This is a genomic window from Pseudofrankia asymbiotica (genome assembly GCF_001983105.1).
GTDB classification, from domain to species: Bacteria; Actinomycetota; Actinomycetes; order Frankiales; family Frankiaceae; genus Pseudofrankia; species Pseudofrankia asymbiotica.
The window spans coordinates 1-57,671 of record NZ_MOMC01000073.1 but is presented as its reverse complement, the minus strand read 5'-3'; the positions used below and the strand labels follow the sequence as shown (position 1 = coordinate 57,671).

Here is a 57,671-nt window from a genome sequence, read left to right as displayed (position 1 = left end):
CCTTCGTCGGAGCGTTGATCCGCGCGGCGACGCGCCATCCGCCACCCGGGCCGGCGACCGGGCCGGCGACCAGCTGGCCGTCGTGGAGGGCGGCGCGTTCGCGCATTCCCTCGATGCCGCGCCCGTAGGGCCTCCGGAACTCTGGAAGACCGGTAGCTGGGCCATCTTGGGCTACCTCGGCGGCGCCGACGACCGCGGTGCCGACGACTGTGTCCGGGCTGGCATCGGTGACCTCGACGTCGACGCCGCCGAGGTCGAAGTTCAGCCGGACGAGAGCACGGGCATGCGGCCCCGCGTGTTTGAGGACGTTGGTCAGCGACTCCTGGACGATCCGGAAGACCGTGAGCTCGGCGTCCGCGGGAAGCTCGCGCGGCTGGCCCGACACGAGGAAGCCGACGGTGCGCCCGGCGTGGCGAACCTGGTTGACCAGGCGGTCGAGGTCGGCGATCMGCGGCTGCGGGGCCGTCGCGGCCTCACCCGGGAGGTCATCGCGCGGGGCGGCCCGAATGCCGGCGTAACCGCTGGCTTCGCCCTTGCTGTTGCCGCCGCGATCGTCGAAGACATCGCGCAGGACGTCGGCCTGACCAGGCCCGTCTGACGCGGTGCTACCGCCGGGCGTGCCCAGGTCGATCGTGGGAGACCCGGCAGGGCCGCTGTCGTCGCGCAGGACGCCGAGGAGGTTGCGCATCTGCGCGAGCGCCTCCCGGCCGGTCGCCGACACGGATTCGACCGCGCGGACCGCTCGCAGTGCCCGCTCATCGACGTCTGGAAGTTCGGAATCGGCAGGGCCTTCGGGCGGCAGGCCTGTCGGGTCTCTGGGCGGCGGGTCCGCCGGCTGGGGGTCTGTCGGCTGGGGGCCTGCCGGGGACGTGACCAGGTCGCGGAGGGTGTAGCTCGCGCCGTCCGCGAGTGCGATCATGACGGACAGGTTGTGCGCGACGATGTCGTGCATCTCCCGCGCGATGCGGGCTCGTTCACCCGCCGCCGCGAGCAGGGCCTGCTGGTCACGCTCCCGTTCGGCCCGTACGGCGCGATCGGCGATCGAGGCGACGTACGCGCGCCGGGTGTTGGCGTTGACGCCGAGAACACCCGCCGCGATGGCGGCCGGCAGGAAGAGCAGCACGACACCGAGCTGGTCGACGGCACGGACGTGGGGAAGCCGGAGACCGAACCAGAAGATCCAGACCGTGATGATTACCGCGGCCCCGGCTGTCGCGCGCCGCCGGGACCATTTCGCCACGGTGTAGAACGCGATCAGCATCGACGAGAACGTGCCGAAGGACGGCACCCACAGCAGGATCTGTAAATAGGACGCCGCCGCGCAGACGATGAGCGCACTGACCGGGTATCGACGCCGTATGCAGAGCGGTGCCACCGCCGCGCAGGTCAGCRGCACCATTCTGGCCGACGGGCCGCTTGACAGCGTGAGTGGTACCAGCGCGAAGAGGCAGACCGCCAGCGCGAGAGCGGTGTCGACAACGGCGGGATGGGCGCGCAGAGTGCGGCCGATCCGGCCGTACCGCATCCGGCCGAACACCACGCCAGGCACGTCGGGCACGGTCGGCGGGCTGGGYCGGCTCGTCCCGAGGCTCGACGTCGCCATGAGCCTCATAGTGCCCCCTCCGGGCCGATTGGGGATGCCGAGACAGGACCACGAAGCCCCCGGGGCGTGCGAGGACGACCCGATGGGTGTCGCCTCACACGCCCAGAGGGCGCCGTGGGGGAAGCGGCGGATCAGAAGCGCGCGGATCAGACGTCGCGCCGGGTGAGGGCGTAGGCCGAGGCCACGCCCAGGACGGCGATGTAGAGGCACAGCATCACGAACGCCCTGCCCGGAGAGACCAGGTCGGTGAGGCGGGCGGGGCTCGTCGACGAGATCGCGTTGCCGAGGAGCGCGGGCAGGTACCGCTGCGCCGACTCCAACCGCTCACCGAACATCGAGAAAATGAGTGGGAGGCCGAGCACCGCGCCGAGCAGCGCCGTCACCGCGCCGGCGGTGTGGCGGATCAGCGCCCCAAGGGTGAGCCCGAGCAGCGCGATGGCGGTCAGGTAGAACGCGGCGCCCAGGATCGCGCGCGCCGCGCCGTCGCTGCTGAGGGAGACGCCGACATCGTGCGATCCGAGGATGGCCTGGCCGATGAGGAAGGAAACCAGCGACGCGACGAGCATCGCCACGAACGTGACACCGGCGAGGACGGCCGCCTTCGCCCACAGCACCGGCAGCCTCCGTGGCACCAGGCCGAGCGTCGCGCGGATCATGCCGGTCGCGTACTCCCCGGTCATGGTCAGCACCCCGAGGACACCGACCGCCACCTGGGCCAGCAGGAGGCCGGCAAGGGACTGGTACACCGGGTCCTGGTTTCCAGCCTGCGCATCCGCGACGGTCCAGTTGTGCGACGCGGAGATACACAGCGGGACGGCGAGCCCGATGAGCAGCAGGACGGCCAGCCCCATCGTCCACTGGGTGGAACGGAGCGACCGGAGCTTCGTCCATTCGGACCGCATCACCCGCGCCTGCGTCACGTCACCCGCGATGGCGCCGCTCGGGGCGTCGCCCGCCCTCGCCGTGGCGGACCCTCGTCTGGAGCGGGTCGACGCCCCGCGTTCCAGCGTGGCCGTTCCCGGCTGCCGGCCGGTCCCGGCCGCGGCCGGGACCGGCCGGGCGGACGGGGTGGACGGGGTGGACGGGGTGGACGCGCGGTCACGGGAGTGGCGGTCGTGTATCTCGTTCATCGGGTTCCCTCGCTGGTCGCGGGCGCCGCGGTGGTGAACTCGACCGCGTCGCGGGTGATGTCCATGAACGCCTCCTCCAGGGAGGCCAGGCGTGGCGTGAGCTCGTACAGCGCGATCCCGTACGTGCGGGCCAGCTCGCCGATCCGTTCCGACGGCAGGCCCGCCACCTCGATGGCGTCGGCCTCCGAGCCTCGCGCTGCCTCGAGACCGCTGGCGGCCGCGGTGGAGCCCATGCCGGCGAGGGCGGCCGAATAGGTGACCGTGGCGCCCTCGCGGGCGGCCAGCTCGGCGAGCTCCGCGGCCTGCGGGGAGCGGACGTGTACCCGGTTGCCCGAGGCGCCGCGGGTGAACTCCTCGACCGTCGTCTCCTGGATGAGCCGGCCGCGGCCGACCACGATCAGGTCGGTCGCGGTCATCGCCATCTCGCTCATCAGGTGCGAGGAGAGCAGGATGGTGCGCCCTTCGGCGGCGAGGCCGCGCAGCAGGTCGCGGATCCACCGGACACCCTCCGGGTCGAGCCCGTTGACCGGCTCGTCGAGGACGAGAGTCCCGGGGTCGCCGAGCAACGCGGAGGCGATCCCCAGCCGCTGGCCCATGCCCAGGGAGAAGCCACCCGCCCGCTTGCGGGCCACCTCCCGCAGGCCGACGAGATCGATGACCTCCTCCACGCGGCGCCGCGGGATGCCGTGTGTGTGGGCAAGGGCGAGCAGGTGGTCGCGAGCCGAGCGACCGGTGTGGATCGCCCTGGACTCCAGGAGCGCGCCGACGTGGCGCGCCGGCGATGCCAGGTCGCGGTAGTGGCGCCCGTCGACGAGCACCGTGCCGCGGGTCGGCCGGTCCAGGCCGAGAATCATCCGCATCGTCGTCGACTTGCCGGCGCCGTTCGGCCCCAGGAACCCGGTGACCACTCCGGGCCTGACCGTGAAGGAAAGGTCGTCTACGGCGACCTTTCCGCCGTAGCGCTTGGTTAGACCGCGCGCCTCGATCATGGTTTACCTCACGTCTGTCGTCGTGTTCCGGCGCCGGTCGCGTCCTGGATGGTCGACTGCCGGCTGGACAACCAGAACGTTAGGGATCTTCGGGCTCGCCGCCGACGCCCGCGCGGCCGATCTTTTCCGGCGGCGCCCTACGGCTGGAGGCGTAGACGTACGCCTTGAGAGGTACGTGCCCAGGCTTATGCCCGGATGGACGCGCCGAAGGGAGCTCGGGCGCCGAAGGGAGCTTGGACGCCGAAGGGAGCTCGGGCGCTAAAGGGAGTCCAGGCGCCGAAAGGCGCTCGCTCCGGACGTGCGCGACCCAAGGCCAATCAGGTCGGGTGGCCGCGGCCCGGGGATACTGTTACGGACCAGCAGCGACAGCCGGAGGAGGTGAGACCCATCAACGCCAGAAAAAGCTTGGTGCGTTCGCCTCACGGCCGCGCCGTTCGTAGGTGACGGCGGCCGCGCGAGCGCCCTTCGGTGCTCCGAAAGGCTTCTGATGTCGCTTTCTCCCGCTGGCGGGCTGAGTCCGTCGAGCGACGGGTCATCCCTCGGCAACCACACGTCCTTCGACGAGGCCGGCCTAGCCGTCGGCATAGCGCCCGGCATGGAGCCCGACATCGTCGTGACGCTGCGGGCCGCCGGCTGCGTCTTCGCGGAGGATGAGGCGGCGCTGCTCGTCGCGTCCGCCGACGGCCCGGCCGGCCTCGCCGCCATGGTCGCCCGGCGGTGCGCCGGCATCCCGCTCGAGCACGTTCTCGGGTGGGCCGAGTTCGGCGGCCACCGGATCGTCGTCGAGGACGGCGTCTTCGTCCCGCGCCGCCGCACCGAGTTCCTCGTGGAGCTGGCGACCGGCCTCGCCAGGCGGGCCGTCGCCGACGGCGGCGCGGCCGCGGTTCGCCCGGTGGTCGTCGACCTGTGCTGCGGCTCGGGCGCCCTCGGCGCCGTCGTCGCCACCCGCCTCGGCGCGGCCGGCGCCGGGATCGAACGCGAGGACGCCTCGCCGTCGCCGTCGCCGTCGCCGTCGCTGGCGCTGGCGCGTCCGGTGCCGCGGCCGCGTCCGGTGCCGTCCGATCCAGAGCGCGCGGCCACGCCGCCACCCACCCGCCAGGTCGAGCTGCACGCCGCCGACATCGACGGGGCGGCGGTGCGCTGCGCCCGGCGCAACGTCGTACCCGTAGGCGGCCAGGTCCACGAAGGCGACCTGTATGACGCGTTGCCCGCCGAGCTGCGCGGACGCGTCGACATCCTGATCGCCAACGTGCCCTATGTGCCGACCCGCGAGATCGACCTGATGCCGCCGGAGGCACGGGTGTACGAGCCGCTCGTCGCGCTGGACGGCGGCCCGGACGGACTCGACGTCCTGCGGCGGGTGCTCGCCGGCGCTGGCGCGTGGCTCGTGCCGGGCGGCCGCCTGCTCGTCGAGACCAGCGTCGACCAGGCATCCATCGCGGTGGACGTCGCCGGCCGGTATGGCCTGACGGCAAGCGTCGAACGTTCCGAGGAACACGAAGCCACCGTCCTCGTCGTGGCCAGCCCTCTCATGCGGCGAGGCGGAACCGCGGCAACGTGACGTTCGCCGGCACGGCTTGACCTGGAATGCCGCTGGTGGGTTGTATCGGGCCACCATGGCAGGGCGCGGGCGCGATACTCCGGTCTCGCCCGCGCCAGGATCCCCATCGGACCGCGTCCGCGCGCGCGCCGACCTGGCCGCCGGCGGCTCCGGCCCCGGACCGGGCCCCAACCCGGGCTCGGGGTCGGTGTCGGGCGAGGACCAGGGAATCCGGCTGGTCGGGGTCACTCGCCGCTACGGCGGCGTCGCCGCGGTCGAGCGGGTGGACCTGGCCGTTCCGCCCGGGCGGCGGCTCGCGGTCGTCGGGCCGAGCGGCTGCGGGAAGTCCACGCTGCTCGGGCTGATCAGCGGGCTGGACGAGCCGGACGAGGGTGTGATCGACGTGCTCGGCGCCACCGGCCCCGCGGCCCGGCTGGCTCGGTGTGCGCTGATGCCGCAACGGGACCTGCTGCTGCCCTGGCGGTCGGCGCTCGCCAACGCCGCCGTGTCGCTGGAGAACCGGGGGATGTCGCGCCGCGCGGCGCGGGCGGCGGTTCGGCCGCTGTTCGCTCGTTTCGGGCTGGCGGGGGCCGAGGACTTCCTCCCCCGGCAACTCTCCGGCGGCATGCGCCAACGCGTGGCGTTCCTGCGCACGTTTGTCGCGGGCAAGGAGGTCCTGCTGCTGGATGAGCCGTTCGGCGCGCTGGACGCGATCACTCGGGCGGAGGCGCAGGAGTGGCTGCGCGCCACCCTGGAGGCCGAGCCGCGCACGGTCGTGCTCGTCACCCACGACGTGGAGGAGGCGCTGCTGCTCGGCCACGAGGTCGTCGTCCTGGCGGCCCGCCCCGGCCGGGTGGCGGCCCGCGTCGCCGTCGACCTTCCCGCGGCCCGCTCCCGCCGTGAGCTGCTCGCCACCGCCGAGTTCGTCGGGCTGCGCGACGAGGTCCTCGCCGCGCTGGAACAGGGGTCATCGGCGCCGTCGGTCGAGCCGGAGCGCCTGTGACGCCTCGTCCGACCAGCCGGCGCGGCGCCTGGGGCGTTCGTCGCTGGGGCCCGCCCACGGTGGTGCTCGTCGCGATCGCCGCCGCTTGGGAGCTGGCGACGGCCGTCCTGGGCGTCGAGGACTACATCCTGCCGGCGCCGAGCGCCGTGGCCCATGCGCTGGTGGACCGCTGGGACTCGACGCTGGCGAGCGCCACCTGGGTGACGCTGACGGAGGTGGTCGCGGGGTTCGCCATCGCGGTCGGCGCCGGGCTGCTGATCGCCTGTGCGCTGCATTTCTCGCGGACAGCCCGGTCGGCGCTCTACCCCTGGCTGATCGGCTCACAGACCGTGCCCGTTGTCGTGATCGCGCCGGTTCTGGCGATCATCTTCGGTTACTCGCTGACGCCGAAGCTCATCCTGGTCGCGCTGCTGTGCTTCTTCCCGATCGTCGTGGCCACCCTTGACGGCCTGTCGGCCGTCGATGACGACCTCAGACGGATGATGCGCACCCTCTACGGCACCCGCTGGTCGATCTTCTGGCGGGTCGAGCTCCCGGCGGCGCTTCCGTCGCTGTTCACCGGGCTGCGGCTGTCGGCCGCGTATGCCTCGACGGCGGCGGTGTTCGGCGAGTACTCGGGCTCGTCCGACGGCCTCGGGCACGTGATGCGCCAGGCCGTCCCGCAGCTGCAGAGCGCGCTGGTCTTCGCCGCGATCGCGCTGCTGTCCGCCATGTCCGTCGCCTTGTTCGTTCTGGTCACCGCGCTGGAGACGGCGCTGGTCGGCTGGGCTCACGAAGGGAAGAGCACCAACAGATGAGAGCGCACCGATCGACGTTCGGCATCCGCACCGGCATAGGCACCGGCTCCGCGCTGATGGCGGGAGTACTCGTCCTGTCCGCCTGCGGCGGCGGCCATGACGCGCAGGGGGCATCCGGCGGCGGGCAGCTCCGGAAGACCACCGTCCTGCTGGACTGGGATCCGAACCCGGACCACGTCGCTCTCTACACGGCCCGTGACGCCGGCTACTTCAAGACCGCCGGCCTCGACGTCACCCTCCAGCCGCCGTCCGACCCGTCGGACCCCACGAAGCTGGTGAGCACCGGGAAGATCGACCTGGGGATCTCCTACGAGCCGGAGACCGTGATCGCCGGGTCACAGGGCCTCGACGTGATCGCCGTCGGTGCCCTGGTGCCCACCGCCCTGACCTCGGTCATGGCCACGGGCAAGTCCCGGGTGCACACGATCGCGGACCTCGCCGGCGCGAAGGTCGCCACCGCGGGCCTCGCCACCCAGGACGCGTTCCTGACGACGATTCTCGCCAGCAACCATGTCGACGGCGGTTCCGTGACGAAGGTCGACGTCGGCCAGGACCTGCTCGCCGCGATGGTGACCGGCAACGTCGACGCGACCCTCGGCGGGTTCCGCAACGTCGAGGCCGTCCAGCTGGCGGCCGAGGGCCTGGACCCGACGGTCATCCCGGTGACCGAGGCCGGCGTGCCGGACTACGCCGAGCTCGTCGTCATCGCCCAGGCCAGCCGGCTGAGGAGCGACCCCGCCTACCAGCGGCTGGTGCGCGACTTCCTCGGCGCGCTGTCGCGCGGCAACGCCGCCGTGCTGGCCGACCCGGCCGCCGCCGCGAGGACGATCGCCACGGTGGCCGACGGCTACGACCCGGCGATCCTGCCGAAGATGGTCGACGCGACCGTGCCGCTGCTGCGCAACGCCGCCGGCTTCGGGCGCCAGGACGCCGCGGCCTGGCAGTCGTTCGCCGACTGGATGTCCGCCGAGCACCTCATCGACAAGCCCGTGAAGGCCGCCGACGTCGTCACCAACGCCTATCTTCCCGCCAGCTGACCTCCGCGCCAGCTGACCGGCGGCGGCGGGTCCGGCCGGGCCAGCGGCCCGGACCACGGCGCGGCAGGCGGAGACGGGTCGCTATCCCGCGTTCCCGGCGCAGCGCGGGTCGTTCGGCGCGACCGCGATAGAGCCGTAGTCGGCGTCGGAATGGTAGACGACGTACACCATGTTCGGCCCGTCGCATTTCGCGGACACGTTGCTGAAGCCGTCCGGCATGTTGATGACCCGGGCCGGCTTGTCGTCGTGGCTGGTCACGGGTGCGTCCCGTCCCGGCTCCTGGGCCTTCTGCGAACAACCCGTCGCCGTCACGACGATCGTCGCCGCCGCGAGCGGTAGCGCGACAGCCAGCCGAGTCCTCATGCGATTCCCCTCCACCTGACCGCCACCCTGAGGCGCGGCCTGGGCCGTCCGGGTGGCCCCTTTTGTCTGTTTCCTATCACCCGCGTGGCGACTGGAGGGCTGTCGAGGCGCGGAGGATCAGGCCGGTTGGGGGTTCTCGTAGGGGCCCAGGACCAGCCGGGTGACGTCCTCCAGCTGGCGGACGAGGTCGGGGAAGGTGAGGCGGCCGGCGGTCCAGGCGCCGAGGCCGGAGGCGAGGGTGGCGTTGAGGGCGATCATGGCGGGCCGGGCGACCTCGGGCGGAACGTCCTCCATGAGCGCCGTGAGGACGGCGTGGTTGTCGTCCCCGAGGCCGGCGAGCTCCTCGCTCGCGAACGGGTCGCTGGAGCCCTCCACGTGGACGACGAGCCGGGCGAAGTTCGGATGCCGCTGGAAGGCCCGCAGCTCGCGGTACAGGAACGCGGTGACTCGGGTGCAGGCGCCTGCCGGCGATGCGCCGCTGTTGCCGCCGCCACGGGACTGGTCGCGGGAGACCTCGGCGCGCACCCGGTCGGTGAGCCGGCGCTGCCAGTCGGCCCAGGCGGCGGCGAGAAGGTGGTCCTTCGAGGAGAAGTAGCGGTAGGCCGTGCCGAGCGCGACCCCGGAGCGCTCGGCGACGTCCCGCATCTGCAGCTGGTCCGGCGGCACCTGGTCGATCATCTCGATGACCGCGTCCGTGAGCCGGCGACGGCGGGCCAGCTGAGCCGGCGTCATCGTGCTGACCGGCTGCGGCAGCGTCTCCTCTTTTGCCACCTTCCCAGGCTACCTGGAAGCGGGTTCCATTTCGTATATCATTTTCGATCTTGCCCTACACACCCGGTCGTGCCTGATGCGGGCAGGGCCAGGGGTGCGGCTGAAACATAGTTCTACCGGAGGAGCCGCTGGCGCCGGCCCGCCGGTGGATGGCGCCGTCCGGAGACGTCCCACGCCATCCGGCGGCGTCGTGGGACGTCTCCGGACGGCTGTCGCGGGTCGGCTGTCGCGGGTCAGCGGAGGTCAGCCGCGGGGAAGACCGAGGACGCGCTCGGCGATGACGTTGAGCTGGATCTCGATGGTCCCACCACCGATCAGGTGTGGTGGAACGCTGAGGTACTGGTGCACCGCCGCGGCGCCCGGGCCGTCGGCGCTGACCGCGGCCGGGCCGAACCACCGGATCGTGCGCGTCGCGACGTCGGTGTTCAGGAAGCTCGCCGCGACCTTCGCGACGCTCGCCTCGGCGCCGGGACGCAGCCCGGACAATGCGCGCAGCGTCCCGCGCAGGCTCATCGCGGACAGCGCGTACGCGTGGGCGTACAGCGCGCCCATGTCCCGGCGGACGTCGTCGRCTCGCGCGGCGAGCTCGCCCGAGGCGGCCATCGCGGGCATGTCCAGCCGCAGCTCACGCATCCCGCCCATGGCGACCCGCTCATTGCCGAGCGTCGTGCGCGCCAGCGCCCAGCCCTTGTCGACCTCGCCCACCAGCCGTTCGTCGGGCACGAGGACATCGTTGAAGAACACCTCGTTGAACAGGTAGTGACCGTTGGCCTCGCGCAGCGGGCGTACCTCGATGCCGGGCGTCCGCATGTCGAGCAGGAAGTACGAGATGCCCCTGTGCTTGGGGGCGTCCTGGTTGGTCCGCGCGAGCAGGACTCCGTAATGGGCGCGGTCGGCCATGGAGTTCCAGACCTTCTGGCCGTTGATCCGCCAACCGCCCTCGACCTTCTCCGCCCGGGTCGACAGCGCCGCCAGGTCGGAGCCGGCGCCGGGCTCGCTGAACAGCTGGCACCAGGTGATCTCGCCGCGCAGGGTCGCGGGGATGAGCGTCCGCTTCTGCTCCTCCGTGCCGTGCGCGAGGACCGTCGGCATCGCCCATTCACCGATGACGGTCTTCGGCTGGGCCACGCCGGACCGCTCGTACTCCTGCTGGATGACGATCTGCTCGATGGGAGTGGCCTCGAGGCCGTAGGGACGCGGGTAGTGCGGCAGCACGAGCCCTTCGGCGGCCAGCCGGTTCTGGCGCTCACCTTCGGGCAGCGCCGCCACCTCGTTGAGGATCCCGGCGATCCGCGCACGGAACGCCGGGTCCTCCTCAGGAAGCTCGAGGTCGAAGTCACGGGTCAGGCCGGAGGAGGCGCGAGAACGCTCCTCCTCCGCTCCTTCGGACGCCTCGGATGACATCGCCCCGGAGGCGGTCAACTCGCCGAGGCGGTGCTCGAACGCGGCGACCGGGCCGAGCAGGCTCTCCAGCGTCATGGCGCGCCGCCAGTACAGGTGGGTGTCGTGCTCCCACGTGTAGCCGATGCCGCCGAGAAGCGTGACGGTCTCCAGCCCGAGCTCGGTCGCGCCGGCCAGGCACAGGATCGCCGCCTCGGCCGCGGCGAGCGCGAGCTGCTCGTCGCCCTGCTCGACGGCGCGGGCCGCGTCCCAGGCCGCGGCGGTCATCGTCTCGGTTCGCACCAGCATCCGGGCGGCGCGGTGCTTGACGGCCTGGAACGAGCCGACCGGGCGGCCGAACTGCTCGCGCACCTTCACGTACTCGACACCGGTGGTCAGCAGCCAGCGCGCGATGCCGACGGCCTCGGCGGCGAACAGCACGGCGGCCAGGGTGCGTACCCGTTCCGTGCTGAGGGCGACGACCTGCTCGGCGCCGACGGCGACGGCGTCGAGGTGCACCCGGGCGACCCCGCGGGTCAGGTCCACCGCCTCGGCGGCCTCGACGCGGACGCCGGGCGTGGCGGCGTCGACGACGAACCACACCTCACGACCGGCGGCACTCGTGGTACTCGTGGCGCTCAAGCCGGCGTCCCCGGCGACGCGTGCCCCGAGCAGCAGCAGCTCAGCGCCGGCCGCGCCCAGCACCGGGACCGTCGTACCGGACACGGTATGACCGCCGTCGGGTCCCGGCGTGGCGCGGGGGCCGTCGGCGGTGAGCGCGCTGGCCGCCCGGGCACCGGCGGCCAGCCCGGGCAGCGTCCGCTTGCGCAGCTCGTCGCTCGCGTTCCCCGCCAGCAGCCCGCTGGTCAGGACGGACGGCAGCAGATGCCCGGGCAGCAGGCCGCGGGCCGTCTCCTCCAGCGCGACGGCGAGCTCCATGTACCCGGCACCGGCGCCGCCGTGATCCTCGGGCAGGTGCAGCGACGTCAGGCCGAGCTCGACCAGCCCGTCCCAGCCGGGAAACGGGGCGCCGGCGGCGTAGGCATCGAGATCGGCGCGGATCGCCGCGGACGGGGCGTGGCGGGCGACGAAGCCCCGTATGGACGAGGCGAGCGCCTCATGGTCCTCGGTCAGGCCGATCGACACGACTTTCCTCCCAATCAGGCGTTGAGCCCGAGGACCTTGCGGGCGTTCTCGTGCAGGAACTTCGGCCAGACGTCGTCGCGGAACGGCACGTTCGGCATGTCCGTCATGATCCGCTCGAGCGAGAGGCCCATCGGGAAGTAGCCGRCATAAAGGATCTTGTTGGCGCCGMGGGTGTTGGCGAAGTCGATGATCGCCTTCGGGTAGTGCTTGGGCGYGAACGCGGACGTCGAGTAGTACAGGTTCGGCCACTTGAGCAGCAGCTTCACCGCGAGGTCGGTCCACGGTTCGCAGCCATGCCGGGTGACGAAGACCAGGTCGGGGAAGTCGAACATCACCTGGTCGATCAGCTCGACCCGCTGCGGCTCGAACCTCAGCCGCGGACCGGGGACGCCGGCGCAGCAGAACACCGCGATCCCCAGCTCCACGCACTTGGCGTACGCCGGGTACATCTTCTCGTCATTGATCGCGACCTGCGGGAACACGCCGGACGGGAACGCGCCCACCGCGCGGATGCCGAACTCCTCGTAGTCCCGCGTGATCGAGCGGACGGTGCCCATCACGTCGTTCGGGTCGTTGAGGTTGCCGCTCGGGACGAACCGGTCCGGGAAGTTCTTCAGCGCCGACCGCGCGGACTCGCCGGCACAGCCGATCATGCCCTTCTCGATCCCGAACCGGTCCATCTCGCGCAGCGTGACGCTGACCGGGTCGTCCGTGGGCAGGTCGTGCGGAACGTTCTTGAACATGTACTGCGCCGGGAACTCGAACGCCTTGGACTCGTCGTCCTTGAGCTGGCGACGGATGAAGTCGTACTGCGAGCTGCCCGGCTGCGGGAAACCGATCATCGTGTCGATGATCGGGACTCCGGTCGGAAAGGCCATCGCGCGTCCTCCACCCTGCTCTCGATCAGCTTTCTCGTCGCCCATTCTGAAATCGGGTTTCACGAGAGTCAAGGGGTGCGGAAGGTAGCCCGAGCCTGCCAACTCAGGAAAGATCGCCCCAATGGGAAACGATATTCTACCTGGCGGGGTAGGGTGGGGCGGGGTCGGAAGGTCGTCATGGTTCGCTCCGGGACAAGCCCCGGGGGTCGGACGGCGCCCAGGTCGGAGTCGGACGGGGTTGGGCGGGAAGGTTGACATGGTTCGCTTCGTGCGGACACGGCCCTCCGGCAGCCCGCTCGCCTGGCGGCTCGCGGGCTACCTCCGGGCCGTGTCCTCCTGCGCTCACGTGCCCTTCGGCGACCTCGCTGCGGCCCGGCCCACCTCGCTGCGCTCGTGGGACGGGCCTCCGCGAGGTGCGCCTCCGGGCCAGCCCGGTGCCGTTGCGCCGCGACGTCACCACCCGGGGTTCCGGCCGCTGGCCGGCCGTGACCCCCGCCCGCACGAGCGCAGCGAGGTGCCCCCAACACCAGCCCTAAGCCGGCTTCCGGAACGCTCCAGCGCAGGGTGACCGTGCTGGGCGCGGAGGCGCGCCTCGCGGAGGCCTGGCCATGGAGCGAAGCGAGTAAGGGGCCGGAGCGCGCCGCCCGGACGGAGCGAACCGGCAACAACCTTCCCGCCCGACCCGGTCCGAGTCTCCGTCCTGCCTCAGATCCAGCCTCGGGCCGGAGCGCCGCGCCCGGACGGAGCGAACCAGAAACTCAGTAGGAGCGGGCCACCAGGCAGACGAGGTCGTCGGTGTCGTCCGTGCCGTCTGGGTAGGTGCCGTCCGGGTTCTGGATGCAGCGGACGGTGAGAGCCTCGGCGGCCAGGCGCGCCTCGCCGTCCTCGCCGACCAGCCGCCATGGCAGGCGGGCGAAGCCGGTGGCGGCCGCCTCGACGGCCTCGTCCAGGGAGGTGACGTCCGTGGTGCGCGAGTCGCGCAGCGCCAACGCCTGCTGGTAGAGGCTGTTCTGGACGTCGTCGAGCAGCGCCGGCACCCGGCCGATCGCCTCCGACAGCGGAACGGTCGCCTTCTCGCCGGTGTCGCGGCGAGCCAGGGTGGCGTTGCCAGCGGCCAGGTCGCGCGGGCCGATCTCGACCCGGACCGGCACGCCCTTGAGCTCCCAGTCGGTGACCCGCCGGCCGAAGGACAGCCCCGGGCGGGCGTCCAGCGACGCCCGCACCCCGGCGGCCTTGAGCTCGGCCGCGATCTGGGCGGCCGCGGCGACGACCTTCTCGTCGTCGCGTACGGGCAGCACGACCACCTGGGTCGCCGCGAGCCGCGGCGGGACGCGCAGTCCCGCGTCATCGCCATGAGCCATGATCAGGCCGCCGACCATCCGGGTGGACGAGCCCCAGGAGGTCGTCCAGGCCAGGTGGCGGYCGCCATCGGCCCCGAGGTAGTCGATGTCGAAGGCCCGCGCGAAGTTCTGGCCGAGCTCGTGGCTGGTGGCCATCTGCAGCGCCTTGCCGTCACCCATCATGCCTTCGCAGGTCAGGGTGTTGATCGCGCCGGCGAACCGCTCCTTGCGGGTCTTGCGCCCGACGAAGACCGGCAGCGCCAGGGTCGACACCATGAAGTCCTGGTAGACGTCGAGCGCGATCCGGCGCGCGTAGGCGGCGGCGTCGGCCTGGTCGGCGTGCGCGGTGTGGCCCTCCTGCCAGAGGAACTCGCTCGTGCGCAGGAAGAGGCGCGGGCGCAGCTCCCAACGGACGACGTTCGCCCACTGGTTGAGCAGCAGCGGCAGGTCGCGGTAGCTCTGCGTCCACTTGGCCATGTACTCGCCGATGACCGTCTCGCTGGTCGGCCGGACGACGACCGGCTCCTCCAGCTCCTTGCCGCCGCCGTGGGTGACGACGGCGAGCTCGGGACTGAACCCCTCGACGTGCTGGGCCTCCCGGCGCAGGTAGCTCTCCGGGATGAACAGCGGGAAGTAGGCGTTCAYCGCGCCCGCGGCCTTGATCCGGGCGTCGACGTCGGCCTGCATCCGCTCCCAGAGGGCGTAGCCGTACGGTCGAATCACCATGGACCCCCGGACCGGGCCGTTGTCGGCTAGCTCGGCCTTGGCGATCACGTCTTGATACCAGCGGGGGAAGTCCTCGGAACGAGGGGTCAGCACGGCCACGCCCCCACGATATTGCCCTGGGTAGCTATTCCGGCGGCTGCCCTCGTCAGCCGCGCGGGCGGCGGGGAGCCGGCGCGGTCCCGCCGCCGCTGGCCACGTCATCCGGCCACGTCATCCGGCCGGGTGGTCTGGCCGGATGTCTAGCTGGGCCGGCGGGCTGCCGGGGGGTGCCGGTTCCGGTCGTCGCCCCCCGCTCGGACCTCCACGGCCGTGGAATCGGCGCCCTGTGGCCAGACGGTGGCGCTGGCGGAGGGGCGGGTGGGCTCGCGGAACACGAGCAGGATGTCGGCGCCGGCGTGGTGGCTCACCAAGGCGGTCGCGGGCGGCATGAGGACCATCGCCGCGGTGACTTCGGCGGCGGTCGCTCCAGGGGAGAGCAGCAGCCGGTGCTCGACCACGTTTCCGTCGTCGGCGCTGGTCACCTCGGCGAGCGAGCGGGGCAGTTCGGCGAGATGGCCCGGCTCCGGTGCGGGATCCACGGTGCCGGAACCATCCCTGTCGTCGGATCCGCCTGAGCTTCCGGGGTTGGTCGCCTCGCGGTCACCGACGTCGATGGCGGTGTCTTCCATGCGCTTCCTCCTTCTTGTTCTCTGCCTGCCCGCTGCCCGCTGCCTGCCGGCCCTCCGGCTGGCGTGAGCCGCTGGCCGCGATCCGCGTCGTCGAGGCCATGCGAACGTTCCTCCGGGCCCCCGGCTTCGGTGCCGGGGCGCGAGCGTGGTGGGGTCACCGTCGCCCATGACCCATGGCTACAGGACGAATGCTGTCAGCAACCGCAGCCTTGCTGAACAGCAATCGGACGGGACGGACGAGCGGTGATGGGTGATGTCCGGACAGATGGGGCGTCGAGTAGCGCCCGCCTCATGCTTGGTTTCTTTCTGTAGTTGCGCGGCGATCTTCATGTTGGTCCCGCGGGGTGGCGGCGAGAACTACCAGATAGTGGTGGCCGTCACTCTCGACGAGGTGTGAACAGATGGAGACGGGAAGGTGCGGGCGCGGGCGGTCGGGGGCGGATGTGGTCATCCTGTAGTCCGTCCGCACACCAACTGGTAGAAAACCGTCACGGTTCGTAGTCATTGGTGGCGATCCTGGGTGGCTCAGCCCTCGATCGACCTAAACGGGTAGCTGTTCCGGCGTGTGTCCGGTTTGTGTTCGGGTTTGTTCATTTCTGGTTCACCGTGGGCCGCTTCGATGTTCCACCGGTGGTCCGCACGGGACCGCTGGGGGCAGGCGCCTATGGGTGCCACAGAGAAGGGCTACTCGTGAAGGTAGGCAAGCGTCAGTCCGCCGCCGGTATCGCCGTCGCGGCACTGCTCAGCGTCGCGGCGTGTGGTTCGGACGACAACAGCGACGAGCCGACCACTCCGGCCAGCGGGTCGGCGTCCGCGGGCGCCGCGTCGGCGATCGACTGCGCCACCGGCAGCATCAGTGGCGGCGGCTCGTCCGCGCAGAAGAACGCGATGGACGAGTGGATCAAGGCGTACCAGGACGCCTGCAGCGGCACGACCGTCGCCTACGCGTCGTCCAGCTCGGGCACCGGCCGCCAGTCGTTCATCGACAAGCAGGTCGACTTCGCGGGCTCCGACTCCGCGATCAAGGATGACCAGAAGACCGCCGCGGCGGCTCGCTGCACCGGCGGCGAGGTCGTCGACATCCCGATGGTGGTCGGCCCGATCGCGGTCGTCTACAACGTGTCCGGTGTCGACGACCTCAAGCTGTCGCCGGGGACCGTCGCCAAGATCTTCTCGGGTGCCATCACCAAGTGGAACGACCCGGCGATCAAGGCTGACAACGGCAGCGCCTCCCTGCCCGACACGACCATCGCGTCGGTGCACCGCTCGGACGCCTCCGGCACCACCGACAACTTCACCAAGTTCCTGGCTGGCGCCGGTGGCTCGGACTGGACCTTCGCCAACGGCTCCGACTGGAAGGCGCCGGGCGGCCAGGGCTCGAAGGGCAGCGACGGCATCGCCTCCACGGTCAAGGCCACGCCGGGCGCGATCGGCTACGTCGAGCTGTCGTACGCCGAGAACTCGGGCCTGTCGACCGCTCAGCTGAAGAACGCTGCCGGTGAGTTCACCGAGGTGAGCACGGACGGCGCCTCCAAGGGTGTTTCCACCGCCACCGCCAAGGACGGCAACGACCTGGTCCTGACCTTCGACTACAAGACCGCGGTCCCGGGTGCCTACCCGGCGTACCTGGTCTCGTACGAGATCGTCTGCACCAAGGGCCTCGACGCCACCAAGGGCGCCCTGGTGAAGTCCTTCCTGACCTACACCGCGTCCGAGGCCGGCCAGGCCTCGATCAGTGACCTGGGCTACGCCCCGCTGCCGAGCACGGTGGCCACCAAGGTCAAGGGCGTCGTCGCCACCCTTGGCTGATCTTCGGCCTTGACGTGACCTTCCGTCCGGATGCCCGTGTACTCGCGGCCGCGCCGATGGCCGGTCAGTGAACGGGTATCCGGCGGAAGCGCCGGGTCGACAGGGCCCATGTGTGTCTTGAGGCGGCCGCGGCCGGGCGTATGACCCGGCCGCGGCTCGCCACGTTTGTCGGTCCGACCGACGTTGGACGCACGCACGGGTGCCAGCGACGCGGCCGGAGCTGATCAACAAGCCTGGACCCGTGGTGGGGCGAGGTCCGTGTTCCGGGAGTGACACCGAGAGTCGGGCCTGATGACAGGTATCGGAACCAGATGATCAGGRGGGGACGATGACCACAGAACCTGCCGCCGAGACGGCCGGTCCGGCGCCGTCCGAGCCAGGGGGGACCGGCGGCGGTGAGTCCCCTCCCAGTGCCAGTACCCAAGTGACCGAACCGGCTGCCGTTGAGACGGCCGACCCGGTGTCGCCATCGGCTGCCGTAGGGACGGCCGGCCCGGTGTCGCCCCAGCCAGGGGGGACCGGCGGCGGTGGATCGCCTTCCAGCACCGGCCCCCGCCCCAAGGCGAAGGTCAGCTTCGCCGACGCGACCTTCAAGAACGTGACGCGCTTGTGCGGCTTCCTGCTGCTGGCGCTCATGGCGGCGATCGCGCTGTTCCTCGTCCTCAAGGCGACGGACGCGCTGGGYGACAACAAGGCGAACTTCTTCACCACTGAGACGTGGTTCCCGAACGAGACCGGCAACCCGCGGTTCGGCATCGCCGCGCTGCTGTTCGGCACGGTCGTCACGGCCGCGGTGGCGATGATCGTCGCGGTGCCGGTGGCCGTCGGGATCGCGCTGTTCATCACGAACTACGCGCCCCGCCGGGTCGGTGAGGCGCTGGGCTACATCGTCGACCTCCTGGCCGCCGTGCCCAGCGTCGTCTACGGCCTGTGGGGCCTGGCCATCCTCGCGCCGCACATGAACGGCACCCAGCTCTGGCTGAGCCAGTACCTTCCCTGGTTCCCGTGGACTCCGCTCGCCGGGGCGATCCTGGGCGTGGYCTTCGCTCTGATCCGCCGCGGCAGCTCGGTGGCCACGCCCGTCACCGCGGGCGTGGTGCTTGGCGTCGTCGTGTCCCTGATCGCCGGCATCGCCGACGCGCCCGATGACATCGGTATCTTCAGTGCCCCGAGCGGGCAGGTCGGCCGGTCGATCTTCGTGGCGGGCATCGTTCTCGCCATCATGGTCCTGCCGATCGTCGCGGCCATCTCGCGCGAGGTCTTCAAGCAGGTCCCGATCGCGCACAAGGAAGCGGCGTTCGCACTCGGTGCGACCCGCTGGGAGATGATCCGCACCGCGGTGCTGCCCTACGGCAAGCCCGGCGTGATCAGCGCCTCGATGCTGGGCCTCGGCCGGGCGATGGGCGAGACCATCGCGGTCGCGATGGTCCTGCCCGCGTCGTTCGGCATCTCGGTGCACTTCCTCGAGCCGGCCGGAAACACGATCGCGGCGAACATCGCGAACGCCTTCGGCGACTCCAACGACACCGGCCGCGGCGCGCTGATCGCGTCCGGTCTCGTGCTGTTCATCGTGACCATGCTGGTCAACATCGCCGCGCGGGCCATCATCGCCCGTCGGGCCGAGTTCTCGGGGGCCGCGTCATGAGCACCCTGACCGTGGCGCCCGAGGGCGCCCCCGTGGCCGACAAGCTGCACCTTCACGGCAACAAGCTGCCCGCCTTCGCGCTGCCGGTGATCGCCGTCGCGTCCGTCGGCATCTCGCTGTTGYTGTACTTCGCCACCCCGATGGACAGCGAGATCCAGATCCTTCTGCTCTCGCTGCTGCTCTTCGCGGCCGGCCAGACGATCGCTTCCAGCCTGGTCGAGGGCGGCCGGCGGGCCAGGGACCGGTTCGCGACGACGCTGCTCATCGGGGCCTTCCTGCTCGCGATGGTCCCCCTCGTCGCCGTACTGGCCACTGTGATCAGCAAGGGTGCCGCTCGCTTCGACTACGAGTTCTTCACCCACTCGATGCGGGGCGTCAGCGCTCGCGACCACGGCGGTGGCGCCTACGCCGCGATCATCGGCACCCTGGAGCAGATCGCCCTCGCGAGCCTCATCGCGGTGCCGTTCGGCGTGATGRTCTCCATCTACCTGGTCGAGTACGGCCGCGGCCGGATCAGCCGGACGATCAGCTTCTTCGTCGACGTGCTGACGGGTCTGCCGTCGATCATCGCCGRTCTGTTCATCTACGCCTTCTACCTGATCGTCCTGGGCGCTCCGCAGACCGGGTTCGCCGGCTCGCTGGCCTTGATCATTCTGATGATCCCGACGGTGGTCCGCTCCACCGAGGAGATGCTCAAGCTGGTCCCGAACGAGCTGCGCGAGGCCAGCTACGCGCTCGGGGTCGAGCGGTGGCGCACGATCCTGAAGGTCGTCATCCCCACGGCGTTGCCGGGCATTGTGACGGGCGTCATGTTGGCCATCGCCCGGGTGGCGGGTGAGACCGCGCCGCTGCTGCTTACGATCTTCGGGAATGATTCCATCAACAACGACCCGTTCTCGGGCCACCAGTCGGCCCTTCCGCTGTACATCTTCACCGAAGCCGCGAAGCCGCAGAGCTGGGCCATTGACCGCGCCTGGACGGCCGCGCTCACTCTGATCATCATTGTCATGCTGCTGAACCTGATCGCGCGCTTCATCGCGCGCCGGACCAAGGTCTGACCGGCTCGATGAGCAACGTCTCCGCCAACCGAATCACGAGTTCCCAGGTCGGCGAAGCCGCCCTGGGAGGGACCCCGTTCGCGTCGACCGAGCCCCGACGGCTCAGGTAGCAGAGGTAGCAATGGCCACCCGAATCGACATCCAGGGGCTGAACGTCTTCTACGGCAAGTTCAAGGCCGTAGCCGGCGTCAACCTCGCCATCGAGCCGAAGAACGTCACCGCGTTCATCGGCCCCTCCGGCTGCGGCAAGTCCACCGTGCTGCGGACTCTGAACCGGATGCACGAGGTCATCCCGAACGCGAGCGTCGAGGGCAAGGTCCTGCTGGACGGCGAGGACCTGTACGGGCCCGGGGTCGACCCGGTGAACGTGCGCCGCCAGGTCGGCATGGTCTTCCAGCGCCCGAACCCGTTCCCGACGATGTCCATCTACGAGAACGTCGTCGCCGGGCTGAAGCTCAACGGCACCCGCAAGAAGTCGCTGCTCGACGAGCGGGCCGAGGAGTCGCTGCGCGGCGCCAACCTGTGGGAAGAGGTCAAGGACCGCCTCAACCGGCCGGGCGCCGGCCTGTCCGGTGGCCAGCAGCAGCGGCTCTGCATCGCCCGCGCGATCGCCGTCGAGCCGCAGGTGCTGCTCATGGACGAGCCGTGCTCCGCGCTCGACCCGATCTCGACGCTGGCGATCGAGGACCTCATCGCGAAGCTGAAGAACAGCTACACGATCGTGATCGTCACCCACAACATGCAGCAGGCCTCCCGGGTGAGCGACGCGACCGCGTTCTTCTCGCTCGAGGCGACCGGCCAGCCCGGCATGCTGATCGAGTACGACAAGACCAACAAGATCTTCACCAACCCGACCGAGAAGCGGACCGAGGACTACATCTCCGGGCGGTTCGGCTGAGCATGCCCGCCGCGCCGGAGCCGGTCGACGCTCGCCGACCGGTGGCCACGGCGGCGAGCGCCCCCGCGGTGGCGGGGGCACTCGCGCCCGCCACCGCGTCGGGTCCATCGGCGCGGTTCACCGGCGCGGGCCAGGTGACCCCGGCCGGGACAGCCGCGCCGCCCGCCCAGGCCGCTGGGCTGGTGCTCATCGCCGACGCCGACGCGGACGACGAGCTCGTCGCCGCCTTCGATGCCAGGGGCCTCAAGGTCCGGGTGGTCGGCGACGGGGCGCTGGCCCTCCTCGAAGCGGGCCGGCTTGGCCCGGACACGGTTCTGGTGAGCGCCACGCTGCCGGTTCTCGACGGCATCGGCGTGGTCCGCGCACTGCGGGCGATGCGCGGCCGGGGCGAGATGACGATCCTGCTCGGGCTCGGCCCGGACGACCGCGCGCAGGCCGCGGCCGGGCTGGAAGCCGGCGCGAGCGCCTGTGTGGCCAAGCCGTACCTGGTCAGCGAGGTCCTGGCGCTGGCCGGCCCGCCGGCGGACGCGATCACGCCGGCCGCCGGCACGGTTCTGGCCGCCGGCATGCGCGCCGCCAGCCTGGGCGTCGCCAACTGGGCCGGCGGCCGCACGGGAGCCGGCAATGCCGGCGAGGTCGACCCGGAGGTGTTCCGGGTCGGCACGGTGACCCTCGACATCGGCGCCCACCAGGTGCGGGTCGACGGCGTGCCGGTGGCGGTGCCGCCTCGGGAGTTCCGGCTCCTGCGGGTGCTGCTCGAGCGCGCCGGCCGCGTCGTGCCCCGCGAGAGCCTGCTCGAGCTCGTCTGGGGCACCTCACAGATGGACTCGAACACCCTCGCCGTCCACGTCCGCCGCCTGCGCCGCCGCCTCGGCGACACCGCCGAAACGCCCTGGTCGATCGAGAGCGTCCGCGGCGTCGGCTACCGCTACCGCCTGCCCTGACAGTCAGTCCCGTTCTGGCCTGGATCGTCCGCCGAGAACTGTCAGACCACCGCGATACAAGTAGCTCGCAGACGGACGAGTCGTCGAGCTGGCGGAGGTCGATGCGGTGGGTGCGGACGGTTCGGAGGGGCGCGACGCGCGCCGGCGCGGCGTGCGGCGGGTGGTGCCGCCCGTCACGCCGCGGACGCTGGCGAAGGTGCCTTTCGTCGAGCTGGCCGAGGGCCGGCTGCGGGGGGTCGTGTCAAGCGGCTCGGACATCGAGCGGGTGTACGTCTCGTCGATCGTCGCGGGGACGCACGAGTACAGCTGCGGCACGAACAACAACCGTCCGTGCGGCGGGCTGACCGGCGGTGGGCTGTGCAACCATCTGCGTGCGCTGGTCGACGCGGCGGTGCTCCAGTACGGCGGCGGCAGGGTGGCGCGTTACCTGCGCGTCGACGGCGCCCGGGAGGTGACGTCGGCCGACGACGTCGTCGCGCGGTTGCGCGGCGGGCGGGCRCGGCTGGAGGCCGCCGCCGTGTTCAGCGGGTTCCTCCGCCACCTGGGCTACCTGGAACTGCCGGATGTCGCCCTGCCCGTCCCCGAGCTGGACTGGTTCCCGGCCGGCCAGGCGGCGCTGTAGATGCTCGCCACGCGGTTCGAGACGCTCGCCGGCGCTACCCCCGCCGGAGTCGCGGAGGTGTTCGCCCTGGTCGACGGGTTCGACGACGCCCTGGTGGAGGGCCTGGGACGGCTCGACGCGGTCCGCGGCGACGCGCTCGACGCCCTGGCGGGCGCGGTGGCTACGACGCCGATGGGCCCAACCGTCCGGGACGCCGCTGAGACGATCCTGGCCGGATCGGTCACCGACGACGCGCTGGTCGCGCTAGCCGGCGCGCGGACGGCGGTCCTGGGCGCCGCGCACGACGCCCTGCTCGTCGCCTTCGACGCGGCGCTGGGCCGCGCCAGGTCGGCCTGGGGGCCGGCGGGGGAACCCGGCCCCGCACCCCTGCCGCCGGGCTGGGGGCCGGCGCTGGCCGGATGCCGCTCCTGGCTGCGTGAGCTGGCGATCGCCGGTTGGCGTGGCGTCGACGAGGACCTTGTCTCGTCGTCGGCCCAGGCGCGCCAGGCCGCGCTGGTCGAGCCAGGGCTGCGTCGGCTGGCGGTGCTGCTCGACGGAATGGCCGCGGAGCTGCGCGCGTCCGGCCCGGTCGGGCTGATGTCCAGCCCGCCTGTCCGGCGGTGGGGTGATCTGTGGGCGCGGGCGCAGCTGCTGGCCTGGCGTGGCGACTGGCCGCCGGCCGGGCCCGTCGGTGGCGAGCCAGCGGGCGCGGTGTCGGGGCGGCTGCTGGTGCTGGGCGCGGAGGTGGCCGAGCACGACACCGCCGCGCGGCTGCGGGTACACGCCATCCTGGAGCCGGCCGCGGATGGTGGCACCGACGGGCGGCCTCGGCTGGTGCGCGCCGGTGTGACCGTCGCGAAGGTCGACACGCTCGTGGGTCCGGCGCTGTGGCGGCTGCTCGAGGGCTATCCGGTGCTGCTGGGCGCGCTCGCCGGGCATCGGGCACTGGAGATCGCGGACATGGCGTTGCTGGGCAGCGGCGATCTCGTCTGGCGCGAGGACGCGGCTCGCCTCGGTGACGCCGCGGACCCGTTCGTCACCGCCCGGGTGCGGCTGGCGGAGGCGGTGGCCGCGGCGTCAGGGCCGCTCGACCGGCATCCGGTCCGGATCGCCGAGCCGGTTCTGCTCGAGGGGTACACGACGACGTGGGACGAGGCCGCCCGGACGCTGACGTTCGATCTCGCCGGCGCGTCGGTCGTCGTCGAGGCCGACCCGGTCGTGGACCCGGCGTCAAGCCTCGGCCCGCTGACGCCAGCGTTGCTGGCCTCCTCGTCCGCCTGCCTGGGGCTGCTGCGATGGGATGACGATCAGTGGTGGCTTCGACCCCTGGCGGCCCAGGCCATCGTCAAAAAGAAGCCGGTGACGGCACACGCCGGTGACTGGGCCCTCGGCGGCACCGACCCGAAGATCGCGAAGGCGCGGGCCAAGAACGGTGATGCCGTCGCCGTGCTGCGGGAGCGCGCGGGGCGGCTGCTGCGCCGATGAATCCGATCCCGAACGTGACGACCCAGGCCGAGTCGACAAGTCCGGCCGCCGCGGCTCTCGAGAACCGTCGCCAGGTCCTGTACTGGCGGCTGCTGGCCCGAATCTTCGTCCCGGATGAGCAGCCGGCGTTGGAGTCGGCGAGCCTGGCGGTCGTCGAGGATCTCGGCCTGCCGGCGGCGCTGCTCGACCCGGCCGTGTCCGTCGACACCCTGGTGCAGCGCTTCCCGGCGCTGGCCGGGCAGATCCAGGGCGTGCTGGAACGCCAGGGCGCCGATGGCGACGAGCCGGTGCCACTCGCGCGAGACGAGCCACGCGCGGACGCCGAGCCGTCCGTCGGCGAGGTACCCGCCGACGGGGCGACGCCCGGACACGGAGACGCCGAAGAACCTGGAGCGTCTGTCGATGAGGCCGAGGTGCGCAACGCGGCGTTGATGTCGAAGCTGCTGCTCAACGTGTTCGCGACCGGGTCCGGCGGCGTCACCGCTGCCGGGCTCGCCGGCTGGCAGGGAGACGCCGCCTGGCTCAGGCAGGCGCTCGGCGGGCCCGGCGCGGGCGACGCGGAAGCCGGGCTGGGCGGTGTGCTCGGCGACATCGAGGCCGACCTGGTCCGCCGGATGCACCTGCGCGAGGTGCTGGCGAACAACGCCCTCGCCAGCAGGCTCACGCCGAGCATGTCTCTCATCGAGCAGTTGCTGCGTGACAAGAGCAATCTCTCAGGCGTCGCGCTGGCCAACGCGAAGGCGCTGATCCGCCGGTTCGTCGACGAGGTCGCCGAGGTGCTGCGCACGCAGGTGGAGAAGGCGAGCGCCGGGACGATCGACCGTTCGGTGCCACCGAAACGGGTGTTCCGCAACCTGGAYATGAACCGCACGATCTGGCGCAACCTGACCAACTGGAATCCCGAGGACCAGCGCCTCTACGTCGACCGGCTGTACTACCGGCGGACCGCCCGGCGGACGACGCCGGCGCGGATGATCGTCGTGGTCGACCAGTCGGGGTCGATGGTCGACTCGATGGTCAACTGCACCATCCTGGCGTCGATCTTCGCTGGCCTACCCGGGGTCGACGTCCACCTGATCGCGTACGACACCCGCGCGCTCGACCTCACGCCCTGGGTGCACGACCCGTTCGAGGTGCTGCTGCGGACCAGCCTCGGGGGCGGCAACGACGGGCCGGTCGCGATGGYCATGGCCCGCCCGAAGATCGTCGATCCGCGGAACACGGTCATGGTGTGGATCTCGGACTTCTACGAGTTCGACCGGTCCCAGCCGCTGTTCGACGCCGTCGAGGCCGTTCACCGGTCGGGCGCGCGGTTCATCCCTGTCGGCTCGGTGAACAGCTCCGGCCGCCAGAGCGTGAACCCCTGGTTCCGTGACCGGTTCAAGGACCTGGGCACCCCGGTGATCTCGGGCCATATCCGCAAGCTCGTCGTGGAGCTGAAGAGCTTCCTCGCCTGACGTGCTCGTTCTCGACCTCGGCTTTCTGTACCCGTGATGCCCGACACCTGTGGAGATCCGCGATGACCGCCGAGATGCTGCGTGCCCCGGCCGAGGCCAAGTACGCCGACGAGCTGAACTGGCTGGAGTCCGTCGATGACGGGCCGAGGCCCTACTCCTGGCGGCTCAGCCCGCGCATGGTCCGGCTGTTCATCCTCGGTTCCCAGCGCTCCGACGGCCTGGCTCGCGACGTCGACCAGAAGTGGTTCGGCGAGGCCAGCCTGGTCGAACGCGCCATCGTGACTCTCGCGTCCGACCGCGGCCTGCTCCTCATCGGCGATCCCGGGACCGGCAAGAGCTGGCTCGCCGAACTGCTCGCGGCGGCGATCAGCCGAGACTCGACGCTGGTCGTGCAGGGCACCGCCGGCACCACCGAGGACCACATCAAGTACTCGTGGAACGTCTCCATGGTGATCGCGCGGGGGCAGTCCAGGGAGTCGATGATTCCCTCGCCGATCATGACCGCCATGGAGCGGGGTGTGATCGGCCGGTTCGAGGAGCTGACCCGGTCGACCAGTGACGTCCAGGACGCGCTGATCTCGATCCTGTCGGAGAAGTACGTCTCGATTCCCGAGCTCGACAGCGACAACATCGCGTTCGCCAAGCCGGGGTTCTCGATCATCGCGACGGCGAACAGCCGCGACCGGGGTGTCAACGACCTCTCCTCGGCGCTCAAGCGCCGGTTCAACTTCGTCCGGATCCCGGTGGTGACGAACAAGCGCAGCGAGGCCGACATCGTCCGGTTCCGCACCGCCGAGCTGCTGCGCCGCCACCAGATCGAGCTGGAGGTCCCACCCACGCTGCTCGACATCCTGCTGCAGAGCTTCGCCGACCTGCGGGCCGCCGCGGCCTCGGCGGCCAGCGACGACGAGCGACTCGAGTCAGCCCTCTCCACCGCCGAGCAGATCGGTGTGCTCGAGGACGCGATCCTGCACAGCCAGTTCTTCGGGGAGCGGGAGCTGGGGGCCGGCGCCCTCGCGAGCTCGCTCGTCGGCTCGCTCGCCCGTCGCAGCCCCGAGGATCTCGCCATCCTCAACAAGTACTGGCACGGTGTCGTCGAGCCGCGCAGCAAGAAGGACGGCGGGCTCTGGCCGGACTTCCTCGAAGGCGGCCGTCAGGCGATCGCCACCCTGTCGTGAACGAGGCGCGCGTGAACGTCGACGGACGCGTGCACGACGGTGGACCGGCCGGTGGTCTCGCGGTGGACCCCGCCGATGAGCGCACCACGCGCGCGAGCGGTGCCGCCGGGACCGAGGTTCCCGCCGGGACCGAGGGCCCCTTCGGCGCTCTGCGAGTACGGCTCGTCGAGGCGGCGGCGGCGTTCGTGGCGGATTCCACCGCCCTCGCCGAGATCATGGCCGGCCTGGTCGACGACGTCGGCTGGGCGTTGCGCGAACCGCTTGAGATCTTTCCCGTCTGTCACCATTCGCCCGCGTCGGCACTGGCGATGGCCCGCCGGCTGCGGGAGAAGCGGCCGAAGGTCATCTACCTGGAGCTGTGCGAGGATCTGCGTCCCCTGCTCGGTGAACTGCGCAACTGTCGCCTGCCGGTGGCGCTCCAGGCGTTCGCCCACGAGCTGGCCGGCTTTCCCGCCGGCTCGGGCCCGTTGAGCATCGTCGCGCCGATCACGGAGGCCTCCGCCGAGTACCAGGCCATCGCCTACGCGCTGGAGACACCGGACGCCGAGCTGGTGCTCGTCGACTGGTCGGCCGACCACCTCTTCCAATGGGAGGAACACGCGTCGGCGAAGGCGTCGGCCGGCTCGCCCCCGGCGCAGGGGGACGCGCCGAGCGTGGACGCCGACGACCCCGGCCACGGCGACGAGGCCGCCCTGCACGGCGACGCGGTCGGTGTCGAGATCGGTGACCTGCGCCCCCGGTTCGCCGAGCTGGAGGAGTTCCTGCTGCGGCACGGACGGGTCCGGCACTGGTCGGAATGGTGGGACCAGTACGTCGAGCAGCCGTTGGCGGGCGCCGACCATGACACCTACCGGCAGGCGATGACGCTCATCGGCAGCCTGTTCCGCCGGCTCACCCCGACGGACGACAGCGCCCGGCTGGCGCGGGACGAGGAACGCGAGCGCCACATGTGGACGCGGATCCGGGAGCATCGGGCCCGGTCCGGCGTCGACCGGTCGGAGTGTCTCTACGTCTGCGGCGCGTTCCACGCGGTCAGCCGCGTCCCCGAGTTCGGCACGCTCGCGGGTTCGCCACGGCTGGAAGAACCGGCCAGCGAGCCGCCTGGCCAGGTGATCCACGAGATCGGCCCGGTGACGGCGACCCGCTGGCTGTACGGGCTCATTCCGTCCAGCCATTCGGCCATCGAGGCCCAGTTCGGGCTGGCCGGCGGATCGGTGTCGATCGCGCGGGCCACCTGGGCGAAGGCGCTGACCCGGTCGGGGGTCGCCCCGTTCGAGCTCACCGGCCAACGCGGCGCGACCCGCTCCGCCCGATCCACGAAGGCGGGCAGGGCGGCCAGGAACAGGACAGGCGGCCAGGCAGCCGTTGACGGCGAGCGCGCCGACGGCGAGCGCGGGCCGGGCGCCCTCGCCGAGCGGTTGGCTGGCTTCCTCGAACGCCCCCCGGCGCTCGACGGGCTGGACGAAGCCGAGCTGCTCGGCTGGTCCGTCGACATCGTCCGGTTGGCCCGTCGAAACGGCTACCTCGCCAGCACCGCCGACGCGATCGCCGTGTTCGAGACCTCGATCCTGCTCGCGGGCCTGCGCAACCGGGCCCGGCCCACGCCGTATGACTTCCAGGACGCCGCCGTCACCTGCATCGAGAAGGACGTCGTTCCCGGCCGCAGGGACGTGCGCAGGGACGTGCGCAGGCTGTGCGAGATCCTGCTCGGCGGCGACCGGACCGGCCAGGTCGGTTACGACGCCCTGCCACCGCTCGCCCAGGACGTCTACGACCGGCTGACGCCGCTGGGGCTCGACCTGGAGAAGCGCACCGTGCAGCGGGCGCTCCTCGACCTGGCGGCGAACCCCGAGCTGGCCGGATGCTCGCACCTGCTGTGGATGCTGCGCTACCTGCTCCCGGACGGGGCGATCCGGCCGATTCTCGGAGTGCGGCGGCTTGGCGAGCGTTCCCCTCAGGAAAGCTGGGACGTGGCGATCGGCCGGCACCAACGCGCGCTGATCGAGCTGGGATACGAGGCCGTCACCGTCGAGCAGGCGCTGGAGCAGCGGTTGCGCCGTGCCGCCTGGGCGCCGACCGCCACCGCGGCCGTCGCGCTCGCCGCGGTGGAGGACGCGATCCTGTACCTCGACAGCCGGCGCCTCGCCGAGGAGCTGGGCGCCCGCGCCATCGAGCTGCTGACCACCGAACGGACCGTCGACGACGCGCCCGAGGTGCTGCGCCGCATCCGCCGCCTGCTGGACCACTACCGGGTCAACGAGCCGAGCCTGCCGACCTGGTGCGAGCAGTTCGTCAAAGGCGGGTACGCGCACTACTGCACGCTGCTGCCGACGGCCTTCGCCGCCGAGGACGTGGGTGTACGCCAGGTGGCCTCCATGCTCGGCTTCCTGCTGACCTTGGAAAACCTCGCGCTTGCCCTCGGTTGCGATCATGCGCAGCTGGAGCTGGCCGTGCGCCAGTCGCACCCGGAGAAACCGGACCGGGTCGCGCTGCTGTGGGCCGCGCAGAGCCGGCTGGGCCAGCTGTCCATGGCCGAGCTGCGAGCGCGATGTGACGGCCTGCTCGCCAACCCGCTCGTCGTCCCGACGTTCCCGCGTTACCTGGCGGGCCTCGTACAGGCCCTGGAACCGGTGCCGACGCTTGCCCCGTTCGCCGTCGAGATGATCTCCAAGGCGTTCGCCCGGCTACCCGACCCGATCCTGCTTCCGTGGCTGCCCACCCTGGTAGTGGCCCTGCGCGAGCACGCCGGTGAGCTGGTGCCGACGCTCGTACGCGAGGCAGGCCGCACTTTTCCCGGGAGCCTGGCCGACCTGGACGCCTGGGTCGCGCCCTGGTCGGACCAGCCAGCCGGAACGGTGCCCTCACGGACAGTCCCGACCACGAGCCAGCGGCCCGGCCCGGCTGGCACACGGGCGGCAAGGGCGGGCTCACCGGACAAGGCTGGCTCGCCGGACAGGGACGCGGTCGCGACACTGCTCGCCGGCTATCCGGTGACCACGCGGGCCGTGGCGACCCTGCTCGGGTTCGGCGGGGAGGGAGCTGGTCCGATCGACACCGTCGACGACCGGCGTGATCAACCGCCGGGACGGTCCGATCCGCGGATCGCCGGGGTGGCACGGCTCCTGGCGGGCCATCCGGAGACCGCCGACGCGGTCCACGACCTGATCGCGGGGCCGGTCAGACCGGCAGGCGTGCCGTGACGTCGCCGGGGAGCGCGTACCCGCCGGGCCCGGCGACGACGGCGAGACCGTCGTCGAGGAGCCCGCGCAGGGCGCGGTCCCGTTGGACCGGCTCGTCCCAGACCGCGTCGAGCAGCTCCGCGTCGACCGGGCCGTCCGCGTCGCGCAGCACGGCGAGCAGCCGGCCGCGCACCTGGCGATCTGTGCCGGCGTAGCCCTGTGGGCGACGGGCTGGGCCGTCGGACGGCGGGCTGCCGGCCAGCAGCCACGCGCACCGCTCCCGGACCGGGCAGCCGGCGCAGCGCGGCGCCCGGGCCACGCAGACCAGCGCGCCGAGCTCCATGAACGCGGCGCTGGCCCGGGCGGCGGTCTCCGGGTCGGCCGGCAGCAGGTTCTCGACCGTGGCCAGGTCGCGGCGGCTGACCGCCGCGGGGCCCTCCGCCGTTCCCTCGACCGCGCGGGCGACGAGGCGCCGGACATTGACGTCGACGACGGCATGGCGTTGCCGGAACGCGAACGCGGCGACCGCGCGGGCCGTATAGGTGCCGATGCCGGGAAGCGCGAGCAGATCGTCGAGGCGGTCCGGGACGGCGCCGCCGTGCCGCTCGACGATGGCGGCCGCCGCCTGGTGCAGGCGCAGCGCCCGGCGCGGGTAGCCGAGGCGGCCCCACATCCGGACCGCCTCGCCGGCCGGCTCCGCCGCGAGCGCGGCCGGATCGGGCCAGCGCGTCAGCCAAGACTCCCAGACGGGCAGCACCCGGTTCACGGGCGTCTGCTGCAGCATCACCTCGCTGACGAGTACCCCCCAGGGCCCCGCCTCCGGCCGTCGCCACGGCAGATCCCGCGCCACCAGGCCGTACCACTCGAGCACGTCGTCCGCGAACGGCCGCTCATCGACTGCCCAGCCGGCTACCGCGCCGGCCACACCCTGGTTCCCGTCCATCACAGCCATCGTGCCAGCCGCGGGCCCAGGCCCATCCAACCGGGCCAGCCCCCCGCCTCTGAGGCTGGCCCGCACCGCCGGCCTGGAATCCGGGCACGCCAAAGCGGGCCGCCTCAACAACTGTCAGCAGTCGAGACGGCCCGCTTCGTCTGACCCGGAGAGTCAGCGAGCTGGGTCGCGCGTGATCAACCGGCGAGGACCTCGTCGAGCATGGCCTCGGCCTTGTCCTCGTTGGTGCCCTCCGCGAGGGCGAGCTCACTGACGAGGATCTGTCGAGCCTTGCTGAGCATCCGCTTTTCGCCGGCTGACAGGCCGCGCTCGCGGTCACGGCGCCACAGGTCCCGAACGACCTCGGCGACCTTGTTGACGTCGCCTGATGCCAACTTCTCAAGGTTGGCCTTGTACCGACGCGACCAGTTGGTCGGTTCCTCGGTGTGCGGTGCGCGAAGCACCTCGAAGACGCGCTCGAGGCCGTCCTGGCCGACTACATCGCGTACGCCAACCATGCCGATGTTGTCGGCCGGTACGCGTACGGTCAGGTCACCCTGAGCCACCTTGAGCACGAGATAGAGTTTCTCTTCACCTTTGATGACGCGCGTTTCAATCGCATCGATGAGAGCAGCCCCGTGATGCGGGTAAACGACGGTCTCGCCGACTTGGAAAGCCATGTGTCACGTGCCCCTTCCGCCTCTACCAGCGTAACACGCACGCATCGCTGCAGGTCAGACGCATGCTGGGTCGTGTGCGGCCGGCAGGGGTGCCGTGGGTGGCCACAGCGGAGCGTTCTGGCCACGCTCCGCCCACCACGAACACCGCCCGTCGCCGGCTTGTGCCGCTTCGGCCAAGCAGTCCACCTGGTCTGACCGAACTGTCCGACCTGGCGTCCGACCTGCTGAAACGCTCGCCACACTCGCGCGTCCATGAGCCGGTCAAGCCCGGATCCGAAGGTCGGTGCGCGACCCACTCATGAACACGCCGCGTCGCCTCCGGCCGAAGGCCGCGGCATGGGGCCGCTTCAGTTCCGCCGCCGCGAACCGCGCGCGCACTCGGCGCGTCGTATTCGCCTCCGCGCGCGGAGGCGAGCGTGGCCGCCCGGCGCCGACAAAACGGTGGCGCGGTGTAGCGGACCGGTTGGCAATCGCGAGATTGCGGCTGGCGTCGGCGCCCGCCCTGACCCACCGACACCCGCCTCGACCCCCGGAGGCGGCGCGGGACCGGCGGCACGCCCCCAGCAGTGATCCGCTACACGATCACGGCAGGGAGGCAGCGGTCACACCGCGCTGAGGCTCGCGGCCCGCGCGAGGCACGTGCGCATAGCAGGTGGCTAGTCTTAGCGCCGAGCAGCCAAAGGCGCCCCCTCGCGGCCGTCCCCGTGCCCGTATCGTCGTCCGGCTGCGCTACTGGACCAGCGCGGGCGCCCTGTCCGGGGTGCCGCGCCCGCACGACAGGAGTCACCGAGCCGTGAGCCGCCGTCCGGGGGCGCGCAGCGCAGCCATCTCGCGCCGTCCCGCCGTCTCGTCCGCCCAGCCCATCTCGCGCGCCGCGGGTGTCGCCCCGGCCCGCTCACTGCGCCGCGGAGCGGCGGCGCTGGCCGCCGCCGCACTGCTGTGCACGCCGGCGCTGGCGGCCTGCGCCAGCGGCACGGACGCGATGACGGGCCTGGCGCGCACGACGACAAACACCGCCAGCGGCGCCGTCGGCACCATCGACCTGCGCAACGTCTACGTCGCCGGCCCGGCCAAGGCCGGTGAGGACGTTCAGGTCATCTCGGCGCTGTTCAACGGCGGCGGCGAGGCTGACGAGCTGGTCAGCGTGTCGTCGCCCGACGCTTCCGGGGGCAGCCCCGGCAGCCCGGCGACGCTGGCCCCTGCCGGAGGGCAGATCTACATCGCCAACGGCTCCGCGCCGAGCCTCACCGGCCTGAAGAAGGACCTGCCGGTGGGCTCCGCGACGAAGGTGACCTTCACGTTCGCCAAGGCCGGCTCCGTCACCCTGGACGTCCCCGTCGAGGAGCCCCTCCCCGGCGCCTCGGGCACCCCCACCGCCACACCCTCCGCCTCCGCGACACCCCCCGCGACCGCCACCGCGACGACGACCGCCACGGCGACGACGACCGCCACGCCGACCACGGGCGGAACCGCCACGCCCACGGCCGGCTCCACCTCCACCCCGACGGCCGGCTCCACCTCCACCCCGACGGCCGGCTCCACCCCCACCGCCGGCTAACACCGGAGGCCCGTGCCAGCGGCGCGCTCCGGGGCCGGGGTCCAGGTCGGAGTCGGACGGGGTTGGGCGGGATTGGGCGGGAAGGTTGTTTCTGGTTCGCTCCGTCCGGGCACGGCGCTCCGGCGCCGTCCTCGCCTGGCGGCTCGGACGACACCTCCGCGCCGTGTCCTCCTGCGCTCACGGGCGCTGCGGCGACCTCGCGGACGCCCGGCCCACGTCGCTTCGCTCGTGGGCCGGGCGTCCGCGAGGTGCGTCTCCGCGCGCAGCTCGGTTGCCCGCCGCTGGAGCGTTACGGACCCGGGCAGGGCTGGAGGCCCGACCCCGGGCCGGCGCCCGGCTCTGACCCGGGGCTTGGTCTGGAGCGGGCCAGCCACAATGTCGTACCCCTTGGCTAACTTCGGGCCATGGCGGTTTCGCGGTCCAGTGGGAACGAGTCGGCTGGCGTCGGGGGAAGCCGGTCGCGGGCTGGTGGCGGGTTTCGGTGTGGTGAGTGCGGCGCGGAGTCGATCCGGTGGGCCGGGCGCTGCTCGCGCTGCCAGGCGTGGGGGACGCTGGAGGCGCAGAAGGCCGCGCCGCGTAAGGCGGCCGTGGCCGGTTCCGGCGCCACCGCCGCCGCCACGGTGACCACTCCGGCGAAGCCCATGACGGAGGTCGACCCGACGCCGGCGACGCGCCGCGCCACCGGCGTCGACGAGCTCGACCGGGTGCTCGGGGGCGGGATCGTGCCCGGCGCCGTGATCCTGCTCGCCGGCGAGCCGGGGGTGGGCAAGTCGACGCTGCTGCTGGAGGTCGCCGCGCGCAGCGCCGAGGCCGGTCACCGGGCGCTCATCGTCACCGGCGAGGAGTCGGCCGCCCAGGTCAGGCTGCGCGCGGGGCGCACCGGCACGCTGCACCCCGACCTGTGGCTCGCGGCCGAGACCGATCTCGGGGCGCTGCTGGGCCATGTCGAGGAGGTCCAGCCGACGCTGCTGGTGGTCGACTCGGTGCAGACGATCTCCGCCTCGGGCGTCGAGGGCGTGGCGGGTGGCGTGACCCAGGTCCGCGAGGTCACCGCCGCGCTGATCCGCACCGCCAGGGCGCTGGGTCTCGCCACCGTGCTGGTCGGGCACGTCACCAAGGACGGCGCGGTCGCCGGCCCGCGGCTGCTGGAGCATCTCGTCGACGTGGTGCTGCACTTCGAGGGCGACCAGCAGACCGCGTTGCGGATGGTCCGCGCGATCAAGAACCGCCATGGGCCGACGGACGAGGTCGGCTGCTTCGAGATGAACGAGAACGGCATCTGGGGCATCGCCGACCCGAGCGGCCTGTTCCTGTCTCGCGGCGCGGCCGCGAGCGCTGTCCCGGGCGTGTGCGTCACCGTGATGGTCGAGGGCCGTCGGCCGCTCGTCGCCGAGGTGCAGGCGCTCGTCGCGCCGCAGAACGTCTTCGCCAAGTCGGGCGGCGGTGGCGGCGGGCCGGGGGGTGGGGCGCCGGCGCCGCTGCCGCCACGGCGGGCGGTGTCCGGGCTCGACGGTGCCCGGGTCGCGATGATCACCGCCGTGCTGCAGAAGCGGTCCGGTTTCTCCAGCCTGGGGGCCAGCGACATCTTCACCGCCTCGGTCGGCGGGGTGCGGCTCTACGAGCCCGCCTCGGATCTGGCCGTGGCGCTGGCGATGGTGAGCTCGACGCAGGAGCGGGCGATCCCGCCAGACCTGATCGCGCTCGGGGAGGTGGGGCTCACCGGCGAGATCCGCTCGGTCAGCGGCGTCGAGCGGCGGCTCGCCGCGGCGGCGCGGCTTGGCTTCCGGCGGGCGCTCGTGCCTCGGCTGTCCGGGATGACTCCGGAGGGGATGGCGGTGACGGAGGTGACCGATCTGCCCACCGCGATCAGCGAGATGTATGCCGGATAGCGGCGCTGGAACGGCCGCGCGCGATCTCGTTCACGAAGACGTTCACCGGGCGCGTTGCCCGTCGCGTGTCCGGAGTGTCCTGGCTGATCCACCGGGTTTCGACGGGGAGATGCCCGCTCGACCAGCAAGGTGTGGTTAGGGCGACCTGCTCACCAGGTCAAATGTTTTTCCGGCCATCGCGCGGAGGCTCTCCATGGTGGTACCCGCGGGCTCGATAGCATTGCCACCGTGGTAGGAGACCTCGGTCGCGGTGCCAGCGCATAAGCGATGGCATGTCACTCGTCCGGAGGGTCTCGGCAGGAGGAGTAGAGGAGCCCGATGGCAGGACCACCCGGGGATGACGTCTTCCGGGCCACGCTGGCCGCCGTGGCGCCCGGAACCCCCTTTCGTGACGGCCTCGAGCGCATCCTCCGCGGCCACACCGGCGCACTGATCGTGCTCGGCCGCGACAAGGTCGTGGAAGGGATCTGCACCGGCGGTTTCGAGCTGGACGTCGAGTTCTCGGCGACCCGGCTGCGCGAGCTCGCCAAGATGGACGGCGCGATCGTGCTGTCGTCCGACCTCAACCGGATCGTGCGCGCCGCGGTCCATCTGGTGCCCGACCCGATGATTCCGACGGAGGAGTCCGGGACGCGCCACCGCACCGCCGAGAGGGTGGCCAGGCAGACCGGCCTGCCGGTGATCTCGGTGAGCCAGTCCATGCACATCATCGCGCTGTACGTCGTCGGCCGCCGCTACGTGCTCGACGGCTCGGCCGCGATCCTGTCCCGCGCGAACCAGGCACTGGCGACCCTGGAGCGCTACAAGATGCGTCTCGACGAGGTCGCCGGCACGCTGTCGGCCCTGGAGATCGAGGATCTCGTCACCGTGCGCGACGCGATCTCCGTCCTGCAGCGGCTCGAGATGGTCCRCCGGATCGCCGACGAGATCGAGAGCTACGTCGTCGAGCTCGGCACCGACGGCCGGCTGCTCTCGCTGCAGCTCGAGGAGCTGATGGCCGGGGTCGAGACCGAGCGCGAGCTGACCGTGCGCGACTACCTGCCCGCCAGCGCCAAGGTCGGCGGCCCGGCCGAGGTGCTCACCGACCTGGCCGCGATGTCGGCGACCGATCTGCTCGACCTGACCGCGCTCGCCCGCGCCCTCGGCCTCGGCGGCGGCGCCGACGTGCTGGACCGCCAGATCAGCCCGCGCGGTTACCGCATGCTCGCGAAGATCCCGCGCCTGCCGCGCCTGATCGTCGACCGGCTGGTCGACCATTTCGCGACCCTGCAGAAGCTCCTCGCCRCCGGCGTCGACGACCTGCAGGCCGTCGACGGCGTCGGCGAGACCCGGGCCAAGGCCGTCCGCGAGGGCCTCTCCCGCCTCGCCGAGTCCTCCATCCTCGAGCGCTACGCCTAGGCCCGGCGCCCGCGTGGTTTCCGGGGCGGGCTGGTGCGGGGAGTGCAGGGGCGGTGCGCGTTTGTGGTGGGACGGGGGGGCCGGTAGGTTCGGGGCGAGCTGCCTCGGCCCGGAGGGCCCTGGGTGGCCCGGCGGGATGGTTCTTCTTGTTTCGGGATGTGGCTGACTGGCCTGGTGGGGGTTGCCGGGCGTCGGTGGGGTCCCGATCGGTCTGGATTCTGATGAGGTCTGAGATCAAGCGAGGTCAGCGGTGACCGCGGTGAACGAGGCTGGCGCGCGGGTCGCCGTCGTCGTGCCGGCGGCCGGCCGAGGAGAGCGGCTCGGCGGCGGGGTGCCGAAGGCGCTTCGGCCGCTCGGCGGCCGTCCCATGCTGGTGCACGCGGTGCAGGCGCTGTCGGCGGCCGAGCTGGTGTCGCAGATCGTCGTGGCCGCCCCGCCAACCCTGGTGGAGGTGGTGAGCCGGCTGCTGGGCCCGGACGTTCGGGTGCTGCCGGGCGGCGCCGAGCGGGTCGACTCCGTGCGCGGCGCGCTGCGCGCCCTGGACGACGACATCCGGGTGGTGCTGGTACATGACGCGGCCCGCCCGCTGACCCCGCCGTCGCTCGTCGACGCGGTCGCCCGGGCCGTGCTCGGCGGGCATCCGGCCGTCATCCCGGTGCTGCCGCTCGCGGACACGGTCAAGGAGGTCGACGCGGACGGGCGCGTGCTGCGCACCCCGCCTCGCGGTGGCCTGCGCGCGGTCCAGACCCCGCAGGGCTTCCGCCGGGAGGTGCTGGAGGCGGCCTACGCGAGCCAGGACGGCGACCAGCCGGCGGTGACCGACGACGCCGGCCTCGTGGAGCGGCTGGGAGTACCGGTGGCGACCATCCCGGGCGCCGACGAGGCGTTCAAGGTGACCCGGCCCGCGGACCTCATGTTCGCCGAGGCGCTGCTGGCTCGTCGCCCGCTGGCCGAGTCGGGGCGCTCGTCATGACCGCTCCCGCCGCGGCGCCCGGCCCGGCGGCGCCCCCCGTCCCGATCGCGCTGCCGCGCGTCGGCACCGGCGTCGACGTCCACCCGTTCGAGCAGGGCCGGCCCTGCTGGGTCGCCTGCCTGCTCTGGGAGGGCGAGACCGGTCTCGCCGGCCACTCCGACGGCGACGTCGCCGCGCACGCGGCCTGTGACGCACTCCTGATCGCCTCGGGGCTGGGCGACCTCGGCAAGGTGTTCGGCACCGACCGCCCGGAATGGGCTGGCGCGACCGGCGCGGCGCTCCTCGGCGAGACCGCCCGGCTGCTGGCCGTCGACGGCTGGACGGTCGGCAACGTCGCCGTCCAGGTGGTCGGGAACCGTCCGCGGATGGCGAAGCGCCGCGACGAGGCCGCCGCGGCGATGTCCGCGGCGCTCGGTGGCGTGCCTGTCAGCGTGTCCGCGACGACCACCGACGGCCTGGGACTGACCGGCCGAGGCGAGGGCCTCGCCGCCATCGCCACGGCTCTGGTGGCGAGGCTGTAGAGCCGAACGCGTGGCTCGTTGGCGTCGCAGAGCCGGAGGCCTGGCAACGGCACCGGATGCCAATTTGGCATTACCTGTCTGGCGTCAGGTCCTGAATGGGGAAGGTTGACCGGAAAGGTCGACCCTTGCTGGATGCAGGTGGCCGAGGCGGGTCTTCGCTGGGCGCCGCTGCTGCCGGGTGGTTCCTCTTGGAGCGCGCTGATGGATGTACGGCTACCAGAGACGGTCAAGGTGCTGGCGGACGCGCCGACATACGTCACCCTGGCGACACTTCGGCCGGATGGCTCGCCACGGTTGACCGTGCTGTGGATCGAGCGTGAAGGCGACGACCTGCTGCTCTCGACGGTCCGGGGCCGGGCCAAGGAGCGTGATCTCGCGCGCGACGGGCGGGTCGCGCTGATGTTCCTCGACCAGCGCGACCCGTACTCCTACGTCGAGGTACGCGGCACGGCCACGCTGTCCGAGGACGGCGGGCGTGAGTTGATCGACCGTCTCGCCGTGAAGTACACCGGTGAGCCCTACAAGTGGGACGAGCCAGACGCCATCCGCGTCGTCATCCGAGTAACCCCCACCCGCATCCTCACAACGGGTTAGCCCGCGTTCCGCGGAGCGGACGGCGGGCGAATCGGTGCTCGAAGGTATTCTTGACAAGTGAGCCTGCACCTATACGACACGCGTACGCGGCGCGTGCGGCTGTTCGAGCCGCTGCGCCCCGGCCACGTGGGCGTCTACGTGTGTGGGCCGACCGTCCAGTCCGGCCCGCATGTCGGCCACCTTCGCTCGGCGGTCGCCTTCGACCTGCTGCGGCGCTGGCTGCTCGCCTCCGGATACGCCGTCACGTATGTGCAGAACGTCACGGACATCGATGACAAGATCATCGTGAACGCGGACCGGGAGAGTATCTCCGTCTGGGAGCTGGCGACCCGCGAGACCCGGGCGTTCGACGACGCCTACCGGTCTGTCGGCATCCTGCCTCCGACGATCGAGCCGCGGGCGACGGCGCACATACCCGAGATGCACGCCCTGATCGCCCGCCTGATGGCGGGCGGCTTCGCCTACGAGGGCGATGGCTCGGTGTGGTTCCGCGTCGGGCGCTATGCCGACTACGGCGCCCTGTCCAACCAGCGGCCGGACGCCATGCAGGCGTCCCCCGAGGCCGAGGCCGGCAAGGCCGACCCGCGTGACTTCGCCCTGTGGAAGGCCTCACGCCCCGGCGAGCCGGCCTGGGACTCGCCCTGGGGCCCCGGCCGGCCCGGCTGGCACCTCGAATGCTCCGCGATGGCCGGCAAGTACCTGGGCCAGGTGTTCGACATCCACGGCGGCGGCCTGGACCTGGTGTTCCCGCACCACGAGAACGAGCGGGCGCAGACGGTGTGCATGACCGCCGACCACGGTGGCCTGCCCGCCGAGCCGGAGATGGCCCGGTACTGGATGCACACCGGGCTGTTGACGACCGGCGGCACCAAGATGTCGAAGTCGCTGGGCAACTCGTACTTCGTCTCGGACGTGCTCGCGCAGGTGCGCCCGCAGGTGCTGCGCTATCACCTGCTCTCCGCGCACTACCGCTCGACGCTGGAGTTCAGCGCCGCGACGCTCGCCGAGTCGGCGGCGGCGTACGACCGGGTGGAGACCTTCGTCCGCAACGCCCTGGACATCCTTGGCGGCCCGGAGACGGCGTCCGCCTTGGCGGCCGAGGCACCCGCCGCGCCCGCGCGCCCGGCGCCCAGAACCAGAGGCAAGGGCAAGGGCGTCAGGGGTGCTGGCGGYGGTCTGAGCGCCGAGACGCCGGCCGGCGGTGCGGGTGCTGGGCTGGCGTCGCCAGCGGCGGCATGGGCCGCCTTCGCCGAGTCGCTCGACGACGATCTCGGTATCGCCCGGGCACTCGCGGCGCTCTTCGGCGCGGTGGGCCAGGGCAACCAGGTGCTGGCCAAGGCGCACAGCCGCGAGCTCGCCGGCTGGGTGGTGGTCGCGCGGCGCATGCTCGCCGTGCTCGGGCTGGACCCGGTCGAGCAGTGGCCGGCCGCCGGCGCGGAGCTTCGCCCGGCGCTCGACGGCGTCATGGAGATCGTCCTGGACCTGCGCTCGTCCGCGCGGGCCCGGCGTGACTTCGCCGAAGCCGACTCGATCCGCGCCCGCCTCGCCGCCGCCGACGTCGTCGTCGACGACACCCCCGAGGGACAGCGCTGGCATTTGGCCTGAGGCTGTATCTCTTGGCCTGAGGCTGTATCTCTGGCCGGCTCCGTCCGGGCGGTACTCCGCCCGGACGGAGCCAACAGAAACTCAGCGAGCGCGGATGGTGACTCGGGTCCAGGCGCCCAGGTAGACGCGGTCACCGTCCTGGAGTGGGATTCGGCCGTTCGGCTCCACCGGGTCCGGCTCGTCGTTGAGCCGGGTGCCGTTCGTGGAGCCGGGGTCCAGCAGGGCGTAGCTGCCGTCCGGCTGCCGCTCGAAGATCGCGTGTGCCCGCGAGATGCCCGGGTCCTCGGGAGCCCCCGAAAGGTCGATCTCCGGGTGGATGCCGCGGGACTCGCTGCGCCGCCCGACGAGCAGCCGGGGGCCGCTCAGCGGGAACACCCGGCGCGGGTAGAACGACGGGAACGGCACACGGTGGTCGTCGCCGCTGTCGTAGTACTCCCGCTCCGCCTCGACGACGGCCTCCCAGGCCGTCGCCACCGGCGCCCCGCCGCCGTTCCAGTTGGCGGCGGAGCCGGTGATGACCGGCTGGCCGTAGTCGGCGTCCTCCCTCGGCGGACCGGTCTGGCGCCGCCCGGTCGTGCTGGGGGCACCTCCGGGCACATGGCCGGTGGTGAAGTCCAGGCCGCAGTTCTCGCAGAACCTCGCAGCTGGTTCGTGGAACGCCCGGCAGTTCGGGCACTGCGGGTAACGGCCGCCAGCCCCGGGCGGCGCGGCCCGGTCGGCGCGCGCGCCACGCTCAACCCGGTCGAGGCCGTGGTCGTCGACGCCGAGCGGGTCCGCCTCGTAGCCGTAGCCGCGTTCGCCCGGCACGTCGGCGCTGTCCCGGCCGCCGCGGCCTCCGTACCCGTCCCGGTCCACGACGGCGTCGTCCCGGCCGCCGCGGGCGTAGCCAGCGGCGCCGGCGCCGGCGTCACGGCCGTACTGGTCACGACCGTAGTCATCCCGCTCGCCGACGCGCGGCGCATACCCACCGGAGCCGCCTTCGCGGCCACGGGCGTACGCGTCGCGATCCCGGCCGTCCGCGCCGTCGCGGCCGCGCGCCGGATAGCCACCGTCGGGGTCGTCCCGGCCGTCGCGACCACGCGGTGGGTAACCGCCGGGGTCCCGCCCTTCCAGGCCGTCGCGGCCCTCGACGCGGCCGCGCGGCGCGTAGCCGCCGTCCGGGTCGTAGCCGTCCTGGCCGTAGGCCGGGCGCGCCGGGCGTTCGTCGTAGCCGCTCGCGGCGCCGGGCCCGTATCCACCGCCGTACTGGTCCGCGGCATACGGGTCGGCACCGCGGCCTCCGCCGCGACCGTCGGGGTCGGTGTCACGGCGGATGCCGAGAGGGTCGTAACCGCCCGCTCCGCCGCCRCCGCGGCTCGATCCGCCCCCGTAGGAGCCGACTGGTGCGCCACGGTCGTCCGACCGATAGCTGTAGCTGTCCTGACCACTCGTGATGCGGAGACCGCACTGATCGCAGTAGTCGGGATCCTGGGACAGGTGCCCCTCCGGGCAGCGTGCGCTCACCTGATCACCTTCACCCGGACGGTCCTGGCCGGCCGGGCGCCGAGAGAGCCCCCGTCACGCTGGCCGACCTCGCTTCCTCTGACGAACCGTACCCGTTGTTGGATTATGGATCTGCACCGGCATTTGTAGGAGCCGCCGGGTTGTCTTGTTGCCTCACTGGTCGCCGCGGCCTCCGGCTGGATGGCCGACGGCAACGCCTCCAGTGTCGCAGCAACTTCCGGGCGGCCCRCACTGACCCGTCCGTGCTTACTCGCGCGGACGGTCAGGTGACCACCGGGTAACAACGCGTTCAACGGTCCACGCGGACCGCGACCGCGGTGATGTTGTCGTGCCCACCCTGGTCGATCGCGAAGTCGATGAGATGGCGGCCCACCTCGATCGCCTCGGCCTCCGGCGGCAGCTGGTTGATGATCGCGGCCATGACGTCCGGCCGGGAGGCGTAGTTCCACAGCCCGTCGCTGCAGACCAGTACCGTCGCGGGCGCCTCGATCGGGAACACCGCCGTGTGCGGTGCCACGTCCTCCGCGTCCCCCCCGAGCCACCGGGTAAGGGTATGGGCTCGCCGGTGCGTCTCGGCCTCCGAGGCCGGGATGAGGCCGGCCCTGGCGGCCTCGGCGGCCCACGTGTCGTCCGCCGTGAGCCGCTCCGACCAACGCGGGCCGAGCAGATAGACCCGGCTGTCACCCACCCAGCCGACGGTGACCGTGCTCGGCCCGTCGACGGTCGGCGGCGAGATGATCGCGGCGGCGATCGTGCACGAGGGGGCCATCCGGCCCTCGGCGGCACTGAGCTCCGCGATCACCTCCTGCGCGGCGTGCACGGCGTGGTGCAGCGCGAGCTCGGCCTCCTCGGGACCGAACCCGCCGACCAGGGCGCTCGGGACGGTGACCGGCTCCTCGCCGTACTCGTCGTCGGACGGCTCGAGGACGTCGAGCATCTCGGCGCCGGGGCTACTGCGCCCGCCACCGCGGCTCACCGGCACGGGGCGGCCGGGGCCGTGCGCGCGGATCGCGTCGGCGAGGATCACGGTCGCGGTCGCGGCGGCGGCCGACGACGCCTGCGCGGAGCCGGGTGTCGTCGACACCCCGTCGCAGACGACGGCGATCAGCGTCCCGTACACCTCGGCGACGCCCATGGCGTCCTCGTTGCTCGTGTGCCGCACACCCCGGTCGCTGACACCGGCGATCGCGCCGAGGTCCTTCTCCCGGTGGTCGGAGTCGCCGCTGGTCACCGGCGGGCCGACCAGCGAGAGCCCGCAGGCCTCGCAGTACCGGTCGTCGTCGTAGATGGCAGCGGCGCAGCGTGGGCAGCGGCCGGTGCGCTCGTCGATCAGGGACCGTCCTCTCTCCGGCATGCCGCGCTCACGCGGGTCATACCCGGACCCGCCTCCATAGCTGGACCCCCTGGCATAGCCGGACTCGCCGACGTCGTAGCCTCCAGCGGCGTCGTGCTCCACGGTCATCCCGTTCTCCGGCGTCCCATGCATCGGCTGTGTCGGCATACCGCGCCGGGGAGTCCCGTCGCGTAGGTCACTCCGGGCCGGGGCGAGGCAGGTGTCGATGGCATGGCTGCCCGACCCCCGCCGCGTCCGGACGGTGTGCGCGCAACCATTGTCGTGCCTCCTGCCCGCCGCGGTGCTTGCGGCGTCTCCCCGACCGGCTCGGATGCCCAGGGCCGGCTAGGGGAGAATCTTCGCAGCATAGGGCCCGATCCGTCGATGCCCGCGATCACGAGGTAAGGCGTCGCGTATGCGATCATCGCCTCGCCTGGCTTCGGGGAGTGATCGTCTCGACCACGCGTAGGGATGGGTGGCCCGGAGGCCGCGCTGACATGTCGCCAATGATTACTGATCGTGGTGGACATAGGCAATTTCCCTGGTATGGAACGCGCGCGTGTCCACACCGGCGACCGTCCGGTCTCGCCACGTCGCGACCGGCCCGGACGAGATCAGTTACCCTGAGGTGCTTGGGCAACCGCAGGTGGCGGCGCCCGGTCAGGGACAGCGGCCCGGGCGAAGCTGATGACGAGGGGTGACCCAGCGATGGCGACGGGACGGCGCGGCGGCGGCGGAGGCAGTGGAGTGGCCCGCGGCGGTCAGGGCGGCCGGGCGGCGAAGGCCGGGTCGCACCGCAAGGGCGCCGCGGCCGGCTCCGGTGGCCTGGGCCGTCGGGCGCTGCGCGGCAAGGGGGCGACCCCGCCGGCGGAGATGCGCAAGGGGCACCCGGCGCAGCGCCGCGCCAACGCGGCCGCCAGGGCCGACGACGCCGGCGCGCGGACGGGTGCGACGGGTACGGGTCCGGCTGGCGCGAGGACGGGCCGGGACGGCGCGGCCGCGCGAGGAGCGGCGAGTGGCGCGTCCACCTCTGGTGGTGCCGCGCGCGGCATGAGCGGGCGGCGAGCCGGGGAGGCCGACGAGCTGGTCGTCGGCCGCAACGCCGTCGTCGAGGCGCTGCGGGCCGGCGTCCCCGCGACGACTCTGTACGTGGCCAACGGTCTGGAATTCGACGAGCGGCTGGCGGAGGCCCGCAAGCTCGCCGGCCGCGCCGGGATGTCCGTCGTCGACGTCGGCCGGGCCGAGCTCGACCGGCTGTGCGGCGTGGCGCCGCACCAGGGCCTCGCGCTCGTCATCCCTCCGTACCGCTACGCGCACCCCGACGACCTGCTGAAGCGGGCGCGGGCCGCGAGCCCCGGTCTGCTCGTGGCCCTCGACGGGGTGACCGACCCGCGCAATCTCGGCGCGGTGACCCGTTCGGCGGCGGCCTTCGGCGCTCAGGGGGTAGTCGTTCCGGAGCGGCGCGCCGCCGGGATGACGGCCGCGGCCTGGAAGACATCCGCCGGCGCGGCGGCTCGGCTGCCGGTCGCGCGCGCGACCAACATGACCAGGACGCTGCGTTCGTTCGCGGACGGTGGGTTGGTCGTCGTCGGGCTCGCCGCCGACGCGGACGTCAGCCTCGACGACCTGGAAGCCGCTACCGACCCGCTCGTCCTCGTCATCGGTTCCGAGGGGCGGGGCCTGTCCCGGCTGGTGGGCGAGACCTGTGACCTGCTGGTCAAAATCCCGATGGCAGGCGAGGTCGAGTCGCTGAACGCCGGCGTGGCCGCTGGCGTCGCCCTGGCCGAGATCGCTCGGCGCCGGCGCGTCTCCCCACCGGTCGGCTGACCGGGAGCCTCGCCAGGCGGCCCAGCGCGGGCCGCGGACGACGGAACCCAAACGGGCGCGGCCCCGCGCCCTGAGGGCACGGGGCCGCGTCGCGGCGCTGTCGGGCCTGTCCGTCAGGCCAGGACCACCCTGTCAGGCCTGGAACCCAACTCGGCCGCCGCCGTGAGGAGCCGCCGTTCAGGCGGTGCGGGTCCAGCAGGGCCGGGCGTGCGTCGACGAGCCGTTGTGGGAGACCACATCGTGCCCTGAGAGGACGGCGCGCACGATGTCCGGGTCGGCGGCCGACTTGCAGGGGACGACGGCCGAGAGGAACCGGGGCGCGGACACGGCGGCGTCCGCGGGCTGAGCCGCCGCGAGCCCGGCGCCAATGCTGGCGGCCAGAACCGGGGCGAGTACGGCCGCGCGGAGGCGGCGTGACGATGGTGAAGCCTGGCGCGGCAGGAGGCGCCTCAGCCAGCGCGAACTGACGTGGTTGCGCGCAGTGGACACCAGAGTTCCCCCTCCCCACGTCGCCAAGGAATTCGTCCGGCCCAGCCGCGGGTTGACGCTTGCGGGCCGAGAGTCGCCGGCCCGCTCGTGGCTGTGTTGGTGACGCCGGACGGCCATCGGCCATCGGCCATCGGCCATCGGCCGCCGGCCGGCGCTCGGCCCTGTGGGCCGCTGGGCGTCGCGCCGCCGGTATGTGCCGGTCCGCGAGCCACTTCGGCGCTTGGCCGCGCCGTGATTCCTCGGGCCTGCCGCATGTTCCGTTCAACCGGACGGGGCAGGCACGCGACGTGCCGCCCGGTAGGTGCCCAACCCAACGCCGGGCACGGCGAACACCATGCCCCGGGGCCGGGCCGCGCGTAAAACCCGAAATCGTGGGTGACGCAAATCACGTCACACTGGGGACATCCGCGCGGCCGGTGGCTGGCTTAGGCGTGCCTGTGGATGATGCGGACAGTGGCGGGCCCCTTTTCCTCCGCGGCCACGGGCACGGCGCGTGGCCGGGCCGGCGCCGCTTTGGTCATGGGGTGGCCGAATGGCCGCGCTTAGTCGGCGACGTGACAAACGCCATTCCTGGACGGCTCGAAAACGTCAATGCTACTTAAATTGGTAATTGTCAGGCGAGTGCGGGAGTGGTCGTGAAGCGACCGGTCGGTCACCTGGCGGGACGTTGGGTCCCGGCCCGACGCCGGTTTCTTGCTTTCATCGAACTTCCATCGAAGGTCGAAGGTCGAAACCTGGATCAATGACGCATTGCGTTACCGGACCGCCCGGGCTGGATCAGGCCGGGCGGTTGCTCGTCACAGGGCGGGAGCTTCCGGCTCGACGACGCGGATGCGCACGGCGCGGAACTGGCCGGGCGACTCGTCGAGAACTCGCCGGCGTGGGTCCGGGACGGTCAGGAATGGCGGCACGACCAGTCCACGCAGCCGCCGGAGCCGCGGGTCGTCGAGAACCTGTTCCGCCGCGCGCCGCTCACCGCCGAGGACGACGGCGTCCAGCTCGGCCGCCACGGGCAGCAGGACGGCCGCCGCCACGTCGGCCGCGGCGGCGAGGGCCACCTTGACCTGGCCGTCGCGGCGCCGGGCGAACCGATGCTGCGACCAGCCGCCGGCCGCGCTACGCCCGTGYACCTGCCGGGTCCCCACCTTCGACGCGATCAGCCGGGGCCCGTCGAACACCCCCGCCGCGTGGCCGCCCAGCCGGACCAGCAGCACGCCGACCCGCCGGTCGACCAGCGCGTGCGCGGCGAGCTGGTGCGCGGGATCGCCATCCCCTGCGGCTACAGGCACGGACACGGGCGCCGCCACGACCTCGGTCGCGGCCGTGGCGGCCACGGCGGTCTCGGTGGCGGTGGGCGCGGACCGCAGGGGTGGGAAGGGCACCTGGCAGTCGGCCACGGCGCCGTCGGCCGCCGTCGCGATGAGGGCCAGCGGCGACGCCGTCCAGGCGATGGGGCCATGCCGTTCGACGAACCGGTCGAACCAACCGGCCAGCCGCTCAGGGGCGACGTTCACCCATCGGCCTCCACCAGCGGCCGGAAGCCCAGGTCCCATCGTCTCATCCTGACCTATGTCCGCTGGTCGACGGATCACCGCCCCCGCGCCGCGGTCGGCCCCGGCGATGGGCCGTCCCGCGGTTTCTGAGCGCGCCCGGCGTAGCCAATACGACATTGAGACAGGACAAGAATGCGACATTGCGGTGCCTCGACGTTGCGACGTTGCGCCAAGAAGCGGGTGCCGTGACGGTGTGTTCGGGCAGGGGATCATCGACGTGAAGGTGCCCCACCAACGGTGGCGAATCGTCTCCATCTTGTGGCACTCGGGAACCTTCGTACGTATTGTCCGAGTGGYATCGCCACCAGATCACAGGGCGCCGGGCGTCGCGGGAGCCGTCCCTCTGGTCGCACACCCGGCCCGGCGCCGTGGTGCGGCCGCCCGCCGCGCAACGTCGCCCGAGGCGGGGGACACATGGGCGACGGGTACGACCAGCCATCGTGGCGCGACGGCGCGCGAGACACTGCCGCGGGCGACAACGCGGGTGGATTCTCCGCGAAGGCCGCGCGCTCCGAGCCTGGCGCGGGAACCCGACGTGGGCCCGGCGGCGTGGACCTGGACGGAGAGGTCTGGGAAGCGGAGCTCGTCGACGAACCGTGGGACCCCGCCTACGCGTACACGGCCGACGACGTGGAGATCGTGGATCCGGACGCCCTCGAGCCGATCGTCGGCGCTGGAACGGCCGGCGCCACCGCGGCGCCCACCGCCTCGGCCAGCCTCCCGGACCCGGGAACCGGCCTGAGCGGCCCGAACGGGGTGAACGGGGTGAACGGGGCACCCGGGGCGACCGGGGCGACGCACGCGAAAACCCCGCCAACATTCGCGGGCTCCGCGGAACCGCGCGGATCCGCCGGGCTGGCTGACCCGCCAGGCGTCGAGGGGGCCGCTGGCGTGCGCGGGCCGGGGCATGGGCGAGCGCGACGCGCCTCCAGGGCGGGTGGGGCGGCGCGGCTTTCGCCGATGCCGGCGAGCCCGCCCGCGCGGCGGTCGGACGGGCGGCGAACGGTGCGGGGCTGGGTGGACGCGCTGTTCCACCGGCAGATGGGGCCGCTTCCGCTCGTGGTGGTGGCCGGCGCCGCGGTGCTCGCCCTGCTGATCGGCGGGCTTTCCTTCGTGGCCGTCGGGCGTGACGCCGACACCGATGGCGGCGGCGGGCGCGGGCCGGGTGCCGGGCCGGGCGGAGTCGCGGCACCTGGCGTCGCTGGCTCGGCCGACGACGGAGGTGCTCCCGGCTCGGGTGACTCCGGCGCCGCCGGGGCCGACGGATCGGTACTCGCCGGGGGAGCGGGACCGGCCGACGGCGGTGGCGGGGCCGAGGGAGCGGTCGGCGTGCCTGGTGGCACCGCGGGGCCTTCGGCCGCGACCGCCGAGGAGCAGTTGGCCTTGCTCCCCGCGCCGGCACCCGGTCAGCCCGTCGCGGCGGCCGGGCCCGGGTCCGGGTCCGGGTCCGACGGTGGCTCGGACGGTGAGAGCGGCTCGGGCGGTGGCGGGCAGGGTTCGGGCGGTGGCGGTGGCGCCCAGCCGTCCGCCGGGCCGAGCGCCGCGCCTGCGCCGTCCGCGTCGCCGACCTGCTACCCCGCTGGCTTCTTCACGACCGCCGTTCTCCGCTTCTGGGGCGTGCCGACCTGCTGACGTCCGCCGTGCGGTGCACGGCCGTCCGCCGTACCGCGGTCTGCTGGTGCGGCGGTGCGGCGGTGCGGCGGTGCGGCGGGAGGGGTCAGGACGTCGGGATCTGGGCGGCCAGTTCGCGCAGATGGCGGTGCAGGCCGTCGTAGGCGGTGGCCGGTGGTAGGTATGCCTTCGCGATCTTGGCCAGGGCGCTGTAGTTCACGTCGACGACGTTGGCCAGCGGAGCCTCGCTGATCTGGCTGAGTAGCTGGTAGCTGTCGAGCGTCTCCAGCCGGTACAGCTCGGACAGCCAGCTGACCATCTCCACCTGGCTGATCCGCCAGGCGTCCTCCAACGGCCGGCTCGATCCGACTGTGATCAGATGGGTGTCGCTCTCCAGCCGTGGCCACAGTGGCGCCCGGCCCTTGACCAGCTCGACGATCAATGTCACGTCCATCGCGCCCTCGACGGCTGTTCCGCAGGCCTCGCCCTCGCCCTGCCGGTAGTGCCCGTCACCGATGGAGAACAGCGCGCCTTCGACGTTGACCCCGAGGTAGCACGTAACCCCGGCCCGCATCTCCGGAGTGTCCATGTTCCCGCCGAACCGGTCGGGGACCAACGCCGAACGGGCCTCGTAGGCGGCGGGTGCGACGCCGACCGTGCCGAGCATGGGTGCCATCGGCAGGTCGAGCTGGAACTCGCTCGTCAGGGCGCTGAAGGTGACGGTGCCGCGCGACCGGTCGACCTCGTAGATCCAGGTGCGCTCGGGCAGCGGCGGCTGAAGGGTCGCCGTCCGATCCGTACCAGTCAGGCCACCGAAGAACGGGATCGTCGTCGACGCACCCCAGCCGCGCGCCGGAGTGAGATCGACGAGGTGCAGAACCAGCGTGTCGCCGGGTTCGGCGCCTTCGACGTAGAACGGACCGGTCTGGGGGTTGACGAACGGCATCATCAGCGCGCTGCTCGGCAGGTCGGACGTCGTCCGCAGCCGTCCGCAGAACGCGTCCTCCGTCCACAGCCGCAGGACGGTGCCTGGCCGCACCCGCCGGATCGGTGCCACACCACCGAACGTCCACGCGAACTGCTCGGGTTCCGGCCGGAACTCGACAACCTCCACCCGCGCCGCCTCCTCGCTCCCCGGCGCCGTTTCGGGACGCCGTCCACGATGTGCCGTTCGCCGTTCGCCGTTCGCCGCTGCCGCGCTGCCGCGCTGCCGCTCCCGCGCCGCCGCGCCGCCGGGTCGCCCGCGGTCGCACCTTCCGATGCCGTGGCCTACCTGTTCACCTGCTCGGGCACATCGGCGCGAATCTACGACCGTCCCGTTACGTCGTCGCTACGGGCCTTGAGGCGACCGAGTCGCCACCCGAGACCCATCCTGCATCTCGGGGGCGGCGGAGGGCGAGACCGGCGGGGTCCGCGGGCCTCATCCCGCCGAGGACAATTCTGGCGGGCATGTGCCTGCGCGTAACTTGCCGGTCGTCCACCGGCACCGGCGCGAGGAAGGCCCGAAATCGACGGGACGGGAGAGTTCTTTCTCCGCGCTGCGTGCGCCGAATATGTCGCCCGCCTGACAGGTACCCGGACGAGGGCTGCCGGCGATGCTGGCGAAGGTCGCTGACCAGGGGTTTTCCTGGTCCTCCCACGTCGGTTGCAGGAGCCTGCTCCCACCTAATCCCGAGCCGCCCGGGAACGCGTTCCCTTCCCCCGGGAACGTGGCGGACGCGAATATCGAGACGTCGCCGGCCGGATACCTGGGCCGTGAACTCGGGGGTACTCCCACGGCTGGATGGGTCTGTCCAGCAACTACGCCGACTGGGGCTACGCGAAGAACATCAGCTGGGGCTATGTGGGCACCTCGGTGACCGTGACCTACTACTTCAACGGCCTCACGGAGAAGGTCCGCATCCTTCCGTCGCAGAACGGCGGCGCCATCTCGTCCGACGGCCGCGAGACCTACGCCAACGGCGACGACCGCAACCTGGCCACCCAGCGTTACCACCGCTACTGATCGTTCCGGTACCCGGCTTGGCGCGCCGGCCCTCGGGGGGGCTGGCGCGCCAAGCCGCATCGCGGCCCGCGTTGACTCCCAGTCCCAGTCCCAGTCCCAGTCCCAGTCGCAGTCGCTCTTGATCGGCGTTTGGGCTCTGCGGTGGTCGTGGATGCGCGCCCGGCCTCGCCGCAACCACGGGAGGGCCGAAACAGCGATCATCCGGGTGGGTGACGGGGGAGGGATAGCACAGGGAGGGCGGACCCTGGCAGCGCGTCCCCGTCCCAGTCCCTGTCTCGGGACCGCGACCGCGACCGGGTCGGGCCGTCGAGGGCTGGGGCGGGATAGGTGGCGGCGTGGATCGCGGTTACAAGGTTTCACCGGCTCGGTCGCCAGGGGGTATCCCAGGCACACTGCCTGGGATGCCGGTCGTCCGCAGGCGGGATGCTGGAGGCATGGTGCGTTCTGATTCCGGCCCCGCTTCCGCTTCCTCCGCCGCCAAGGCCGGGCTCGCGGATGTCTCGCCGGTGGCGGCGGTGCGGCGGCTTACGTCGCAGCTGCTGGCCGATCCGCTACCGGCGGCCGGACCGAGCGCCGACGCGCGGGTCTCAACCGTCGTCGGGGCGGTCGGGCGGGTGCTCGCGGTACAGGCGCAGGACCTACGCGGTCTGCGGCTCGCGGTGCGTTCGCGTACCACTGGCCTGACAGTCGCGGACGTCGACCGGGCCTTCGCCGAGCGGAAGATAGTGGTGACCTGGCTGAACCGGGGAACGCTGCACCTGGTCCGCGCCGAGGACTATCGGTGGTTGCACGCGCTCACTGCCCCTCGGCAGGACGCCTTCGTCCGCCGACGACTCGTCGAGGAGGGCGTCTCGCCGTCCGAGGCCGATCGCGCGGTCAGCCTTGTCGAGCGCGCACTGGCCGACGAGGGCCCGCTGACCCGCGGGCCGCTGCGTGACCTGCTCGGAGCAGCTGGAGTGCCGGTTGTGGGACAGGCGCTCATCATGATCCTTGTTCATGCGAGTCTGCGGGGCATGGTGGTCCGTGRCCCGATGGCAGGTACGGAGCAGGCCTATGTGCTGGCCAGCGACTGGCTCGGCGAACTGGCGGCTCCGACAGCACCGTCCACCCTGTCCACCCTGTCCACCCCGTCCGCGCCTGATTCAGGGTCAGGGCCTGACCCGGGGTGTGCGCCTGCCCCGGGCATCGATCGTGACGCGGCCCTCTTGGAGCTGACGGCGCGCTACCTCGCCGGCCACGGCCCCGCCGATGACCGGGACCTGGCCATATGGTCGGGCCTGCCATTGCGCGATATCCGGCGCGGCTTCGTCCTGGCCGCCGAGGCGGGCAGGATCGAGGCCTTGGACGACGGGCGCGCGGTCACGCGAAACCAACCGGCCGGCCTCGGCGCCGACGATCCCGTCGACCCGGATACGCGCGGCACCGCCGACGAAGCTGGTCGGAGCGCTGCTGGCGGCGTTGGCGAAGACAGCTTCGAGACGACGAACCTGGAGGAACTACCGTCCCGGCTGCTCGGCCCGTTCGACCCAGTTCTCCACGGCTGGGCCTCCCGGGACTGGGTGACGGGCCCCCACCGCGGCATCGTCACCGTCAACGGGATCTTCCGCCCGATAGCCCTGGTCGCCGGCCGGGCCGTCGCGACCTGGACAATGCCGGCTGGCAAGGTCGTCTTGTCCCCCTTCGCCCCCCTCGCGCCGGACATCGAGGCCGCCCTGGAAACCGAGGCGACCGACGTCCAACGCTTCCTCGCTGGCACGGCCGACACACCCGCTGAGAACCCCGGCTCCGCCGGCTGAGGACTACGCATTGATCAACTGCCGGCCCTCAGCTTGGCGCATRCTCAGCCCAGGCTCGACCCGGGCTGAGGGATGGGCCGCGAGCAACTCGAACGAGCCACTCTGGCCGAGTGCACCAGGCGAAGCCGGCCGCTCCCGCCGCGGTGTCGGCCAGCGGCGTCCCGTCACGTGCCGTGGCTCGCTCCCCCTCCGGMCAGACGACCGGGCGCGGCCGGTCGGGTATCGTAGAGATCCACGCCGGCGTGGCGCAATTGGTAGCGCACCCGACTTGTAATCGGGCGGTTAGGGGTTCGAGTCCCCTCGTCGGCTCGATCAACATCCCGCTTACCTATGGGTTTGCGAATTTGATCTAGTCTTTTCGCATCGATGATCGTCGATGTGTGCTCATTGTGTGCTCATTCCGCACGGTCGCGCCATGGGGCATGATCATTTTTGGTGAGACGAGCCCAGATTTCTTCACCCTCTGTCACATCGGGTCGTGACGGATTGTAATTGGCGCTGGTTGTGTGAGGTAGCGCGGCGACGCCCCCTCTCTACTCTGATCGCCGCCCCGGCGCCGAGGCCCCGGCGTACAGCGTCGCCATCGTCCTGCCCCAGCTCGGCGACCGTGAGCCGCAGCCGACCTGTACCGATATCGGTCCTCGACGGCGTTGACGTTCGTGGGCTGCGGCACGACGGGTTGCTGATGTTCCTGGGCGTTGACGACGAGCGGGGCGCGACAGCGGGCGCATCGCGCGGTTGTCTCGGATGGCATCGGCAGGAAGCGGGCTGGAAGGGCGAAGGCCGCAAGGGCTTGGCGGTGGTCTCGTGCAGTCGTGCACCGCAAGGTCGGCGGTCACCGGTCTCGACCGTCGTCGGAGACGGACCGATGTATTTCACCCTTATCGCCCGCTAAACTCCCAGGTCATCAAGTGTCGTCCCCGCCCGCGCGGGGATCTTCCGCACCTCAACGACGCGACGACCTCGTTCACGCAGTCGTCCCCGCCCGCGCGGGGATCTTCCGCTGGTGTGCGTCAGTGCCGGCGGCGTCACTGTGTCGTCCCCGCCCGCGCGGGGATCTTCCGACCCATACGGCCTCCGCGTCGTCCGGGAGCTCGTCGTCCCCGCCCGCGCGGGGATCTTCCCACCCAGGAAGTCGTCTGCCAGGACATCGTCGCGTCGTCCCCGCCCGCGCGGGGATCTTCCGGTCCCCGGCGGGTGGAAGAACATCCGCATGGGGTCGTCCCCGCCCGCGCGGGGATCTTCCGATCCTTTGCGTGAAGGTTCCGTCGCCTCGCCGGTCGTCCCCGCCCGCGCGGGGATCTTCCGGCCGCCGGGCTGGAGAAGATGCTCCGGCTGGAGTCGTCCCCGCCCGCGCGGGGATCTTCCCGGTTTCCCGGACGGGGACACGTACACGGAGGGGTCGTCCCCGCACGCGCGGGGATCTTCCGCAGTTCGGGCGAGTGGCCGCCGGTCGGCTGGTGTCGTCCCCGCACGCGCGGGGATCTTCCCTACGGCGACGAGATCCACAGCGTGATCAGCATGTCGTCCCCGCACGCGCGGGGATCTTCCCTCACATCATTCGCGCAGGTCAGAGCCCACATCGTCGTCCCCGCACGCGCGGGGATCTTCCTGGGTCACAGGTCCGTTACCCCTCAGTCTCGCGGTCGTCCCCGCACGCGCGGGGATCTTCCCTGGCCTAATGGTGACTTACACCGGGCCACAGTCGGTGCCTGCGGGAAGTCACGCAGGACCTGCCCGGCTGCCTGGCGGTCGGCGGGAAAGTTGGTCTTGCCGCCCAGGTAGTAGTCGTACATACGCGCCGAATGCGGAACATCAACATTGAGCATGGTGGCTGTCACCTGCCATTCGGAGTAGCCCAGGGGCATGGCTGGCCGATCCTTTGAGGGATGGAGTTTCAGGGGTCGCGGAGCTGGGTGGTCAAGATCTGGGTGGCGACGACATCGCCGGCGCCGGATGTTCGCCGCTGCTCCGAATGGGCGGCGGAGCCACGGTTCGAGTCGCGGGGAGCGTTTCGGTTCCGCCGTGTTGTCGCGCACCCGGGCGGCGTCCTGGTCGGTCGATGCGGAAGCGGTGTTGATCACTGTGCCGCCGAAGAGTGCAGGTTCCGGATTCCGCGGTTCGGCTCAGGAGCTTCTGTTTCGTGCCGTCATCGCCATGAGTCGATCGGCCTGGGCGTCGCAGCGCTCCGCACGGTCCTCGGGGGACGGCGCCCGCGCAGAGTGGTGTGGGCAAGGAGGCAGTCGCGGACTCGAAGCAGCACGTCCAGGTCGATTCCGACGGCTGGGGCGGCGGTCTCGGATGGGGCCGTTGGAGTCCGGGCCGGCAGTGGCTTCGGTCCGTGGGCGCTGTCGGGTGCGGCGCCGTGGTGCTCGAGAACGGCTCGCACGACCTTGCCGGATCCTGTCGCGGTCGGATAGCAGCCCCAGGTGGCTATGGCCTCGACGAGATGGAGTCCGTGCCCGGACTCGGCCAGCGGGTCATGCACGCGGCGAGTCGGCAGGCCGGGGGCACTGTCGAAAACCTCGATCACAAGCCGCCGGCCAGTGTCAGAGAGCCGAAGGGCGATCCAGCTCGCCAACACGTCTGACGAGTCGATGCTGGTGGAGGCGTTGACCGCGTTGGCCACAAGCTCGCTGGTCACCAACCGTGCGTCATCCACGAACGCGAGCAGCCGCCAGCCCGACAGCGTCGCGTGCACCTGCCTGCGGGCGACRGCCGGCGCGGCAGGGGTGGACGCCAGCCATCGCACCACGGACCGTGTCGCTCCTGCCTCGTCGAGCACCGGTGGCTGTCGCGGCACATCGACGGGCGTGGCCGTTACCGTTGCTCTGGCAGCTGATCGCTCCGGTGCGCGAGGCGATTCGGAGGCAAGTCGATCTGAGTCGCGATGCCCCGAGGGTTCGACGCGGGTCACGGAAAGACGCTCCGGGGCGAGGGAAGAGGCAAGGCGATAACGCCTGACTCGGCGAGTGTGGTCCCCCGATCCCAGGGAGGCGCCTTGTCACCGGTGTTGTCGTTTGGCGTGCCACCGATCTTGCTGGGCGACGTATCCACCATGCATCCCTGGTCGCTGTGGCCCGCATCGGCTGTCGCCGGCAGGGCTCGGCGCGATCTCCGCCGGCCCGATCAGGAAACCCGGCTACTGGGGCGGGTAGTACCAGCCACAGTCCGTCCAATGGCAACCAGCCGATGACGGAAGGTAGCAGCGGCCGATAGCGTCATCCTGGAGGATTGAGTCATCCGCAGTCTGCCTAGTCGGGAGGGKCCGCGTGCCGATCAGATCGGTGTTCTTCGACGTGGGTGAGACGATCGTGGATGAGTCCCGGGAGTACGGGACGTGGGCGGATTGGCTGGGGGTGCCTCGGCACACGTTCTCGGCGGTGTTCGGCGCCGTGATCGCGCGTGGGTTGGACTACAGGGAGGTGTTCCAGGCGTTCCAGCCCGGGTTTGACCTAGGGGCGGAGCGGAAGCGGCGAGCGGCGGCCGGGCATCCGGAGTCGTTCGGTGAGGAGAACCTGTATGCCGATGCGCGGCCCTGCCTGGCAGGTCTGCGCGCCGAAGGTCTGCTGGTCGGACTGGCGGGCAACCAGACCGCCCGCGCGGAGGCCATCCTGCGGGCGTTGGATTTATCCGTCGACGTGATCGGCACGTCAGACGGCTGGGGTGTAGAGAAGCCATCGGCGGAGTTCTTCCACCGCGTCGTCGCCGAAGCGGGTTGTCCGGCCGGGGAGGTGCTCTACGTCGGTGACCGGCTTGACAACGACATCCGCCCCGCCCAAGCCGTCGGCATGGCGACCGCCCTCATCCGTCGGGGCCCGTGGGGTCACATCCTTGAGGACCCCGAAGTCGCCGACCGCTGCCTGTTTCACCTTGACTCTCTGAGCGACCTACCGGATCTGGTGCGCAAGCACAACGAGGCGAACTGACACTCCAGGCGCAGGTCACGACGCTGGTGACAGTGCTCTGATCTGCCCGTCGATGTGTCGACCGTGCTTGCTGTCTCCCAGCAGCGGCCGAACCGCGCGCACACGGTCCATCCCAGCCGCGTACCAGTCGGTGGTGAGCATCTCGATCGCTTGGCCAAGATAGTCAGCGACGCGGTCGCCGTCCTGGCCGTGCGCTCCGGCAAGATCGGCGAGGATGACGCTGCGCTGCTTGCTTCCCCGCGCGCCGAGGCGGTCGGCCGCTGCGGCCAGTCGGCGAGCAGCTTCCGGATGATCACCTGTTGTGAGGGCGGCGTAACCGGCGAACGAATCGAGACGGGCCGCGTCGTAGAAGTCGAACCACGCGAGGTCGCCGGCATCGTCGGGCAGCGATGCTTCGGCGAGGTCGATGTGGTGGCGGCTGGTTGCCGAGGCGCAGTTTCTGGCTTCGACCTCGGAGGACACGCAGTGTAACCAGGACCGGACGATGGGGTGGACGCCGTGCCAGCAGTGCTGCAGCGCGGCGGCGATCAGGTTCCGCGCACCGTCAGGGTCCTGACTGAACCCGGGGACGAAGGCCATGTGGCCGAGCACTGTGGCGGCAAGGGCGTGGTCGCCGGGGGTCTGTTGCACCGGCCGGGGCCGTGGTGTCCGCGGCGGGGGCCGCGGCATGATCGGATGATGGCTCGCTGCCGTCCTCGTCCGCCGGTCCCGGTGTCGGAGTTCGCCGGGTTCCGGTTCCCGCCCGAGTTGATCGTTCTGGCGGTGCGGTGGTATCTGCGGTTCGCGTTGTCGTATCGGGACGTCGAGGAGCTGCTCGCCGAACGCGGCATCGAGGTTGATCACGTGACTGTGTACCGATGGGTGCGCCGGTTCACGCCGTTGCTGGTCGAGGCAGCCCGGCCGTGCCGGCACCGGCCGGCCAGTAGGTGGTTCGTCGATGAGACCTACGTCAAGATCGCAGGTAGGTGGGCCTATCTCTACCGGGCCGTCGACCAGCACGGCCAGGTCATCGACGTGCTCGCCAGCGAACGGCGCGACCAGCTCGCCGCCCGCCGGTTCTTCCAGCAGGCACTGACCCATGGCCGCCGGCCGGTCGAGGTCACCACGGATAAGGCCCCGGTCTACCCGCGGGTCCTCGACGAGCTGCTGCCCGAGGCCTGCCACGTCGACGCCGCTCGGGAGAACAACAGGATCGAGTCCGACCACAGCCGACTCAAGGCCAGGCTGCGACCGATGCGCGGGCTGAAACGGCTGCGTTCCGCTCAGACGGTCAGCACCGGACATGCCTTGATCCAAAATATCCGCCGCGGCCACTACGAACTTGCCACCGACGCCGATCCGCGACTGCGGCTATCGGTCGCGTTCACCGAGCTCGCCGCGGCGGTCTGATCCTCGAGCCTGCCATGGCCTCCGCGCGCCCCCAGCCCTCCGAACGCAACAGACCCGACCAGTCCGCCGAGGATCGCCCGGGCCATGTCGTCGTACTCCACGGCGTGGACTTGTTTCTTACTGAGCCGGACGCCACTGAGGCCCCGCGGAATGCTGCTCGCGCTCACCGCCCGCAGCGGACCGAACTCGGTGAAGTCAAGGCGGACCGCGATGCCGGCGTCGACGAACTCCCTGATGATCGCGTCGGAGCCCGCGCGGTCCTGGTCTCTGAGCGTGTCCGGGATGAGAACGCACAGGACTGGCGCTGGAGGCGTCGACTGGTCGGACCGCTGGTCGGACCGCTGGTCGGACCGATGGTCGGACCGTGCGGCGATAATCGCCTTTCGGAGCGTGACGTCACGGAGGCCGCGTTCGGAGATCTGGACCCAGAGCTCACGCGGGAGGCCATCGCCGAAACTGTCA

The 57,671-nt window shown here is 71.8% G+C and carries 46 protein-coding genes, 1 tRNA gene, 1 pseudogene and 1 CRISPR repeat array (1 of these 49 running past the window's edge); of the genes and pseudogenes, 29 read left to right on the top strand and 19 right to left on the bottom strand.

The genetic code is table 11. The annotated features are described in order from the left end of the window. From BL253_RS31315 to BL253_RS31305, 3 genes are all read right to left on the bottom strand, one after another. Positions 1–1,603 carry the 5' portion of a sensor histidine kinase gene (locus BL253_RS31315; RefSeq protein WP_076820907.1) on the bottom strand. Its footprint begins 56 nt before the window's first position, so the window shows 1,603 of its 1,659 coding nt (coding positions 1–1,603); the start codon lies at positions 1,601–1,603; its stop codon lies off the left edge, out of view. Between the two features lie 146 nt (positions 1,604–1,749). Next, the gene (locus BL253_RS31310) at positions 1,750–2,733 is read right to left on the bottom strand and encodes an ABC transporter permease (RefSeq protein WP_076820906.1); all 984 of its coding nucleotides are present in this window, start codon (positions 2,731–2,733) and stop codon (positions 1,750–1,752) included. Beyond that, entirely contained in the window at positions 2,730–3,722 is a 993-nt protein-coding gene (locus BL253_RS31305) for an ABC transporter ATP-binding protein (RefSeq protein ID WP_076820905.1), read from the bottom strand. Before BL253_RS31305 ends, BL253_RS31310 begins: the two co-directional genes overlap by 4 nt. A 487-nt stretch (positions 3,723–4,209) precedes the next feature. Here BL253_RS31305 and BL253_RS43090 point away from each other — a divergent pair, with 487 nt between their 5' ends. From BL253_RS43090 to BL253_RS31285, 4 genes are all read left to right on the top strand, one after another. Then, the gene (locus BL253_RS43090) at positions 4,210–5,283 is read left to right on the top strand and encodes a class I SAM-dependent methyltransferase (RefSeq protein WP_198946473.1); all 1,074 of its coding nucleotides are present in this window, start codon (positions 4,210–4,212) and stop codon (positions 5,281–5,283) included. A gap of 187 nt (positions 5,284–5,470) precedes the next feature. Next, a complete protein-coding gene (locus BL253_RS31295; protein WP_076820904.1) occupies positions 5,471–6,265 on the top strand; it encodes an ABC transporter ATP-binding protein in 795 nt (264 codons plus the stop codon). Further along, complete coding sequence (locus tag BL253_RS31290) at positions 6,262–7,062, top strand: ABC transporter permease (RefSeq protein WP_241835308.1); 801 nt, start codon at positions 6,262–6,264, stop codon at positions 7,060–7,062. The genes BL253_RS31295 and BL253_RS31290 overlap by 4 nt, the downstream gene beginning before the upstream one ends. Continuing rightward, positions 7,059–8,099 (top strand): ABC transporter substrate-binding protein, encoded by a 1,041-nt coding sequence (locus BL253_RS31285; protein ID WP_076820902.1) that lies wholly within the window; start codon positions 7,059–7,061, stop codon positions 8,097–8,099. The genes BL253_RS31290 and BL253_RS31285 overlap by 4 nt, the downstream gene beginning before the upstream one ends. Positions 8,100–8,180: 81 nt before the next feature. Here BL253_RS31285 and BL253_RS31280 read toward each other — a convergent pair whose 3' ends face one another. From BL253_RS31280 to BL253_RS43085, 6 genes are all read right to left on the bottom strand, one after another. After that, the gene (locus tag BL253_RS31280) at positions 8,181–8,462 is read right to left on the bottom strand and encodes a hypothetical protein (RefSeq protein ID WP_076820901.1); all 282 of its coding nucleotides are present in this window, start codon (positions 8,460–8,462) and stop codon (positions 8,181–8,183) included. 117 nt (positions 8,463–8,579) lie between these two features. Next, on the bottom strand, positions 8,580–9,233 hold the full coding sequence (locus tag BL253_RS31275) for a TetR family transcriptional regulator (protein ID WP_081438881.1): 654 nt from the start codon (positions 9,231–9,233) through the stop codon (positions 8,580–8,582). A gap of 243 nt (positions 9,234–9,476) precedes the next feature. Then, positions 9,477–11,759, bottom strand: a complete 2,283-nt coding sequence (locus BL253_RS31270) for an acyl-CoA dehydrogenase family protein (RefSeq protein ID WP_076820900.1) — start codon at positions 11,757–11,759, stop codon at positions 9,477–9,479. Positions 11,760–11,773: 14 nt separating this feature from the next. After that, positions 11,774–12,637 carry an amidohydrolase family protein gene (locus BL253_RS31265; RefSeq protein ID WP_076820899.1) on the bottom strand — a complete coding sequence of 288 codons (864 nt, stop codon included), beginning with the start codon at positions 12,635–12,637 and terminating at the stop codon, positions 11,774–11,776. 758 nt (positions 12,638–13,395) lie between these two features. Then, a complete protein-coding gene (gene proS / locus BL253_RS31260; protein ID WP_076820898.1) occupies positions 13,396–14,802 on the bottom strand; it encodes a proline--tRNA ligase in 1,407 nt (468 codons plus the stop codon). A gap of 140 nt (positions 14,803–14,942) precedes the next feature. Then, positions 14,943–15,371, bottom strand: coding sequence for a hypothetical protein (locus BL253_RS43085; protein ID WP_076820897.1), 429 nt, complete (start codon positions 15,369–15,371; stop codon positions 14,943–14,945). A gap of 690 nt (positions 15,372–16,061) precedes the next feature. Between BL253_RS43085 and pstS the strand changes: the two genes are divergently transcribed. The 10 genes from pstS to BL253_RS31205 all read left to right on the top strand — a co-directional run bounded on the left by pstS (position 16,062) and on the right by BL253_RS31205 (position 29,646). Beyond that, positions 16,062–17,180 carry a phosphate ABC transporter substrate-binding protein PstS gene (gene pstS / locus BL253_RS31250; RefSeq protein ID WP_076820896.1) on the top strand — a complete coding sequence of 373 codons (1,119 nt, stop codon included), beginning with the start codon at positions 16,062–16,064 and terminating at the stop codon, positions 17,178–17,180. A 496-nt stretch (positions 17,181–17,676) separates the two neighbouring features. Further along, complete coding sequence (locus BL253_RS31245; protein WP_241835307.1) at positions 17,677–18,825, top strand: PstC family ABC transporter permease; 1,149 nt, start codon at positions 17,677–17,679, stop codon at positions 18,823–18,825. After that, complete coding sequence (gene pstA / locus BL253_RS31240) at positions 18,822–19,883, top strand: phosphate ABC transporter permease PstA (protein ID WP_076820895.1); 1,062 nt, start codon at positions 18,822–18,824, stop codon at positions 19,881–19,883. The genes BL253_RS31245 and pstA overlap by 4 nt, the downstream gene beginning before the upstream one ends. A gap of 121 nt (positions 19,884–20,004) precedes the next feature. Next, a complete protein-coding gene (gene pstB, locus BL253_RS31235; protein ID WP_076820894.1) occupies positions 20,005–20,781 on the top strand; it encodes a phosphate ABC transporter ATP-binding protein PstB in 777 nt (258 codons plus the stop codon). 2 nt (positions 20,782–20,783) lie between these two features. After that, positions 20,784–21,725 carry a response regulator transcription factor gene (locus BL253_RS31230; RefSeq protein WP_081438880.1) on the top strand — a complete coding sequence of 314 codons (942 nt, stop codon included), beginning with the start codon at positions 20,784–20,786 and terminating at the stop codon, positions 21,723–21,725. A 106-nt stretch (positions 21,726–21,831) separates the two neighbouring features. Further along, on the top strand, positions 21,832–22,347 hold the full coding sequence (locus tag BL253_RS31225; RefSeq protein WP_076820893.1) for a hypothetical protein: 516 nt from the start codon (positions 21,832–21,834) through the stop codon (positions 22,345–22,347). Next, positions 22,348–23,811 (top strand): hypothetical protein, encoded by a 1,464-nt coding sequence (locus BL253_RS31220; RefSeq protein ID WP_076820892.1) that lies wholly within the window; start codon positions 22,348–22,350, stop codon positions 23,809–23,811. It abuts the gene before it with no gap. A gap of 14 nt (positions 23,812–23,825) precedes the next feature. Further along, positions 23,826–25,268: a VWA domain-containing protein gene (locus tag BL253_RS31215; protein ID WP_241835306.1), complete on the top strand. Its 1,443-nt coding sequence runs from the start codon at positions 23,826–23,828 to the stop codon at positions 25,266–25,268. 62 nt (positions 25,269–25,330) lie between these two features. Next, positions 25,331–26,446, top strand: coding sequence for an ATP-binding protein (locus tag BL253_RS31210; protein ID WP_076820890.1), 1,116 nt, complete (start codon positions 25,331–25,333; stop codon positions 26,444–26,446). A gap of 11 nt (positions 26,447–26,457) precedes the next feature. After that, positions 26,458–29,646 (top strand): DUF5682 family protein, encoded by a 3,189-nt coding sequence (locus tag BL253_RS31205; protein ID WP_241835305.1) that lies wholly within the window; start codon positions 26,458–26,460, stop codon positions 29,644–29,646. Here the strand turns inward: BL253_RS31205 and BL253_RS31200 are convergent. Both BL253_RS31200 and BL253_RS31195 read right to left on the bottom strand, forming a co-directional pair. Continuing rightward, a complete protein-coding gene (locus BL253_RS31200) occupies positions 29,624–30,568 on the bottom strand; it encodes an HhH-GPD family protein (RefSeq protein WP_241835304.1) in 945 nt (314 codons plus the stop codon). The genes BL253_RS31205 and BL253_RS31200 overlap by 23 nt on opposite strands. A 185-nt stretch (positions 30,569–30,753) precedes the next feature. Beyond that, positions 30,754–31,236: a CarD family transcriptional regulator gene (locus BL253_RS31195; RefSeq protein WP_007512332.1), complete on the bottom strand. Its 483-nt coding sequence runs from the start codon at positions 31,234–31,236 to the stop codon at positions 30,754–30,756. 793 nt (positions 31,237–32,029) lie between these two features. On the opposite strand from BL253_RS31195, the gene BL253_RS31190 reads away from it, so the two are divergent. From BL253_RS31190 to cysS, 7 genes are all read left to right on the top strand, one after another. Continuing rightward, positions 32,030–32,794 (top strand): copper chaperone PCu(A)C domain-containing protein, encoded by a 765-nt coding sequence (locus tag BL253_RS31190; RefSeq protein ID WP_076820888.1) that lies wholly within the window; start codon positions 32,030–32,032, stop codon positions 32,792–32,794. Positions 32,795–33,198: 404 nt separating this feature from the next. Beyond that, a complete protein-coding gene (gene radA / locus BL253_RS31185; protein ID WP_076820887.1) occupies positions 33,199–34,683 on the top strand; it encodes a DNA repair protein RadA in 1,485 nt (494 codons plus the stop codon). A gap of 318 nt (positions 34,684–35,001) precedes the next feature. Further along, a complete protein-coding gene (gene disA / locus BL253_RS31180) occupies positions 35,002–36,081 on the top strand; it encodes a DNA integrity scanning diadenylate cyclase DisA (protein ID WP_076820886.1) in 1,080 nt (359 codons plus the stop codon). 250 nt (positions 36,082–36,331) lie between these two features. Continuing rightward, on the top strand, positions 36,332–37,054 hold the full coding sequence (gene ispD, locus BL253_RS31175; RefSeq protein WP_081438879.1) for a 2-C-methyl-D-erythritol 4-phosphate cytidylyltransferase: 723 nt from the start codon (positions 36,332–36,334) through the stop codon (positions 37,052–37,054). Continuing rightward, a complete protein-coding gene (ispF, locus tag BL253_RS31170; RefSeq protein ID WP_076820885.1) occupies positions 37,051–37,575 on the top strand; it encodes a 2-C-methyl-D-erythritol 2,4-cyclodiphosphate synthase in 525 nt (174 codons plus the stop codon). Before ispD ends, ispF begins: the two co-directional genes overlap by 4 nt. Before the next feature lie 201 nt (positions 37,576–37,776). Further along, complete coding sequence (locus tag BL253_RS31165; RefSeq protein WP_076820910.1) at positions 37,777–38,169, top strand: PPOX class F420-dependent oxidoreductase; 393 nt, start codon at positions 37,777–37,779, stop codon at positions 38,167–38,169. Between the two features lie 57 nt (positions 38,170–38,226). Further along, a complete protein-coding gene (gene cysS, locus BL253_RS31160) occupies positions 38,227–39,774 on the top strand; it encodes a cysteine--tRNA ligase (RefSeq protein ID WP_076820884.1) in 1,548 nt (515 codons plus the stop codon). Positions 39,775–39,855: 81 nt separating this feature from the next. On the opposite strand, the gene BL253_RS31155 is transcribed toward cysS, so the two are convergent. Beyond that, the gene (locus tag BL253_RS31155) at positions 39,856–41,277 is read right to left on the bottom strand and encodes an FHA domain-containing protein (RefSeq protein ID WP_076820883.1); all 1,422 of its coding nucleotides are present in this window, start codon (positions 41,275–41,277) and stop codon (positions 39,856–39,858) included. Positions 41,278–41,566: 289 nt separating this feature from the next. Continuing rightward, positions 41,567–42,739 (bottom strand): PP2C family protein-serine/threonine phosphatase, encoded by a 1,173-nt coding sequence (locus BL253_RS31150; RefSeq protein WP_076820909.1) that lies wholly within the window; start codon positions 42,737–42,739, stop codon positions 41,567–41,569. A gap of 579 nt (positions 42,740–43,318) precedes the next feature. On the opposite strand from BL253_RS31150, the gene rlmB reads away from it, so the two are divergent. Then, positions 43,319–44,437: a 23S rRNA (guanosine(2251)-2'-O)-methyltransferase RlmB gene (rlmB, locus tag BL253_RS31145; RefSeq protein ID WP_076820882.1), complete on the top strand. Its 1,119-nt coding sequence runs from the start codon at positions 43,319–43,321 to the stop codon at positions 44,435–44,437. Positions 44,438–44,614: 177 nt separating this feature from the next. Here rlmB and BL253_RS42550 read toward each other — a convergent pair whose 3' ends face one another. Beyond that, positions 44,615–44,764: a hypothetical protein gene (locus tag BL253_RS42550; RefSeq protein WP_158230455.1), complete on the bottom strand. Its 150-nt coding sequence runs from the start codon at positions 44,762–44,764 to the stop codon at positions 44,615–44,617. A gap of 959 nt (positions 44,765–45,723) precedes the next feature. After that, complete coding sequence (locus tag BL253_RS31140; protein WP_081438878.1) at positions 45,724–46,440, bottom strand: acVLRF1 family peptidyl-tRNA hydrolase; 717 nt, start codon at positions 46,438–46,440, stop codon at positions 45,724–45,726. A gap of 588 nt (positions 46,441–47,028) precedes the next feature. Here BL253_RS31140 and BL253_RS40655 point away from each other — a divergent pair. Then, the gene (locus BL253_RS40655; RefSeq protein ID WP_131831614.1) at positions 47,029–48,111 is read left to right on the top strand and encodes a hypothetical protein; all 1,083 of its coding nucleotides are present in this window, start codon (positions 47,029–47,031) and stop codon (positions 48,109–48,111) included. A gap of 85 nt (positions 48,112–48,196) precedes the next feature. Here the strand turns inward: BL253_RS40655 and BL253_RS31130 are convergent, their stop codons facing one another. Continuing rightward, a complete protein-coding gene (locus BL253_RS31130) occupies positions 48,197–49,204 on the bottom strand; it encodes an acetamidase/formamidase family protein (protein ID WP_076820879.1) in 1,008 nt (335 codons plus the stop codon). 669 nt (positions 49,205–49,873) lie between these two features. On the opposite strand from BL253_RS31130, the gene BL253_RS31125 reads away from it, so the two are divergent. From BL253_RS31125 to BL253_RS31115, 3 genes are all read left to right on the top strand, one after another. Continuing rightward, positions 49,874–50,095 (top strand): hypothetical protein, encoded by a 222-nt coding sequence (locus BL253_RS31125; protein ID WP_076820878.1) that lies wholly within the window; start codon positions 49,874–49,876, stop codon positions 50,093–50,095. A 434-nt stretch (positions 50,096–50,529) separates the two neighbouring features. Further along, positions 50,530–51,891 (top strand): winged helix DNA-binding domain-containing protein, encoded by a 1,362-nt coding sequence (locus BL253_RS31120; RefSeq protein ID WP_076820877.1) that lies wholly within the window; start codon positions 50,530–50,532, stop codon positions 51,889–51,891. Between the two features lie 236 nt (positions 51,892–52,127). Next, positions 52,128–52,200 (top strand) — tRNA-Thr (locus BL253_RS31115). A 604-nt stretch (positions 52,201–52,804) separates the two neighbouring features. Continuing rightward, positions 52,805–53,564: direct repeats of the CRISPR family, unit length 28 nt; unit sequence GTCGTCCCCGCACGCGCGGGGATCTTCC. A gap of 33 nt (positions 53,565–53,597) precedes the next feature. Here BL253_RS31115 and BL253_RS31110 read toward each other — a convergent pair. Both BL253_RS31110 and BL253_RS31105 read right to left on the bottom strand, forming a co-directional pair. Beyond that, positions 53,598–53,720 (bottom strand): annotated as a pseudogene (locus BL253_RS31110) (SAM-dependent methyltransferase); the annotation flags it as partial. A 320-nt stretch (positions 53,721–54,040) separates the two neighbouring features. After that, positions 54,041–54,646, bottom strand: a complete 606-nt coding sequence (locus tag BL253_RS31105; RefSeq protein ID WP_158230454.1) for an ATP-binding protein — start codon at positions 54,644–54,646, stop codon at positions 54,041–54,043. A gap of 517 nt (positions 54,647–55,163) precedes the next feature. Between BL253_RS31105 and BL253_RS31100 the strand changes: the two genes are divergently transcribed. Beyond that, positions 55,164–55,820 carry an HAD family hydrolase gene (locus BL253_RS31100; RefSeq protein WP_076820875.1) on the top strand — a complete coding sequence of 219 codons (657 nt, stop codon included), beginning with the start codon at positions 55,164–55,166 and terminating at the stop codon, positions 55,818–55,820. A gap of 15 nt (positions 55,821–55,835) precedes the next feature. Here BL253_RS31100 and BL253_RS31095 read toward each other — a convergent pair whose 3' ends face one another. Then, a complete protein-coding gene (locus tag BL253_RS31095; RefSeq protein WP_241835303.1) occupies positions 55,836–56,450 on the bottom strand; it encodes a hypothetical protein in 615 nt (204 codons plus the stop codon). A gap of 81 nt (positions 56,451–56,531) precedes the next feature. Here BL253_RS31095 and BL253_RS31090 point away from each other — a divergent pair, with 81 nt between their 5' ends. Both BL253_RS31090 and BL253_RS43305 read left to right on the top strand, forming a co-directional pair. Next, the gene (locus BL253_RS31090; protein WP_076820874.1) at positions 56,532–57,209 is read left to right on the top strand and encodes an IS6 family transposase; all 678 of its coding nucleotides are present in this window, start codon (positions 56,532–56,534) and stop codon (positions 57,207–57,209) included. A 14-nt stretch (positions 57,210–57,223) separates the two neighbouring features. Then, a partial coding sequence (locus BL253_RS43305) for a hypothetical protein (protein WP_206745138.1) occupies positions 57,224–57,671 on the top strand: 448 nt, incomplete at its 3' end.

Bases quoted from the DNA above. Each gene is read 5' to 3' on its own strand.
- BL253_RS31150 (WP_076820909.1), bottom strand. From the start codon at position 42,739: ATGACCGTGGAGCACGACGCCGCTGGAGGCTACGACGTCGGCGAGTCC.
- radA (WP_076820887.1), top strand. From the start codon at position 33,199: ATGGCGGTTTCGCGGTCCAGTGGGAACGAGTCGGCTGGCGTCGGGGGA.
- BL253_RS43085 (WP_076820897.1), bottom strand. From the start codon at position 15,371: ATGGAAGACACCGCCATCGACGTCGGTGACCGCGAGGCGACCAACCCC.
- BL253_RS31125 (WP_076820878.1), top strand. From the start codon at position 49,874: ATGGGTCTGTCCAGCAACTACGCCGACTGGGGCTACGCGAAGAACATC.
- BL253_RS31310 (WP_076820906.1), bottom strand. From the start codon at position 2,733: ATGAACGAGATACACGACCGCCACTCCCGTGACCGCGCGTCCACCCCG.
- BL253_RS31210 (WP_076820890.1), top strand. From the start codon at position 25,331: ATGACCGCCGAGATGCTGCGTGCCCCGGCCGAGGCCAAGTACGCCGAC.
- pstB (WP_076820894.1), top strand. From the start codon at position 20,005: ATGGCCACCCGAATCGACATCCAGGGGCTGAACGTCTTCTACGGCAAG.
- ispF (WP_076820885.1), top strand. From the start codon at position 37,051: ATGACCGCTCCCGCCGCGGCGCCCGGCCCGGCGGCGCCCCCCGTCCCG.
- BL253_RS31195 (WP_007512332.1), bottom strand. From the start codon at position 31,236: ATGGCTTTCCAAGTCGGCGAGACCGTCGTTTACCCGCATCACGGGGCT.
- BL253_RS31165 (WP_076820910.1), top strand. From the start codon at position 37,777: ATGGATGTACGGCTACCAGAGACGGTCAAGGTGCTGGCGGACGCGCCG.
- BL253_RS31220 (WP_076820892.1), top strand. From the start codon at position 22,348: ATGCTCGCCACGCGGTTCGAGACGCTCGCCGGCGCTACCCCCGCCGGA.
- BL253_RS31305 (WP_076820905.1), bottom strand. From the start codon at position 3,722: ATGATCGAGGCGCGCGGTCTAACCAAGCGCTACGGCGGAAAGGTCGCC.
- BL253_RS31285 (WP_076820902.1), top strand. From the start codon at position 7,059: ATGAGAGCGCACCGATCGACGTTCGGCATCCGCACCGGCATAGGCACC.
- BL253_RS31230 (WP_081438880.1), top strand. From the start codon at position 20,784: ATGCCCGCCGCGCCGGAGCCGGTCGACGCTCGCCGACCGGTGGCCACG.
- BL253_RS31200 (WP_241835304.1), bottom strand. From the start codon at position 30,568: ATGGACGGGAACCAGGGTGTGGCCGGCGCGGTAGCCGGCTGGGCAGTC.
- rlmB (WP_076820882.1), top strand. From the start codon at position 43,319: ATGGCGACGGGACGGCGCGGCGGCGGCGGAGGCAGTGGAGTGGCCCGC.
- BL253_RS43090 (WP_198946473.1), top strand. From the start codon at position 4,210: ATGTCGCTTTCTCCCGCTGGCGGGCTGAGTCCGTCGAGCGACGGGTCA.
- BL253_RS31280 (WP_076820901.1), bottom strand. From the start codon at position 8,462: ATGAGGACTCGGCTGGCTGTCGCGCTACCGCTCGCGGCGGCGACGATC.